Source organism: Acinetobacter sp. WU_MDCI_Abxd143 (assembly GCF_025514195.1).
Classification (GTDB): Bacteria; Pseudomonadota; Gammaproteobacteria; order Pseudomonadales; family Moraxellaceae; genus Acinetobacter; species Acinetobacter pittii_H.
In genome coordinates, this window is sequence record NZ_JAHPTH010000011.1 from 57,672 (window position 1) to 110,342 (window position 52,671).

At 39.9% G+C, this 52,671-nt stretch carries 53 protein-coding genes, 1 tRNA gene and 2 pseudogenes; 23 read left to right on the forward strand and 33 right to left on the reverse strand.

Annotated features, from left to right (window positions below; translation table 11 throughout):
- Positions 1–99: 99 nt before the first annotated feature.
- The 10 genes from KTI79_RS15880 to KTI79_RS15925 all read right to left on the reverse strand — a co-directional run bounded on the left by KTI79_RS15880 (position 100) and on the right by KTI79_RS15925 (position 6,662).
- Positions 100–1,239, reverse strand: a complete 1,140-nt coding sequence (locus KTI79_RS15880; protein ID WP_199964066.1) for a YqaJ viral recombinase family protein — start codon at positions 1,237–1,239, stop codon at positions 100–102.
- Positions 1,240–1,468: 229 nt separating this feature from the next.
- Positions 1,469–2,536: a DUF932 domain-containing protein gene (locus tag KTI79_RS15885; protein ID WP_199964065.1), complete on the reverse strand. Its 1,068-nt coding sequence runs from the start codon at positions 2,534–2,536 to the stop codon at positions 1,469–1,471.
- Between the two features lie 44 nt (positions 2,537–2,580).
- On the reverse strand, positions 2,581–3,003 hold the full coding sequence (locus KTI79_RS15890; protein WP_199964064.1) for a hypothetical protein: 423 nt from the start codon (positions 3,001–3,003) through the stop codon (positions 2,581–2,583).
- A 93-nt stretch (positions 3,004–3,096) separates the two neighbouring features.
- Positions 3,097–3,252, reverse strand: coding sequence for a hypothetical protein (locus KTI79_RS15895; protein ID WP_199964063.1), 156 nt, complete (start codon positions 3,250–3,252; stop codon positions 3,097–3,099).
- 9 nt (positions 3,253–3,261) lie between these two features.
- Positions 3,262–3,618, reverse strand: a complete 357-nt coding sequence (locus KTI79_RS15900) for a hypothetical protein (RefSeq protein WP_372552443.1) — start codon at positions 3,616–3,618, stop codon at positions 3,262–3,264.
- 36 nt (positions 3,619–3,654) lie between these two features.
- A complete protein-coding gene (locus tag KTI79_RS15905; RefSeq protein ID WP_199964062.1) occupies positions 3,655–4,302 on the reverse strand; it encodes a hypothetical protein in 648 nt (215 codons plus the stop codon).
- Between the two features lie 102 nt (positions 4,303–4,404).
- The gene (locus KTI79_RS15910; RefSeq protein ID WP_171293787.1) at positions 4,405–4,578 is read right to left on the reverse strand and encodes a hypothetical protein; all 174 of its coding nucleotides are present in this window, start codon (positions 4,576–4,578) and stop codon (positions 4,405–4,407) included.
- Between the two features lie 8 nt (positions 4,579–4,586).
- The gene (locus tag KTI79_RS15915; RefSeq protein ID WP_199964061.1) at positions 4,587–5,108 is read right to left on the reverse strand and encodes a hypothetical protein; all 522 of its coding nucleotides are present in this window, start codon (positions 5,106–5,108) and stop codon (positions 4,587–4,589) included.
- Positions 5,109–5,212: 104 nt separating this feature from the next.
- On the reverse strand, positions 5,213–5,557 hold the full coding sequence (locus tag KTI79_RS15920) for a hypothetical protein (protein ID WP_199964060.1): 345 nt from the start codon (positions 5,555–5,557) through the stop codon (positions 5,213–5,215).
- Positions 5,550–6,662, reverse strand: a complete 1,113-nt coding sequence (locus KTI79_RS15925) for a hypothetical protein (RefSeq protein WP_199964059.1) — start codon at positions 6,660–6,662, stop codon at positions 5,550–5,552. The genes KTI79_RS15920 and KTI79_RS15925 overlap by 8 nt, the downstream gene beginning before the upstream one ends.
- A 617-nt stretch (positions 6,663–7,279) precedes the next feature.
- Between KTI79_RS15925 and KTI79_RS15930 the strand changes: the two genes are divergently transcribed.
- A complete protein-coding gene (locus KTI79_RS15930; protein ID WP_112987136.1) occupies positions 7,280–7,606 on the forward strand; it encodes a pyrimidine/purine nucleoside phosphorylase in 327 nt (108 codons plus the stop codon).
- 72 nt (positions 7,607–7,678) lie between these two features.
- On the opposite strand, the gene KTI79_RS15935 is transcribed toward KTI79_RS15930, so the two are convergent.
- From KTI79_RS15935 to KTI79_RS15945, 3 genes are all read right to left on the reverse strand, one after another.
- A complete protein-coding gene (locus KTI79_RS15935; RefSeq protein ID WP_199964058.1) occupies positions 7,679–8,608 on the reverse strand; it encodes a hypothetical protein in 930 nt (309 codons plus the stop codon).
- Positions 8,609–8,669: 61 nt separating this feature from the next.
- Complete coding sequence (locus KTI79_RS15940) at positions 8,670–9,599, reverse strand: inovirus-type Gp2 protein (RefSeq protein WP_199964057.1); 930 nt, start codon at positions 9,597–9,599, stop codon at positions 8,670–8,672.
- Between the two features lie 487 nt (positions 9,600–10,086).
- Positions 10,087–12,456, reverse strand: coding sequence for a hypothetical protein (locus KTI79_RS15945; RefSeq protein WP_199964056.1), 2,370 nt, complete (start codon positions 12,454–12,456; stop codon positions 10,087–10,089).
- Positions 12,457–12,709: 253 nt separating this feature from the next.
- On the opposite strand from KTI79_RS15945, the gene KTI79_RS15950 reads away from it, so the two are divergent.
- Together KTI79_RS15950 and KTI79_RS15955 are read left to right on the forward strand one after the other, a co-directional pair.
- Complete coding sequence (locus KTI79_RS15950) at positions 12,710–13,528, forward strand: hypothetical protein (protein ID WP_052942537.1); 819 nt, start codon at positions 12,710–12,712, stop codon at positions 13,526–13,528.
- A gap of 360 nt (positions 13,529–13,888) precedes the next feature.
- A pseudogene (locus KTI79_RS15955) lies at positions 13,889–14,449 on the forward strand (exodeoxyribonuclease VII large subunit); the annotation flags it as partial.
- A gap of 42 nt (positions 14,450–14,491) precedes the next feature.
- Here the strand turns inward: KTI79_RS15955 and KTI79_RS15960 are convergent.
- Positions 14,492–15,657, reverse strand: a protein-coding gene (locus KTI79_RS15960) for an IS3 family transposase (RefSeq protein ID WP_125316795.1) whose coding sequence is annotated in 2 segments (ribosomal slippage) — positions 14,492–15,390 and positions 15,390–15,657 — 1,167 coding nt in all. Because the reading frame shifts where the segments join, the coding sequence is not laid out codon by codon here.
- A 412-nt stretch (positions 15,658–16,069) separates the two neighbouring features.
- Between KTI79_RS15960 and phnC the strand changes: the two genes are divergently transcribed.
- From phnC to KTI79_RS15985, 5 genes are all read left to right on the forward strand, one after another.
- Complete coding sequence (gene phnC, locus KTI79_RS15965; RefSeq protein WP_045126841.1) at positions 16,070–16,801, forward strand: phosphonate ABC transporter ATP-binding protein; 732 nt, start codon at positions 16,070–16,072, stop codon at positions 16,799–16,801.
- A gap of 67 nt (positions 16,802–16,868) precedes the next feature.
- Positions 16,869–17,729, forward strand: coding sequence for a phosphate/phosphite/phosphonate ABC transporter substrate-binding protein (phnD, locus tag KTI79_RS15970; RefSeq protein WP_034672438.1), 861 nt, complete (start codon positions 16,869–16,871; stop codon positions 17,727–17,729).
- An 18-nt stretch (positions 17,730–17,747) separates the two neighbouring features.
- Entirely contained in the window at positions 17,748–18,545 is a 798-nt protein-coding gene (phnE, locus tag KTI79_RS15975; RefSeq protein ID WP_004757464.1) for a phosphonate ABC transporter, permease protein PhnE, read from the forward strand.
- 41 nt (positions 18,546–18,586) lie between these two features.
- Positions 18,587–19,594: a phosphonate dehydrogenase gene (locus KTI79_RS15980; RefSeq protein ID WP_005071472.1), complete on the forward strand. Its 1,008-nt coding sequence runs from the start codon at positions 18,587–18,589 to the stop codon at positions 19,592–19,594.
- Entirely contained in the window at positions 19,591–20,448 is an 858-nt protein-coding gene (locus KTI79_RS15985) for a LysR family transcriptional regulator (RefSeq protein ID WP_086376057.1), read from the forward strand. Before KTI79_RS15980 ends, KTI79_RS15985 begins: the two co-directional genes overlap by 4 nt.
- A gap of 325 nt (positions 20,449–20,773) precedes the next feature.
- Here the strand turns inward: KTI79_RS15985 and KTI79_RS15990 are convergent, their stop codons facing one another.
- A complete protein-coding gene (locus KTI79_RS15990; RefSeq protein WP_171304911.1) occupies positions 20,774–20,947 on the reverse strand; it encodes a hypothetical protein in 174 nt (57 codons plus the stop codon).
- Between the two features lie 51 nt (positions 20,948–20,998).
- Between KTI79_RS15990 and xseB the strand changes: the two genes are divergently transcribed.
- The 3 genes from xseB (at position 20,999) to KTI79_RS16005 (ending at position 23,071) form a co-directional block, all read left to right on the forward strand.
- On the forward strand, positions 20,999–21,193 hold the full coding sequence (xseB, locus tag KTI79_RS15995) for an exodeoxyribonuclease VII small subunit (RefSeq protein ID WP_086376056.1): 195 nt from the start codon (positions 20,999–21,001) through the stop codon (positions 21,191–21,193).
- A 325-nt stretch (positions 21,194–21,518) separates the two neighbouring features.
- Complete coding sequence (locus tag KTI79_RS16000; RefSeq protein WP_046812872.1) at positions 21,519–21,824, forward strand: hypothetical protein; 306 nt, start codon at positions 21,519–21,521, stop codon at positions 21,822–21,824.
- Complete coding sequence (locus KTI79_RS16005; protein ID WP_086376055.1) at positions 21,821–23,071, forward strand: type II toxin-antitoxin system HipA family toxin; 1,251 nt, start codon at positions 21,821–21,823, stop codon at positions 23,069–23,071. The genes KTI79_RS16000 and KTI79_RS16005 overlap by 4 nt, the downstream gene beginning before the upstream one ends.
- 291 nt (positions 23,072–23,362) lie before the next feature.
- On the opposite strand, the gene KTI79_RS16010 is transcribed toward KTI79_RS16005, so the two are convergent.
- Both KTI79_RS16010 and KTI79_RS16015 read right to left on the reverse strand, forming a co-directional pair.
- On the reverse strand, positions 23,363–23,704 hold the full coding sequence (locus KTI79_RS16010; protein WP_001017481.1) for a DHCW motif cupin fold protein: 342 nt from the start codon (positions 23,702–23,704) through the stop codon (positions 23,363–23,365).
- 150 nt (positions 23,705–23,854) lie between these two features.
- Positions 23,855–24,412 carry an NAD(P)H-dependent oxidoreductase gene (locus KTI79_RS16015; RefSeq protein ID WP_068613980.1) on the reverse strand — a complete coding sequence of 186 codons (558 nt, stop codon included), beginning with the start codon at positions 24,410–24,412 and terminating at the stop codon, positions 23,855–23,857.
- 116 nt (positions 24,413–24,528) lie between these two features.
- On the opposite strand from KTI79_RS16015, the gene KTI79_RS16020 reads away from it, so the two are divergent.
- Both KTI79_RS16020 and KTI79_RS16025 read left to right on the forward strand, forming a co-directional pair.
- Positions 24,529–24,864 carry a winged helix-turn-helix transcriptional regulator gene (locus tag KTI79_RS16020; protein ID WP_086264759.1) on the forward strand — a complete coding sequence of 112 codons (336 nt, stop codon included), beginning with the start codon at positions 24,529–24,531 and terminating at the stop codon, positions 24,862–24,864.
- A gap of 27 nt (positions 24,865–24,891) precedes the next feature.
- Complete coding sequence (locus tag KTI79_RS16025) at positions 24,892–25,110, forward strand: DUF6500 family protein (RefSeq protein ID WP_086264758.1); 219 nt, start codon at positions 24,892–24,894, stop codon at positions 25,108–25,110.
- A gap of 61 nt (positions 25,111–25,171) precedes the next feature.
- On the opposite strand, the pseudogene KTI79_RS16030 reads toward KTI79_RS16025, so the two are convergent.
- From KTI79_RS16030 to KTI79_RS16045, 4 genes and pseudogenes are all read right to left on the reverse strand, one after another.
- Positions 25,172–26,053: pseudogene (locus KTI79_RS16030) on the reverse strand (hypothetical protein).
- A 44-nt stretch (positions 26,054–26,097) separates the two neighbouring features.
- Entirely contained in the window at positions 26,098–26,454 is a 357-nt protein-coding gene (locus KTI79_RS16035) for a hypothetical protein (RefSeq protein ID WP_086264757.1), read from the reverse strand.
- A 90-nt stretch (positions 26,455–26,544) separates the two neighbouring features.
- Entirely contained in the window at positions 26,545–27,108 is a 564-nt protein-coding gene (locus tag KTI79_RS16040; protein ID WP_086264756.1) for a tetratricopeptide repeat protein, read from the reverse strand.
- Between the two features lie 188 nt (positions 27,109–27,296).
- On the reverse strand, positions 27,297–27,848 hold the full coding sequence (locus KTI79_RS16045) for a TetR/AcrR family transcriptional regulator (protein WP_086264755.1): 552 nt from the start codon (positions 27,846–27,848) through the stop codon (positions 27,297–27,299).
- Positions 27,849–28,883: 1,035 nt separating this feature from the next.
- Between KTI79_RS16045 and KTI79_RS16050 the strand changes: the two genes are divergently transcribed.
- Together KTI79_RS16050 and KTI79_RS16055 are read left to right on the forward strand one after the other, a co-directional pair.
- Entirely contained in the window at positions 28,884–29,786 is a 903-nt protein-coding gene (locus KTI79_RS16050) for a helix-turn-helix domain-containing protein (protein WP_002052189.1), read from the forward strand.
- A 111-nt stretch (positions 29,787–29,897) separates the two neighbouring features.
- Positions 29,898–30,899 carry an aldo/keto reductase gene (locus KTI79_RS16055; protein ID WP_086264754.1) on the forward strand — a complete coding sequence of 334 codons (1,002 nt, stop codon included), beginning with the start codon at positions 29,898–29,900 and terminating at the stop codon, positions 30,897–30,899.
- Positions 30,900–30,945: 46 nt separating this feature from the next.
- On the opposite strand, the gene KTI79_RS16060 is transcribed toward KTI79_RS16055, so the two are convergent.
- Positions 30,946–31,338 carry a hypothetical protein gene (locus KTI79_RS16060; protein WP_086264753.1) on the reverse strand — a complete coding sequence of 131 codons (393 nt, stop codon included), beginning with the start codon at positions 31,336–31,338 and terminating at the stop codon, positions 30,946–30,948.
- A gap of 24 nt (positions 31,339–31,362) precedes the next feature.
- Positions 31,363–32,106, reverse strand: a complete 744-nt coding sequence (locus KTI79_RS16065; protein WP_086264752.1) for a hypothetical protein — start codon at positions 32,104–32,106, stop codon at positions 31,363–31,365.
- A gap of 228 nt (positions 32,107–32,334) precedes the next feature.
- On the opposite strand from KTI79_RS16065, the gene KTI79_RS16070 reads away from it, so the two are divergent.
- Positions 32,335–33,222: a DMT family transporter gene (locus KTI79_RS16070; protein ID WP_086264751.1), complete on the forward strand. Its 888-nt coding sequence runs from the start codon at positions 32,335–32,337 to the stop codon at positions 33,220–33,222.
- Positions 33,223–33,228: 6 nt separating this feature from the next.
- Here KTI79_RS16070 and KTI79_RS16075 read toward each other — a convergent pair whose 3' ends face one another.
- Complete coding sequence (locus KTI79_RS16075; RefSeq protein WP_086264750.1) at positions 33,229–34,140, reverse strand: LysR family transcriptional regulator; 912 nt, start codon at positions 34,138–34,140, stop codon at positions 33,229–33,231.
- Positions 34,141–34,277: 137 nt separating this feature from the next.
- Between KTI79_RS16075 and KTI79_RS16080 the strand changes: the two genes are divergently transcribed.
- Both KTI79_RS16080 and KTI79_RS16085 read left to right on the forward strand, forming a co-directional pair.
- The gene (locus KTI79_RS16080; protein ID WP_086264749.1) at positions 34,278–35,522 is read left to right on the forward strand and encodes an MFS transporter; all 1,245 of its coding nucleotides are present in this window, start codon (positions 34,278–34,280) and stop codon (positions 35,520–35,522) included.
- Between the two features lie 124 nt (positions 35,523–35,646).
- Positions 35,647–35,722: transfer RNA gene (locus KTI79_RS16085), tRNA-Thr, on the forward strand.
- A gap of 641 nt (positions 35,723–36,363) precedes the next feature.
- Here KTI79_RS16085 and KTI79_RS16090 read toward each other — a convergent pair.
- From KTI79_RS16090 to KTI79_RS16105, 4 genes are all read right to left on the reverse strand, one after another.
- Positions 36,364–36,786, reverse strand: a complete 423-nt coding sequence (locus KTI79_RS16090; RefSeq protein ID WP_002117390.1) for a GFA family protein — start codon at positions 36,784–36,786, stop codon at positions 36,364–36,366.
- Positions 36,787–36,794: 8 nt separating this feature from the next.
- Complete coding sequence (locus tag KTI79_RS16095; protein ID WP_086264748.1) at positions 36,795–37,622, reverse strand: SAM-dependent methyltransferase; 828 nt, start codon at positions 37,620–37,622, stop codon at positions 36,795–36,797.
- Between the two features lie 4 nt (positions 37,623–37,626).
- Positions 37,627–38,925, reverse strand: a complete 1,299-nt coding sequence (locus KTI79_RS16100) for an FAD-dependent oxidoreductase (protein ID WP_050501297.1) — start codon at positions 38,923–38,925, stop codon at positions 37,627–37,629.
- Positions 38,926–39,364: 439 nt separating this feature from the next.
- Positions 39,365–40,237 (reverse strand): pirin family protein, encoded by an 873-nt coding sequence (locus KTI79_RS16105; protein WP_068564491.1) that lies wholly within the window; start codon positions 40,235–40,237, stop codon positions 39,365–39,367.
- A 277-nt stretch (positions 40,238–40,514) separates the two neighbouring features.
- Between KTI79_RS16105 and ycaC the strand changes: the two genes are divergently transcribed.
- Positions 40,515–41,141 (forward strand): isochorismate family cysteine hydrolase YcaC, encoded by a 627-nt coding sequence (gene ycaC / locus KTI79_RS16110; protein WP_002052204.1) that lies wholly within the window; start codon positions 40,515–40,517, stop codon positions 41,139–41,141.
- A gap of 20 nt (positions 41,142–41,161) precedes the next feature.
- Positions 41,162–42,136: a LysR substrate-binding domain-containing protein gene (locus tag KTI79_RS16115; RefSeq protein WP_086264746.1), complete on the forward strand. Its 975-nt coding sequence runs from the start codon at positions 41,162–41,164 to the stop codon at positions 42,134–42,136.
- Between the two features lie 104 nt (positions 42,137–42,240).
- Here the strand turns inward: KTI79_RS16115 and KTI79_RS16120 are convergent, their stop codons facing one another.
- On the reverse strand, positions 42,241–43,689 hold the full coding sequence (locus KTI79_RS16120) for an NAD-dependent succinate-semialdehyde dehydrogenase (protein ID WP_000615686.1): 1,449 nt from the start codon (positions 43,687–43,689) through the stop codon (positions 42,241–42,243).
- Positions 43,686–44,978 (reverse strand): 4-aminobutyrate--2-oxoglutarate transaminase, encoded by a 1,293-nt coding sequence (gene gabT / locus KTI79_RS16125; RefSeq protein ID WP_002117401.1) that lies wholly within the window; start codon positions 44,976–44,978, stop codon positions 43,686–43,688. The genes KTI79_RS16120 and gabT overlap by 4 nt, the downstream gene beginning before the upstream one ends.
- A 156-nt stretch (positions 44,979–45,134) precedes the next feature.
- Between gabT and KTI79_RS16130 the strand changes: the two genes are divergently transcribed.
- A complete protein-coding gene (locus KTI79_RS16130) occupies positions 45,135–46,634 on the forward strand; it encodes a PLP-dependent aminotransferase family protein (protein ID WP_199964055.1) in 1,500 nt (499 codons plus the stop codon).
- A 65-nt stretch (positions 46,635–46,699) separates the two neighbouring features.
- Here KTI79_RS16130 and KTI79_RS16135 read toward each other — a convergent pair whose 3' ends face one another.
- Together KTI79_RS16135 and KTI79_RS16140 are read right to left on the reverse strand one after the other, a co-directional pair.
- Positions 46,700–48,142: an amino acid permease gene (locus KTI79_RS16135; protein WP_086264744.1), complete on the reverse strand. Its 1,443-nt coding sequence runs from the start codon at positions 48,140–48,142 to the stop codon at positions 46,700–46,702.
- Positions 48,143–48,447: 305 nt separating this feature from the next.
- The gene (locus tag KTI79_RS16140; protein ID WP_002117406.1) at positions 48,448–48,996 is read right to left on the reverse strand and encodes a helix-turn-helix domain-containing protein; all 549 of its coding nucleotides are present in this window, start codon (positions 48,994–48,996) and stop codon (positions 48,448–48,450) included.
- Positions 48,997–49,064: 68 nt separating this feature from the next.
- On the opposite strand from KTI79_RS16140, the gene KTI79_RS16145 reads away from it, so the two are divergent.
- Both KTI79_RS16145 and KTI79_RS16150 read left to right on the forward strand, forming a co-directional pair.
- Positions 49,065–49,760 carry an AzlC family ABC transporter permease gene (locus KTI79_RS16145; protein ID WP_086264743.1) on the forward strand — a complete coding sequence of 232 codons (696 nt, stop codon included), beginning with the start codon at positions 49,065–49,067 and terminating at the stop codon, positions 49,758–49,760.
- Entirely contained in the window at positions 49,757–50,080 is a 324-nt protein-coding gene (locus KTI79_RS16150) for an AzlD domain-containing protein (RefSeq protein WP_002117414.1), read from the forward strand. Before KTI79_RS16145 ends, KTI79_RS16150 begins: the two co-directional genes overlap by 4 nt.
- A 297-nt stretch (positions 50,081–50,377) precedes the next feature.
- Here KTI79_RS16150 and KTI79_RS16155 read toward each other — a convergent pair whose 3' ends face one another.
- Positions 50,378–52,591, reverse strand: coding sequence for an AAA family ATPase (locus KTI79_RS16155; RefSeq protein ID WP_086376053.1), 2,214 nt, complete (start codon positions 52,589–52,591; stop codon positions 50,378–50,380).
- Positions 52,592–52,671 lie beyond the last annotated feature (80 nt).

Here is a 52,671-nt window from a genome sequence, read left to right on the forward strand (position 1 = left end):
ATCCCATATCTGTTGAGGCATGGGATCGGGTTATTTAATGTGGCTTTGGTAATTGATACGTTTATTGGGGGGAAATAAATGCTGGAATGTGTAGCTGCCCTATCCACCATTCGGATAAATCTGAAATCTTCGTGTCCCTACTTTGGTTTGTGGGAATTGTTGTAGATATTCAGGGTATTGTTTCAGTAACGCTTTACTATTTAAGGTGGTGGCGTCTTGTGCCTTCTTCCATGTCACTGAACCGCCTGTAAATACCGCGCGCTCGGCATCTTTCATCAGCATTTGTATTTGATGTTTGAGTTCATCGAAATACTGTTGGTGTTGTTCAAGTCTTTGTCGCTCTTCTAACAGTTGGTTAAAGAGATAGTTGGCTTGTTCATTTTGAGTCAGGTCTTCTACGGTTAATGGGATTTGTTCTGGATAAAGTTGTTGTAAGGCTTTGGCTGCTGAATCAGAAGCATCGACAATCGGTGGAATACCCGACTCAACACATTGCCAGAAGTGGCGTTCCGCATTGATGATGTGCTGGATCACGGTTTCACTACGGGTCACTTTAAAGATTTTGGTTTCATGTCCACAGATCAAGGCACAGATATGCGCTGCCTGTTTGCCTGTGACAGCGAGTTGATGTTGGACTTGGCAAAGTACATACAGCGGTACACCATCTCGCCAAAGCTTTGCACCATATTCTCCAACCGTTTTACATTCTAGAATCTGAACTTCATCGCTACCGACTACAGCATAATCCAAATTTGCCAACATAAAGTGCTTGTCTTCATCAGGGTGTTGTAATACTGCATTGACACGACGCACTTTGTTATTGGTGTGCATGCTGTAGTATTCAGCTACTAATGGTTCGAGCTGTTTCCCCCAATACAACGGTGCATAGCCTGCACTTTCATCTTCGATGTTCTGTTGCATTCGACCTGTTTTGATCATCCACAGTTCTAACATCGACATATAGGGATTGAGTCCGCAAGCGGTTGCAGCATCACTACTGCCGATGCCTTGTTTGCGGATTTCAAGCCATTGTTGATAGTTGAGTTGCTTGGTGTTGGCAAGCCGTTTGGCTGCGGGTGTTTTGGATTTTCTTGGTTGTTTATTTTGGGAATGTTGAGCTGAATTACGTTTGCTTCGAGTGCCCACTTCCACTTGTTGAGTGAATGGATTGATATTCGGTGGGTAGGCTTGTAATGGGGGTTGGTTTAATGCGTTTTGAATGTGTTGATGACTATTCATAATGGCGCGATTCCTTTTTGAATAAAGTATCGTCACCACAGCAACCGCTAAATTTCAGGCATAAAAAAAGCCACCTCTGAGCGTGGCGAAGGGTCTTGCACTGCGGCTATCGTATAACCACTGGCTTAGGCTAATGGTAAAAGCTTAAATGAAGCTGAAATTTGAGTCACTGTGGTGGGATAGGTTGTAAGGGAAATGATGGTTGAGTTTGATAGTAGTTGGGCTAAGGTTAAGCCAACATACGTAAAGCCTGTTCCAAGCCCCGTTGTTTAATCGCAGCCCCCGCCCCAAACCATGCTGAATCCAATCGATGATCGGTACTCATCGCTCGTCTTTCGTGGTCAGTGAATTCCGTGATTGCGCACAGTAAACCGTACGCTGTGTCTTTGGCTGAACTGAGTTCTGCACCTCGTCCATGTCCGTTGAACATGGTCATGACTTTTGACATGGCGCGGCCATTAGGTTCAGTTTTAATGTCGGATTTTAGCGTTGTATTGGTTTGTCCAAGTTTAGGCAAAGCTGCATTGCGATAGTATTGAATGATACTGTCCTCTTGATCCGCCACACTCAGATTGCTGTTGTTAAACACCGCATCAAAGTAAGCCGCCGCTTCTTGTTGCGTGACTTTACGTTGACTCAGTTGCTTCATTTCATACATGTGTTCATCCCATGCACGCACTGAAATGCCGAGTTGATGTTTGACTTTCTCTGCATCAAAGCGAGTACTGTGGGGAACTTTGACCACGCCCGTATTGCTTGAGCTGTTGTTATGGGCTTTCAGTGCAATCGCTAAGGTGTTGTTACACACCACACGAATAGAGGTGAATTGTGCAGTGGTCGCCAAGGTACCATCACAAGCGGTCGCCAAAAGAATATAACCATTACTGACATCTTTACCTTTTAAGGCTGCGCTTTGTCCAGTTTTTGCCAATGCCCAGAACTTCTTACCGCCTTTCAGCACCCCTGCGGTTTCGAGTTCAAATCCCGATTGTTCGCTTAAGTCTCGATAGAAATTTAAGATTTCCATCGGTTGCACTTCTTGGAAGCGTTGACTGACCACAGATAAAGGTGCGTGGGTATCGGAGCGATACAGTACCCGTTGTTCTTCAAAGGGTAGAATGATGTCTTGTCCGCGTACGTTCTGTGCCATGTAACGAACATCAGACGTTTCAATACGCCAGTCCATACCCGCTTGTTGTGCCCAAACTTCAATCGGTTGATTGGGCGTGAGTTGATTACCTAGCCCATGCCAAGGGGTTTGACCGACAAAAGCCATACTGTCGACTAAATGTGCCATAAAGCATTCTCCTGTTGAGATTAAATAAAATTGTGAAACTGCAATTATTCGAAAGGACGGCTGTGATGCATGGGATAAGTAGTCTCTGGCTCATATTGAAAAGCCAAAGCAAAGCAATATTCACATTCCAAGCATTGATACGAAGTTTGCCCACGAGCTTGAGCAGGAATGGATGGTGTCGGAGGTTGAGTCGGTGTGGCATCCTGTAAATGATTGAGTAGACAAGCCGCACATCCCACCGCCCCGCCAATCACCGCCCCAATAATGAGCAGCATTGGCTTTTGTCCTTTCAACATACGGGCACCTGTGGCTCCCATCGCGGCATAGTTGACCAGGTAATGCATCAAGCTATGCATCGGAGGTTTAGGAAAGTTTGATTGCGTTGGGTTCGGTGGTGGTTGGAATTGCGGTTGTGCAATCATTTCAACCTGATCACTGCCACACATGGGACAACAAATTTTGGACATATTGGATCTCCTGAGATAAAACATCAGTCATAAACGGGCATAAAAAAACCTGCCGCGATGGGCAGGTTTTTTTGAGTTTGTGTTGGGTTGGATTTAAAGCTTGGCAAGCAGTTGTAAGAGTTTGATGACATAGACCTGTAGCGTTTTTTGTAATACTGGATGTTGATCACGCTGCATGATTAGCCAAAGCAGTGTTGCAATGAAGACACAGCACAATAAACAGATCAGCATAAATCTGCGCTTGTTCATGGCGGTTGTCTATTGGGTAACTTTCGGTCGAGCTAAGCTTGATTTGGTTTTACAGGGGCGAATGCTTTGAATGTATTGCCCATCACCGGTATCGTTATAGAAACCGTGTTTGGACTGAATTTCGAGACACTGGCCCTTTTTAAACTGATCAATTTGCTGCGCGACTTTTTCAGGTAAGGCATAGTAGTTCAAGATCACTTCACCCTTTTTGGTATTGAAGATAATCGCCTCCTCACCTAAGCCAAGGTCCTGTTTTAAAATAATCTGTTCCGTCTTTGCCATCGCAGTATGCGTGATCAATAGGCTGAATGCCGCAAAGCTCAAGTAAGCTAAACGTGTTGTAATTTTGGTTTGAAACATCTTCATGATTTTATTCCTGTCATGATTGATATTGGGGTCAACTTAAAAACACGGTTGATAACCTTCTTGCAGTACTTGTTGACTAGTTAGATTCCAACGCACCACATACCACGTACATTGATAACGATCTGAATCCCAAGCTGCACGATAAGTCAGCTCATTACCTTGCTGATTCCAGCCTTCTACACGTTTTTGGACTTGATCACGATCAGCACGTCCCCACTCCTCCATTAAGTGGCTTCGCAACATCTGATCAATCTCAGGCAGCATGCTTTTTAAATCTGCCGAAGCAGCTTGTATCGGCTTTAAGCCATAAGTAGAAGGATTAGAACTCAAGGTTTGATCTTCGTGGTATTCGCCATCAACCTGCATGCTCAGTTGTTGTCGTTCGGCGTTGCCCGTTGAAGTTGAGGATTCAGCTTCAACGAAGTCTGTACTCATGGAGATACCATCTTCCCCCATGTCTAAATCAGCGGATGTGGATGGTTCAGTTGTTGTAGCTGTGCTTGAATGAGATGCTTGGGATTGTGTCGCTGCGAGTTGTGCCAGTTTTAAATCTGTTTGACGTTGTTGCTGTTGGTTATATAACACTGCTACGGTCAGTAACACAATCATGCCGCAGACAATCAATACCCAATGCATCGGTTGTAGGGTTTTCGTCAAGCTTGAATCGGTAGAATTTCTATTCATATTTTTATCCTTTTTGTCTTGGTCTTTCTCTTTATCTCAATAAAGCTTCACTCTCCCTGTTTGAATCAAGGAGAATGATTGCTATCAGGTTTGAGGTGTGTGCTAGAAAAGCCAACGTACAATTGCCAACGGCCACATCAATCCTTTGATCAAGAACAGCAGGCAACTTAAGTAATCGACACCGACATAACCGCCTTGTAATTCAGCCGTGCGTTGCATCAACATCGCGGCATAGACAATGGTCGCGATCAGATAAAAGCCAAAGAATTTTTTCATGGTCTGACCTACTTCTTGCAACTTGGATCAGTTATGGCAGGTCCAGGAGTGACTTTGCCATTCGCATCTTGGGTCGCCATGATGTGACAACGATTGATCTTGGCAGATGCAGGTTTGTCAGGGGCTTGCATCCGCTGTCCCGTATAGTCTTGACGGGTGGCTTGACGCACTTCTTCAGAACGTACAAATACCGTTTGCCCTGTCTCGGCAATAATCAATTGCATCCGACTTGGTTTGTAATAGGTATTACGTGGACAACCGCCTTCATTGCGTAACGCACTGATCAGAAATGTCTGACGAGTTCGCTGACGTTCATAGCCAACATAAGTACAGCGCAGTTGTACTCCTCCCTCAACGCCGACCAGTTGTAAGGGATAGGTGTATTCTTGATAGCTGCCTGCTTGGGTCGCTTGTCCAAGCAACAGTGCACCGCCTAAAAGTGCGCCAGTACAGAGAAGTTGTTTTAAGGGATTAATAAAGCTTGAATTCGTTTGAAGCGTTTGTTGTTGAACGTGTAGATGTGCTGTCATTGTTAATATCCTGAAGACTAGATAGGGTGTAGGTAGCGTCCTACTTCATCTAGATGTTGTGTATTTGAATATTTTTTATTTACGTTTTTAATGTGGGCTGCTGCTTAATACTCAGCCTGCCAACCACTACTGCCTAAATTAAGCAGAACGGATTGTGCTTGTGTCATGCTTTGATCAAGTACCGCATCGTAGCGTTCCACTACGACCTCACAGTCATACTGGTCATAAGCTGGGCCATTGCCTGGTTGCCCTTCAAAGGGATTACTGCGTATGCATTGCTGCAATTTGACTTGTACGATGCTGTCATCCTGTTGTCGCATGGCATGTAAGGCATCATTTGCCGTGGGTGGAATAATGGCTTCTCGTGATTCACCACAAGCACTTAGTCCAACCATCAATCCAATGCTGAGCAGTAAAGGACGGCTTAATTGTAAAAATAGCTTACTCATCAGCTGCTCCTTGTGTCTCAACGGGCGTATTGGCTAAACCAAAGCGATAATCGATCTGCTGTGGAATCGGAATATCTGTGCTGCGTAAAAGCTGCCGTGGCTTGGGATGGTAATCGCGTGTGCCATCGTCACGTCGAGTCACTTCTTGTTGTTCTTGATAAAGGTCATAACCTAACTGCTGCGGTTGAAAGCGATAGACAACAGGTTGTGGAATAGCCGTATCTGAGGAATAAGCGGAGAGGATAAGTTGTTTGACCGTGAGGCGCTGCCCTGCATCGAGTTGTAGGAGATAACCCAGACACGTACCGCGTTTTAGATCCTCCAAGTTACTTTTAGCTTGAGCCAATGGGTAATGCAGTTCTACTTTCAGTACTTCGACCTGTTGCCCATCAAAGTTCGGATTGTAGGCTTGTGCCAGTACCTCTTTTTCGGTGACATAGGGAAAGCTCGTGCGCAAACTTAAAGTTTCATGATCTGCATCGTATTCAATCGCGTTATAAGCATCTTGATCATCGGCATTAAAACAAACGGGGGCATGTAATACATTCAGTGCCAGTTCTAAATGACTGAGATCAACTTTCAGTTTGCCCGTCAGTTGTTGATGCTGTTGCTGTGCCGCATCAAGCCGTTGTTGGTACTCTGCTGTGGTTTCAAGTTCTCCTTGTGCTTCAATCGAGTTTGGAGATTTCAAACGCCGAAAGTAGTTGATCATCAACTGATTGGCTTGCGGATAGGCATCGCTGTATCTGAGATCAACAGGATTGAAGTCTTCCTTAAAGCGTCTACGTTGACTGCCCAACCAAACTATCTGATCAGGTTTGAGTTTGAGTTGCTGACGGAATGTTTGCCAGTCTGCTTGTTGTTGTTTGTCGGTGAGTTGTTGATGAAAGCTCTCTAATGCACCGTCATCGACTTCATCAATCGGGGCTAAGGGCTGTAACTGTTCAGCCGTCACTAACACGGGAACAGGATTGGATTGAGTTTGAATACGTTCAGATAAAGCCTCGGCTTCATCAGGGATATAAACATGACTGTCTTTTTTTGAGCATGCCGTGACGCACAAAGGCACCATCAGACACGCCACCCAAATCGGGGCATGTGCCATAGAACCACCTTTTATTATTCGTCGTTGTAGATCAGATCTAAACGTTATTGAGTGGAATCAGGCAAAGCACAGCCGTGAGATCGTCTTGCCAAGGGCAATCGAAATAAAAAGTACAATCGGTTTAAGTTTGGAAATGGCAAAGCCAAAAGATAAATGTCAGTATGCATAGCGGACTCCTTTGTTTCAAGAAAGCCTACCAAATCACTGTCAATTGATGGTGGTAGGACGAAAGAGGGTTGACAGACTGGTAAACAAAGAAACCAGCACGCGCAAGCGCGTCCCCCCTCCGCCCTACCATAGAAGAAAGGGGGACGAACGGGTACACGACACACAAAAAATCAATTTCGTATCTCGTCTTTGTTTAACTGGGTCTGTCAAAACCCACTGGCAATGTAGGCCAGCACGCCAAGGATAATCGCTGCTTACCCGTCGGTCAAGCAACGGGTGTTATGGCTGCTCAGGAAATCGTAAGTTGGATAACGCTATGATCTCTCTCAGCTATTTGATAGTGAAATCTGCTTAAGCAATCGATGAATCATTTTTAACTTGAGTCTTGATCATTCGTTTGATTATGATTCTCAAAACACAAGACAATAATTTTTTTGAGATCACTCATCGTGTCAGAACAATTTAACTTTGTTTCAATTAAAAAAAAGGCCAACATTCATTTTAATGGTTCGTCGATTAGCCATGTGCTCATTTTAAAAGACGGCAGCAAAAAGACACTCGGTGTCATTCTGCCTTCAGAACATCCCCTCACCTTTAAGACTCATCTCGAAGAGCGGATTGAAATTATCTCAGGCACATGTGCAGTTCAAATTGGAGATCAATCTGAAGTTTCCACTTACAGCTCAGGCGAATCTTTTATTATTCCACCCAACAGTGAATTTACGATCCAGTCTGAAGACGTTGTAGATTATGTATGTCACTTTGAACCGCATTAAACTTGTTTTTATTATTTAGCTTAAATAAGGGAAGCCTCCTCATGGCGGCTTAACCCCTGCGTTTCAATTCAACTATTTATGTTGAATGAGCTGACCACTGAATGACTCCATACCACGATCCCACACATAAAGATTGGTTGCATGCTCTTTAAGTGAAGTCATTCTGACATCTAAACTTTCAAGGTTTTCTAATGGGGACTCCATATCATCATTCATAAACGAGGGTACTGTTCGATTGCCTTGAACATCAGGTTTAAACTGTTTTTGCTCCAGTAAAACCCCTATGCCATCTGTGACATCCGACCAGATCTCCCTCAACTTTGCACAGTAATTTGTCTCTTCATCATAGAATGCTTTTTGGAAGGTTAAGTAGTAGCGCACCACATAGTGTTGATGTTCTGGATCACGATAAATCTGATAAAAACGGTACAGCACTTGTGCACGACACCATGATTTATCCATGAGTCGTCGCTCAAACTGCTTCAATGCTCGACTAAAACTTTGAATATGACTCAGCTCTTGTGCTGTTGGATGCGGGTGCATGGTTAAATAGAATTTAAGATCAGGCGCATCCACACTCAGTCGATTTATGTTTGAGTATTGGTCCATCAATTTCTGGATCTTTTTCTCATAAGCCGCATTACACTTATTTAGCATTTCTTGAAAGCCAATGCTTTTAAATAACTTTTCTAATTTATTGAGTATCTTCGACACTAAGTCAGCCCATTGTTTCTCATTCTCAGGCCAAATCTGAAATTCTTCCTGTTCCGCGACACATGCATAGTACGCGTTGCTAAATTGGGTCACCCAAAACCCAAATTTAAATTCTCGATGTGAAAACAGCAAATAATGCCAATCCTGACAATACTCGAGGAATGAGCGTCGCCAAGTCTTTCTTAAATCGCTATCAACCAGTGTTGCACGCTTAAGTGCAATATAAAAATCATGTACATCCTGCTCTAATTTTGGAGCAACGAAGAGTTCAGCTTGTTTGAAATTCATGTCAAAAGTCGTCCTATGTGATTCATTCATAAGACGGCACTCGATGTATTTTTTTACTGACTCACTTGCATTCAGACTTCAATTGATACTGTCTCCCATGCGGTTGATATTCCCCTTTACTCAAACAACGCATTCTTGCATAGCTAACCAATAAGCTTTGATCATATTTGTCCTCATTGGCAAAGTAATTCAACAGAAGCATCACATTGTCAGTCATTTGCTTATCGTCACGATGCAGCATACCCAATGCGAGACGTCCCGTTTGCAGATAACGCTGCTTGTATTTAACGGTATTACAATTGTTGCCTATTGCACCTTCCCCAACAATCTCTTGCCATTTATCAATCACTGCTTGTCCAAGAAAGGTATCGTTCTGACGCTTTGAACCGTTATAGATGAATAGCAGATGAGCATGGAATCCTTTGTCCCTCCCTTGCTCCAGTTTAAGCACATATCCTTTCAACTCAGTAAAACACCCCTGCTGGTCTTTAAGCAATTGTCTTAATTTTTGGATATGCTGATAAAAGTCCTGTAAACCAATCTGACCATGCTTCTCCTTTGTATAACTTAGATCAACACGAACCAATAACAGCTTGTGATGATCGTTGATGATGGTTTGCATATAGGATTGAATTGATTCGCGATTACGTTGTTGCTGTTCTTTATAACGTTGCAAATGCTCCTTTACCTTGTCACGTTGACTCAAGATCAACTTTTGTAACTGATTCACTTGCTGTGCATCCAATGTACTTATTTCATCGTAAATACGTCCATCCAGCATCTGCTCAACAGCCTGCATCAGTAGGACAAATATCTCAATGGTTGCAGCATAGCTGAGTAATTCCTGATGGTACTGCTTGAAGCGTACAATCAGTTCTTGTAGTAAGTCTAGGAAGACAGCATGTTCAACATAGTGGTTAAGATTACATTCAATGAAGTGATGTATATCGGATAATACGGAAGCTTGATGAATGTGGTCAGAGAGTCGCATGAGGATGTTCCAATCAAGGTATGTCATATCTCAAGCAGTAGAAGTATTTTTTTATTGTAGTTCTTACCAATAAGAATTCTGATCATCAGTAGATTCACATGTGATCTTAGGGACCACCTGTTCATCATCGCTTTAAATGCTTAAGTTGATTTAAAGTCTTTAACAACAACTCACCTAGTGGTTGAGTTGTTGTATGTATGATGTCTACTGAGTAATGAAGGTATAAGAGAATAGATATATGATTAATAATACTATTTACCGACTTCAACGATGTTGTAACTGTCTGCACATCACTGTATAAAGACAATTCTGAGACATGCTGAGCATCGGTCGCTGAGCAAAAAAATAAAAACGAGACTTAAGCGAAAAAATTAGATTTAGCATCAACCGTCCCCAAACATGTTTGCTTGACCACAAATCGTGTTGGCTAGTCCATGTTGAAACTTAATCAGCATATTGAATCTAAACTTTCTGAACGCTAAGGATGCTATTTTTTCGGCATTGCCCCCTTAATAAAAGCCTTTGGAACTGAATGGCTAAATGGGGGATGAAATACATCCCGATAAGCAAAATATGTTACGACTTGCTCAATGAACTCTTTTTTCATTTTTTTATCATATGCCTCAAGATAGACATGATAAGAGTTCTGAGCATTATACACTGCATTCAATCCATCAGCAGAATGCATTAATACTCTCGATTTAATAGCACCATGGAATTTTATATTTTCAACATCTTGCAGCTTTAAAATCTGAGAGGCTTTAGTATCAAGAAAGTTGTTCCAGCGCCTATTCAGATCATGGACTACCGTTTGAAAGTGTTCCTGACAACGATCATTAAAGAACAATACAATATCCAGTTTAAATTCTGATATCAAATTCAAGCTATTCTCTTGCCAGCCCCCAATATAACCACGCAACCAACAACAAGGTTTAGCTCTCTTTGATAAGCGCATAAACTCAGTAAATAGTTTTGAGAATTCTGGCTGAGTAAAGTTTCCTTTCGATGAGCGAGTATCAACGATTATACGATAAGCCCAACAATTCTGCTCCAAGATACGATTAAGATATTCTCGTGTATTGGCATATCTACGTATACATTGAGTATAGTGTTTTTCTAAAAGCTTACGTTTATCACCTTCTGAAATTTGCTTTGAAAAGAATAAACCCCGTATATTCTGGATATTACTATTCAACCGACCTAATACAACAGAATCTACAGGCTGATTAAAGTTAAGGCCTTCAAGAATTATCGATTGAAAATTTTCCCACAAGATTAGGTCATCTAGGCTACGAAACCACCATGGTCGAAATCCACGATTACGAATTAAAAAATCAAGCTTATCCCAAAAGTTAAGATCACTTTTAATTTGAATCAACAGCGATAAATACTGATGACCTAGCTGTGTAGCAGTTGTTTGTATCTCTCTAGCATTCAAAAAGTAAGACTGCTGGATTAATCCCACCCTATTAAAAGCTGGATGTTGATTAGGCAACAAGGTTTCAATAAACATCTCAATTAGGAACAATAAGTCTCCATACTGTATTGGAAGCCCTTGCTCAGCACAAAATTCTTTATAGTAAATCTGCCCGACAAGCAGACGATCAGCCACACGTTTATCAAGATGATTGATATCCCATATCCCTTTGGGCGGTTTCCATGCCTGCAATATCTGCGCAAGATTTTTAGGCATAGGGCCTTTCTTAGGTACTACAGCTTGCCTGTTTATTTCAGGCAGTTGCCAATCCGAATGATAAAGGACCTTACTCACTTCAAAAGGCATTTTAGGATATATGAGCCTTGCAAATGAATCTATTTTAAAAAAATAGCTGAGTACCCAATACTTAAATTCTTCAATTCGTTTACACGAACTGACTCCAACATGTCCAACAGCATTTTTCTTAGCATGCGTCCTTACAAACTCATTTCCATTAATGACATCAATAGCATTATATTGACTAAAATCTCTCTTCAATAATTCCTGTAGACGAGCAATAATAGCCGCTTCCTGATCAATGCCATGACTTCTTAATATTAGAATACATGAAAGTTTTAAACCATTTTGATAATCATGCTCAAGTTTGGTATACGCACATAGCCAATATGGAATCGAATCACAAATAGCATTCTGGATATCAGCCCGATCTTTAAGTACTTGCTCAATCAAGCATTCTAAAGACTCATTCTCTAATGGATTCAGTGTACGCACAAACCGAACATCAAGAGCAAAGATATATACCTTCTGATGTATTGCCAAAAGCGTATCAAAATCCTTAAAAGCATGATTAATCTTCTCGACGACTTGCTGAGTCTGCTTTTCGGTATTCTCTATATATGAAGAAGTTTTCTGTACGTCTGAAAAGTAATTAATTAATCTCCAAGCTTTGTCGTATGTGAATTTTGAAAGCGACCATTGCTGCTTCCTCTCTTGCAGACCTTCGGAATTCAATAAAATCTGTTCAATACCAGAAGTAATACTTGGTAGATCAACTGCATCTTCTTTTAAAAAATGTTGATAATAAACCCAATTTAAACCCAACCAAAGATAGCTCATATCAAACATTTCACGCTCAAATCTCAGCGCATTAAAATAAACAAGAAATGAATGGTCAAGTTCAGCATGCATAGTCACATCAATGTCCAAATGAACCACGCGAGGCACGCTTCCAGATTTCAAATCCCCCACAAACTTTTCTAAGGCCCGGATAACCTGAACCGACTCTTTGTATAAACAAGGGCGCTGGTAAGCCGGATCACTCTTCAAGGAGTAATCTAACGCTTGCCAAATATAAGGAACTTTATTAAAAAGCAAACCCAATAGATCATCATTGTTAATTATTAAATTATAATTATCCATAGATACGTAAAAAAACTAGTCAATAGCTGATATTATCAGCTATGAAGTGATTTTTCTCAATAAATTAAATCCTATTAATCACATTATTTTACATCATTATTCAGTATTAATAAAATTAAAAATCACTATGAATAATATAGTTAATCTTCTTTCACTTTCAGACACACTCATTGGGTCTCATCTTTTGTGGAAAAATGGTTAATTATTTTATAAAATTCTGTTTAATTAAACAGAATTTAACCATGGTTTCATCATGAAAGAAGTGACTGTTATAGAGCTAAGCGAGCATACCGGTCTCTCAAGATCTAAGATTTACTACCTTATAAAAAAAGGCAAAATTATAATTTCAAATGGAAAAATAAATTTTGAAGATGCAATTCGGGTTATTACCGAGTTAACTTTAAAAAAGAAAGAAAGTACAAATGAAGAAAATTTTAGACATATTTTCAACATGCTATATTTGCAAAATATTACCCTGCAAAAGCAGCTGGATTTAGCTTATGAACGTGAAAAAGTCTATCTTGCTGAACTCACAAATTATCGACAAAGCTCACTTCAAAAAACAACTTTCAACATCGCTAAATATGAAGATAATACACTGGTAGTACTAGATAAAAATTTAGCGGGAGCAGATAAAAGTTCTCTAAAACACATGCAATCTGAGGCGCAAACAAATCACGCTATAACCAATTCATGTCAAAGCATCAATAAAGAAGAGAAATCTACAACTAAGACTGATTCTCACAATTCCATTACAGAACCCGTTCAAATAACCATAACTGAATCAGAAAATGATAATACTGAACCTAAAAAAGAAATGACTGAACAAAGTGATAATAGACTTCCTCCTCCATCGCTCACCCCTGAAAACACTTTCTCATCTCACCAACAAAATAGTCGTAAAACACCTTACAATTCAGTAGTAAAACTTCGTAGAAGGCCTCCAGTCCAATATCCTCGTCCTATTAAGTCAAATACTCAAGAGGTAAAGCCGACCAAAAAACAATCAGCTACATCTCTGGACGACCAGAATGAAATAGATCAAGAACCAATTACTCCTGATCTTAAATAACCATTTGCTCTGTAAGAATTTAGCTTAAATGCAATCTATCTATTGTCTTAAGCTAACTGAATTATTGTAGCTTTGGTTATTTCATTGCCAAATTTATACGGAGTGGATTGAGGAGTAGAAAATATATGTCTAAGAAATCTAGAGTGCGATCAGCACTCTGTATAGCTAAAATCAAAACGACTAATAAAAATTAGTCTGATACCCTAGCTAAAACAATCAAATTAGACTACAAACACTAAGGTGTAATTGAACAAATTACGCAAAAGCAAAAACAACTTGGAAAGCTTCGTTCGTGTACAGAAAAAGTAAAGACATAGTAGCTGATTTGGCTGAGCTCAATTAATAAAAAAATTAACTCGCATTATGGAGTCTTTAAGCTCAGGTCTGCGCTAATGGGCAAAAAACTATACAACCCCACCTGACCTCATCGTCATCATACGAGGTGGTGGAGCAGTCAATGATTTAGCTTATTTAAATGACTATGATCTAGCTACCTTACTCTGCAAACGAAAAGTACCCATTTGGGTCGGTATCGGTCATGAGAAAGATCGAACCATTTTAGATGAAATTGCACACCGATCTTTTGATACCCCAAGTAAAGTGATTGCAGGAATACGTAATCTGATTTCAGAACGATCTCAGGAGGCAATCGATTTTATTCAGTCCATCAAACTACTCTCTCAACATCAAATTTCAGCTTATCAAAGTCAAAATGATCAGTTGATGAATATCATCAAAACCCATGCCCAGAATCAAATAAATACAGCGCAAAAAAATCTTGAATTGATGAAGTCAACAACGCAGTATTTTTCTCAGCAACAACTTAAATTTGCTTCGACTCAAATCGACACATTGATGAGAGAAACCCTACTACAAAACCCTAGGAATGTTCTTGCTAAAGGATATGGGATTATTAGAAGTGATGTGTGTTGATAAAAACGGAGGCTTTCGCTTGGGAGGATTCTAGACAGCCAACCTGTAAAAGTCCTCTGCCATTTGATTTGGTGTCTTAAAATCCAATCCTTTTTGGATTCTTTGCTGATTATAAAATAGCTCTATGTATTTTGTAATATCTGCTTTCGCTTTTTCCCTCGTTTCATAAGTACGATGGTGTATAAGTTCATTCTTTAATATGCCCCAGAAGCTTTCAATTGGTGCATTATCAAAGCAGTCTCCACGCTTACTCATTGAACCTTGAAAATCATATTTTTCAATCATATTTCGATATACATGACTGCAATATTGACTGCCTCTGTCTGAGTGAACAATTAAGCCTTGTGGCGGTTTTTGATTCCGAATAGCCATTTTAAGAGCATCACAGACCAACTGTGCTGTCATACGTTCATTTAGACTATAGCCAACAACCTGCTTTGTATAAAGATCCTTTGAAGCAGCCAGATATAGCCATCCTTCGTTTGTCCAAATGTAGGTAATGTCACTTACCCACGCGTGGTTTGGAGTGCTCACGTTAAATTTTTGCTCTAATAAGTTTTTGTAGACGGGACGGTTGTGATCACTGTTTGTTGTTCTTTTAAAGCGCTTATGGCGCTTGCAAAAGAGTTTATTGACCTTCTTTATTGTACGTACTGCATATTGGCTAATTTGAACACCTTGAGCGTGTAAATGCTTACTCAGGCGAATATAGCCATAGCTTTCATTGGTCTCCTGATGTGCTATTTTCACCATGATAGTCTGCTGATTTCTTCGAATTTGTTTTTGGCTTAAGCCACTTTTCAACCACTCATAAAATCTTGATACTGAAACTTTTAACAGCTTCGCCATCATGGTGATTGGGTATGTATCTTTATACTGTTTCATGCAGGCGTACCTCACTGACTTTCTTTGGCAAAGTACGCTACTGCTTTTTTTAAGAATTCTCTTTCCAATTCCGCAGTTTTAAGTTGCTGTTTCAGCTTCTTATTTTCTTCGAGCAGAGCAGCAAGTTCAGGGGAATATTGTTGTGTTCCAACTAATGTTCCAGATTTAGCTTTGCTGTACCAATTGGAAAGCGTTTGCATGGATATGCCAAGCTGTCTTGCTGTTTCCGAAACATTGCCTTTATTTTCTTCAATCTGTTTTATAGCTTCAGCTTTGAATTCCGCTGTATAAAACTTTGGTTTTTTGCTCATGGTAAACTCCTGATGAGTACGTTTAGTTTACCAAGTGAAAGCTTCCGTTTTTATCAGCACACATCATTGATTAGTAGTAGGTTAAAAGCCACGCAAACGATTTTACATAATCGCCACTTATGAGTAGTGACGTAATTTTAATGTGTCTCGACCTATTTTGAGCCTTCCAGCTGCGTTCGGCCAGAAGCGGACGCCAGGGTGTGCCTTAAAATCCTGCTAAACCCCTCCCAGCTAGCTCCGCCAATTACCGGCGCCTCACTGCATACCAATTGGAAGTCTTATAGCCAAGCGTTTGAGTGCGATTGCTAATTGCTCGCAATAAAACTGTAACATTGAGTCGTTATGCTCACCTCATTATCTGATTTCGTAATCAAAAATAAAGATTGATTACAACAACGAGGGTCTGGCAGCAATGATTCAACTTCAAAATATTACCGTCCAGTACGGACAAATGATTGCGTTGCATCCAACTTCACTCACGTTTCAACAGGGAGAGTTTTCAGTGTTGCTCGGTGCCTCTGGTGCAGGCAAATCAACAATGCTCCGTTGTCTTAACCTGATGCAAAAACCCACTAACGGCAATATAAACATTACAATGTTAGGTTCATTGTTGGACAAAAAAATATTGCAAGAGCATCGTCGGCGTACTGGCATGATATTCCAGCAGCATCAATTAATTGGTCGACTTTCTGTTTTGCAAAATGTGCTAATGGGTAGACTAGGTTATCACTCGACGCTTCGTACTCTTTTTCCTCTATCGAAGGAGGATCAATCTATTGGATTACACAGCCTTGACCGCGTTGGGCTACTTCACAAAGCACTCTCACGAGTGGATGAGTTAAGTGGCGGTCAGCAACAACGCGTGGGTATAGCTCGGGCATTAGCGCAGCGACCGGCACTTGTTTTGGCAGACGAGCCTGTGGCAAGCCTTGATCCAGCATCCGCCAACAAAGTCTTGGCGCTCTTACACCAGATATGCAAAGAAGACGGCATAACCGCTGTAGTCAGCCTACATCAAGTCGATCTCGCTAAACGCTATGCTGACCGAATCGTCGGTCTGGCTCATGGCAAGGTTGTGTTCGATGCAATACCAGCGGCTCTGACACAAACGCATGTAACTGAACTCTATGAACAAAAAGCGTAATTGAATTCAAACATTCCAAATATTACTCATAACCATTGTTTAACTTAAGAACTGAGGAGAAATAACCATGAAAAAGCTATTCGCTGTACTGGCTCTAATATCGTTTTGCCTCTTAGGTAGTGTCACATATGCCGCACCTAATCCTGACCCCGGCACATTAAAAGTTGCTCTCTTGCCTGATGAAAATGCATCAACCGTCATTAAAAATAATAAGCCTCTAGAGATGTATCTTGAAAAAGCTCTGGGCAAAAAGATTGAGCTTATTGTTACCACTGACTATTCATCAATGATTGAAGGAATGCGGTTCGGTCGTATTGATCTTGCATATTTTGGGCCCTTGTCTTATGTATTGGCCAAACAGAAAAGTAAGATTGAACCATTTGCAGCAATGCAACAAAAAGGCACAACAACTTATCAGTCAGTGCTAATTGTGAATAAGGCGGCGGGCATCAACAACATCACAGATATCAAGAAAAAAGCCGTTGCCTGGGGTGACAAGGCCTCTACATCCAGCCACCTGATCCCCAAATCAATGCTTGCTGATAAAGGATTATTTGCCGGAAAGGATTACAAGGAGCATTTCGTAGGCGCTCACGATGCAGTGGCGATGGCAGTTCAGAATGGACACGCGCAGGCCGGTGGTCTGAGCAAGCCCATTTTCAAATCGCTCGTTCAGAGCGGCTTGATCGATCTAAACAAAGTGAAGGTCTTAGTGGAGTCAAAACCGTTTCCTCAGTACCCATGGACTATGCGCTCTAACTTAAAACCAGAGCTAAAAGTAAAAATTCGTGCTGCCTTCCTCGATTTGAAAGATCCGAACGTGTTGAAACCATTCAAGGCTGATGGATTCGGGCCTGCAACAGATAAGGATTACGATGTCGTGCGTGATTTAGGTAGTTTGCTAAAGCTAGATTTTTCCAAGTTCTAATTTTTTGAGGTCTCTACAATGAATACGAACTTCGAAGCCATATTGTCAGAGCAGCGCCAAAGCTGGAATCGAGTAGTTAGGTATGTGATATTGATTTTAGCTATTGTCGTCGGATGTTGGTATTACGTTGGTCTATTTGATGGTGAGCGTTTAGGCGAAGGCGTGCCAAGTCTTGTTAGTCTCATTGGTGAGATGTTCCCTCCCAACTTTAGTGAGTGGAGAGCATGGGTCAAGCCAGTGCTCGATACCTTAGCCATGAGTATTGCTGGAACCGCCATCGCTGTGCTTTTGTCCGTGCCCTTGGGTATTTTGGCTGCACGCAATACCAGTCCACATCCAGCGGTCTATCAGGCTGCGCGTGCTCTGTTAAATGTGTTGAGATCTGTTCCTGAGCTTATTATGGGTATAGTTTTCGTGGCAGCTGTCGGCTTTGGTGCACTGCCGGGTGTGTTGGCATTAGGCCTGCACTCAATCGGCATGATCGCTAAGTTTTTTGCGGAAGCGATTGAGCATACAGATCAAGCACCAGTTGAAGCTGCGCAGGCCGCAGGTTGCAGCCCGCTACAAGTGATATTTCATGGCATTTTTCCGCAAGTATTACCGCAAATGGCCGACACCGCGATTTATCGGTGGGAATACAATTTTCGCGCCTCAACGGTGATGGGAATGGTCGGTGCCGGCGGTATAGGTTTCGAGTTGATAGGATCGCTGCGTCTTATGCAATACCAAGAAGTATCCGCGATATTGCTGGTCATTCTTGGGATGGTGACGCTAGTTGATACATTCAGTTCATTCTTGCGTCGCAAGTTCAAGTAGCTAACCCATATAAAAAATCCGGTATACACATGAGGGTCCACATGAAACAAAAAATAGTTCTTACCCACTGGGTTCATCCTGAAATTATCGATTATTTACAATCTGTTGCGGATGTCGTTCCCAACATGACCCGCGATACTATGTCGCGCGCAGAATTGCTGGAGAGAGCAAAGGATGCTGACGCACTGATGGTATTCATGCCTGACAGTATCGATGATGATTTTCTTGCGTCCTGCCCTAAATTGAAGATTGTAAGTGCAGCACTCAAAGGCTATGACAACTTTGATGTCGATGCTTGTACCCGCCGTGGTATTTGGTTCAGCATCGTGCCGGACCTTCTGACCATCCCAACGGCGGAGCTGACAATTGGATTGCTTCTTGGCCTGACTCGCCATCTGGCCGAGGGGGATCGCCGTATCCGAACTCACGGATTTAACGGGTGGAGACCGGAACTATACGGAACGGGTTTAACAGGACGCACACTCGGAATCATCGGTATGGGTGCGGTCGGGCGAGCGATTGCGAAGCGCTTATCGAGTTTTGATATGCGGGTGCTTTATTGCGATGACATCGCCTTGAATCAAGAGCAGGAAAAGGCCTGGAATGCACGACAGGTGAGTCTCGATGAATTATTAAGTAGCAGTGACTTTGTTGTACCTATGCTGCCAATGACGCCGCAAACTTTGCACTTATTGAATGCAGAAACAATTGGCACAATGCGCACAGGAAGCTACTTGATCAATGCGTGTCGTGGTTCAGTTGTCGATGAATTAGCTGTTGCCGAAGCACTTGAATCTGGAAAATTGGCGGGTTATGCGGCAGATGTTTTCGAATTGGAAGAGTGGATCCGTGTTGATAGGCCAACAGCTATTCCGCAGGAGTTACTGACCAATACAGCGCAAACATTTTTCACCCCACATTTGGGGTCTGCGGTCGACGACGTGCGTTTCGAAATCGAGCAACTAGCAGCCAATAATATCTTACAGGCACTGACCGGCCAAAGGCCATCCGATGCTATCAATAATCCAATTTTGGAAGGCGTTAATTGATCAATCTTGAACGCGTAGTTACTTTTCTGGCTGTCGTGAATCGGGGTGGCTTTCGTGAAGCAGCCAAGCACACAGGGCTCTCACAGTCAGCTGTGACTCAGCATGTTAGGCGCCTAGAAGAGTCGCTGAGTGTCAATCTGATTGTGCGAAACAACGCAGGTTGTACGCTCACAGAGGAAGGCAAAGTGTTTTTGCCTTATGCGGAAAACCTAGTGCGCACCGGATCCAGAGCGTGCGCATTATTCGACACAAATCGTCTTGTAATAGGCGCGAGCTCGAATATCGGCATCTATGTATTGCCACCGCACTTGAGGCGGTTCAAGAAAACAGCAACTTGCAATTTTGATGTAGTCATTGGCGATAATCTTACCATTGTGAAAAAACTGGAAAACTTTGAAGTCGATGTGGCCATTATGGAATGGTGGGATCAACGAGAGGGATTTGATGCATGCGTTTGGCGAAGTGAAGCACTAGCTTTGATTGTGCCGGTGGAGCATCCGTGGGCCAAATTGGCGAGTATTCCATTAGATTGGCTGAAGGGAGAGAAATTGCTGGGGGGAGAAACAAGTAGCGGCACAGGGCGTCTGTTACAGCATTTTTTCGGAAGCGTGGCAGATTCTATTGGTGTATCTATGCAGCTTGGAAGCACAGAGGCGGTTAAACGGGCAGTACAGGCAGGCTTGGGTATTTCATTGGTGATCTCTTCGTCTGTGGTCGATGAGTGCGAGAGTGGTCGACTAAGAAGCGTTAAAATTGAAGGGATCACCCCCTACAAAAATCTTTACGTTATTTGTCGTGGCAATATGCTTGAAAATACACCATCGGCACATTTCAAAAAATTTCTACTTCAGTAGATGGATGGTATGTTGTTTATGCCAACAGTTAGAAAGTGTGAAGTTTGCCGTGACATATCATGATTTTAAGTTGATGGTAGCATTTTATTCATTTGCGTTATTTCTCTAGAAGGTAGGCGTCTAAATACTAAGTTTTCTACCTTTAAAAGGCCATATCGAACATCCACTTTAATCTGCGGTATCAAGAGAAGATTATTTTTTGCGAACATCCGCTTTGGGCACAACTGAGCCGGTTCTGGTGCTTTGAAATTAATTTAGATCAATTGCATCGCATATCCACCAGCTAACGTGTCCGTTAGTCTCACTAGCCCCTTTTCGGGTACATCTAGTGTGTCAGGTGCTTAGGCTCTAGCGCAAAAGGCGTACTCTTAATCTTCTCAAGACTCGCCTGTATCCAACCTGCTTTGGTCGCCTGATCATCACTGTGGTCAATGTCCGCGTCATTCAAACGATAACAAAGCAATTCGTTCTGTTCAACAAGTCGGAGCAACCGTTTCAATTGAAATGCAAGATGGCTTTATTCATGCCGATGTAAATAAGGTGACTAACAATGACTAAGAAAGAGTTAAGTTTTAAAGAAGGTTATGAATTACTAAAGAAAAATGCAACGTTGTTAGAAGATCAAGATGAACCAGATATTGATAACCTTATGAAGATTGTTGAAGAATCAATGTCTGCCTATAAAGCTTGTAAAACAAGAGTCGATGCTGTGCAAAAAGCGCTGAATGATACTTTTAAAGAATAATCCCACATTAAATTTAGTTCTAACAAAATTACTTAATAGTGGGTAGTGTTCAAAAAGCTGTGTCATTTCCTTAAACTGTTAAAAACATGAATGACGCCACTATAACAACAGCCTTTGACTTTGACTTTGACTTTGACTTTGACTTTGAAACAGCATTAAAACAACTCCAGTCAGGACAAGCCTTGACTGGAGAGAATGGCATTTAAGAGTACCAAAATTAGTTCAAGCCACCTTAGAAGATTAACAGTTGACTCACAACAAAAATGGGAATATATTCCCATTTATATGTAAAATCTAGGAATATAGTCCTATTTCAGGAGGATTTATGCCGAAAAGAGATCTATATAAAATTTTGTTCCCCAAACAGCGTAAGGCATTGACCACTTTCGGGGAAGATCTATTACTCGCTGTTAAGCGTCGTGGTTGGACTAAACAAATGATCTGCGACCGTACTGGATTTGATAATAAAACTATAAATAAAGTTTTTGCTGGAGATCCCAGTGTAGCAATCGGTACATATATCAAAGTGATGGGAGTGTTAGGTATGGAAGATAATTTTGCCAAATTAGCAGCCCATGACGAAGTGGGAATTAAACTGCAAAATATTAAATTATTAGAAGGTTCAAAATGACCCGAAATATAGTAGATGTTTATGCTTCTTGGTTACCTATTGATTCACCATTACTTACAGGGCAATTAATGTTTGCTGAGACAAGTCGTGGCGGTGTATTTAGTTTTGCTTATGATCGCTCATTCTTGAAGTCAGAATATCGTCTTCAACTTGATCCATTCTTAACACTTCATCGTGGTGAACTTTATAACGACCTTCCAGATAAGAATTTTCGTAGCTTCTTAGACTCAGCCCCTGACCGTTGGGGACGAATTCTGATGCAACGCCATGCGGCAATAGAACATTACAAAGGTTTACGTTCAAGTGCCAGACTCACGGAATTGGACTATTTACTGGGCGTGCATGATTCTTTTCGCATGGGAGGAATTCGTTTTAAAACAGCAGAGTCTGATAATTTCTTAGATGACAATGACGAGTTTGCAGCTCCTCCAATGACTTCATTACGTGAACTAGAATATGCCGCAATCCAAATTGAGAAAGATGAGAACATTGACAGTGAAGAATATTATCACTGGCTTAAATTATTAATTTCCCCTGGTTCTTCTTTAGGTGGTGCTAGACCTAAAGCTTGCGTGACTGATGAGCAAGGACATCTCTGGATCGCCAAATTTCCTAATCAGAAAGATACATTCGATGTAGGGGCTTGGGAGTTCATCTGTTATGAGTTGGCTCGATTAGCTGGAGTAGAAATGTTCCCAAGTGAAATACGCCGATTCTCTTCAGAACATCATACTTTTCTCACCAAACGATTTGACCGCCAAGGAACTGAGCGAATACATTTCTCATCAGCCATGACTCAACTAGGGTACTACGATGGAGAACATTCAGAGGGGGCAAGTTATCTTGAAATAGCCGAGTTTCTAACCAATAACGGATCACAAACAAAAAATGATCTAGCTCAATTATGGCGCAGGATCATCTTTAATATTGCAATATCAAATACAGATGACCATTTAAGAAATCATGGCTTCTTATTAACTGATAAAGGATGGAAGTTATCACCTGCATATGATCTTAACCCTATTGTAGGGAACCAAGGTTTACACCTTAATATTACAGATACAGCTAATGCACTTGATTACAACTTGGCATTTGAGGTGATTGATTTTTTCCGCTTATCTCAAGAGGAAGCGACTCAGATTTATGATGAAGTATTATTGGCGGTAAAAAAATGGCAAGGCATTGCAAATCGGTTGGGCATTAGTCGTAGTGAACAGCTAATCAAACAGGAAGCTTTTAACGTATAATGGTTGTATTTAGATAGAATAGAAATTGATGTACTATGAAGGACAACGAAAGTTTGCTGTCATCTTTCTGCCAATCAATTGAGAAAATTCATTTCATTGAATTCAGCTTTTTCTAACTGGGGGACGATTGGGGGATCAAATAAGACTATTTATATTTTATTTAAATATTATCAATATATTAATCAAAAAATGTGATTCCCTCTCTCACCGCCAGAATTCAAAAAAGACCTAAATCGTTTTGATTTAGGTCTTTTTTATTGCACTTTTTTAATAAATCTAAATAAAGACAATCTAATCAACAATAAGTAACTTCGCACCATTCAGGCTAAAAGACTGGTGTGGCTCTGAATTATCTCCTACTTGATAACTCATGCCTGACGTTAAAGTAAATGTTCGTCCGTCTTTCAATCTACTTTCTAGCTCACCTTCTAGGCAAAATAGTATGTGCCCTTTTTCACACCAATGGTCAGCCAAGTAGTTTGCTGAGTACTCGACAAGTCTTACTCTAATTTTATTTGTTTCTTCACCAAAAAATTGAGTTTTCCAATAAGCTTTTCCAGTTTCACCGCTATATTCAGTGACTTCAATTTCTTCCCAGTTTGTAATTTGAAATGGAAAAGGCGCGATATTCATAATTTTTTCCAAAGACGTATTATTGTATTTTCAACTTATAGACAAATTTGATTTTTGCAAATGACTTATCGAAAATCAGAAAGATAGCAAAACTATTTTTCACTTTTAAAAGACCCAAACTCTCACGCTTAGGCCTCCCTACCTTAAAAATTACTCAGACAACGCTAATAACTTCTGAACATACTCAATCGCATTATTTTCTATATCTTGGTGCGTCGGAATATCATCATCTTCTGATGGATTGGTATCTAAACCATAAAATGCATGAAGTGGTTGATAGTCCGCTCCAATATATAAAGCTGTTAGCTTAAATGGAGTAAAAATCTGCTCTAAAGAAAGCTTATATTCACCATACTCTGAATAAACTTTTTCTTTTACACCAGCAGACACAGCCAACATAAATTTCTTATTTTTAAGCTTGTCACCTGTTGAACCATACGCCCAACCATAAGTCAAAACTTCATCAAGCCATTGTTTCAGAAGCGGCGGGCAGTTAAACCAATACACTGGAAATTGAAAAACTAAATTTTCGTGTTCTTCGACCAGCGCTTGCTCTTTGGCAACATCAATCACCCCATCTGGGTAGGCTTGATAAATTTGGTGAACTGTAAATTGGTCTGGGTGTTTTTCTAGTTCCTCTACCCATCTTTTATTTACAACAGACTGGTCTATGTGGGGATGAGTAACAATGACTAATGTCTTTTTCATTATGAAAACACTCTTATCGAAAAGTTGATAAATCGATTATAGAAGTGTGCTTTCCTAAATATAAGTACGGTAATTTGTGTTATATACTATACTAAAATATAGTGTGGATTTTAAAAATGACTGAATGCGTTCCATCACATACGCCATTAGAAGAAACAGGTTTTGGATACACTCTTTCTTTAATTAATGGCAAATATAAAATGATTATTATGTACTGGCTGTATGAAAAAAATGTCATGCGTTTTAATGAGATGCAACGCTGCATTGGTAATATTTCGTTTAGAACACTCAGCAATACACTTAAAGAATTGGAAAGAGATGGACTGATTACACGCAAGGAATATCCTCAAATTCCGCCAAAGGTTGAGTATCGACTTTCAGAAAAAGGACAATCTTTAATTCCTTTGTTAGATATGATGTGTGATTGGGGCGAGCGGAATATGAATTCTTAATTTTATAGACTTGAAGTGATACTAAATATGAGAAATGAATTAAGAGAAATTTTTATTAAGGGATGCGACGAGAAAATTGAAAAGAAGGGAGACAATGTCGGTCTATCTTTTTATGCTTTTTTTAAAAATAAGAATGATAACCCTGAGTTACTGATGGAAGCAGCGCATTGGTGGATTATGGTACACAAGCTAGATCACTTCGAGAAGGCAGTTAAGATTAAACAGTTGGTTTTAAATGAGCGGTAATTAGAGTTATTCGAAAAGGCTTAAATTTAAGCCTTTTCATTATTTTAAACTTAAAAATTAATTACTTAACATAAGGCCAAACATCAGGATCTATATATTCTTCATCGATATGATAACCCTCAGCCTTAGCTTTTCTTTCTTCCTTTTCCCGATATTTTTTATTTTCAATTAATCTTTTTTTAAACGCTTGCTCGAATTCACTAGATGTCATTTTATCAGAGTCAGGAATTGAGTCTCTTTCATTGTATCGCACACTCTGAAAGCTAAATCTAAGCATATATTATTCTTCATTCCGCTCATTCTTAGCTGTTCTTTTTAAACTGATATCTAAAATAACCCCATTAGCATACAACCTATAACCCAATGATTTTGTCGGGCTGTTGTTTATTATATTTTTCCACTCCTCAAAGCTAAAAATATAACTCGGGTCAATGACATCACGACTTTTCGATAGATGCTTAATATTATCTTCTTTAGCGATACGCGGAGCATCTGTAAAGAAATAGTTTTTCCAACCAGCCTGATTAATACGTTTCATTAAAGCTACATAGCTTTGATAAACCTGCTCTGGGGTAGCAAATTCTTCTTTTGTGAGGCCAGCATCAATATCTAAAACTTGGATCCCTTCATTTTTGTCATATTGAGTACCTAGTACAGAGAAAACATGCTCTATTAACAAACTGTTAGGACCATTATCTATAATTAATTTTCCTAAATTAGGAGGAGAAAATTGAAGTTCTCTAAAGCTAACACCAGCTGGATGATTATCTACATTGCCATCACTATATTTTGAAAAATCTTGAATACCTTGTTCACCCATATGCAAAGTGTAGGCTTGCTGATTCAAAGTCAAATTCTCATTATGTTCTGATGTTGGCTGACAAGCGGAAAGTAATAATCCAAAAATAAAGATTAGGAAATATTGTTTAAATTTTACCGTCATTACCAACTTCTCTACTTTGCTATTTCCCGACTCTGCGATAATTTTTAATCCTGAACAATAAAGCTATATGTCTTGTCAATTTCAGCACCACCACCTGCATAGAAATCAGCTCTTATATGAATTCTATATTCTCCTTTGTGTTTAGGGGTTCCTTTGATTTGTATAACATTATATCCATCCAAGTCATCAACAGGTTTAACGGTAACGCCTAGATTTTCTGGAATATTTGTTTCTAATTCAGCGTATTTATCTATAACCTTTCCTCCAGAAATCTTAATAATTTGTTGGTATTCTTGATTAATATGAGCGACAGGTAAACTCTCAGGAGAAATTTTATATTTCTTTCCACAACCTATAAGTACAAAAATAATTGAAAAAATAATTATTAATTTATGCTTCATTAGAAACTTTCCTTTTTAAAGACCTAAAACTAGAGATTTAGGTCTTTCCATTCTCAAATAAAATGGAACTCGATATAAAATATAAAACTATTAAATCTTTCCTTTCTCACTCCAAAATTTTGCAGTCTCTAAATTTTTCTCTACGCCCAATCCATATTTATACATAAAGGCAATATCTCTCATAGCCTCTTTATTACCAAGAGCAGCAGCTTTTTTACGTAGCTCTAAGGCTTTTTTAGTATCCTTCTCAACTCCGTCACCGTTACTATATAAGTTAGCTAAACCAACCATACAATCTGCATCATTTAGTTGAGTTCCTTTGGAAAACCACTTAAAAGCTTTTTTATAATGTTCATCAGCATCTGTTGGATCCATATCTCCAACAAGACCAGCGTAAGTCGCATATCCCTCACCGAGCCATTGCATTGCTTTTACATTACCGCTTTCGGCTGATTTAGTTGCCCAGTATTCCGCTTGAGTTTCATTCTCTTCGATACCCCATCCATATATATAAACATCTGCTAACTCTAGTTGAGCTGATGTATCGCCATTTGTAGCTCTCTTTAATAGGTCATCTGAGAACATTGGATTAGCAAATAAATTCATTGAAAACATTAGTCCTATAGTAATGAAAAGAATTTTGAAGTTATTCATGTCTAACCTTAAATAAAATAGTTTTTTCTAACCTTTATAATTAATCAATAATATATGAGAGCTATTTAAATTTAATGAATTAAATAATAACCTCTCGTATAGCGAAAATATTTATCTTTAATCTGTTTGCTATTTAAAATTTCTTTTTAATTACGCTAAAGCCCAACTCCCGTCGGGCCTTCCCTCCATCAAACCCGCCTTAAAAAATACTCAAGCAATGTATCTCTGTCCTTTGCCTGATCTGAACATAAAAGTCCAAAAATCGCGCCATCAATCATAAATACAAAAATATCAGACTCTTCATATGTGGCTCTTTTTTTAGATTCCCTCAGTACCCAAAAAATTTCATTTTTAAGCCAGCGCCTATATCTGAGTGCAGTTTGATAGGCATTTGGATAAAGCTTTTTAATTTCAAAAATCGCTTTAAACAAAAGGTAATAGGCACCTTTTAGGTCAGCATGTAAAAGGTAAATTTGCCTGAGTTGATGAACCAAATCTGGATATTGGCGAGCCTCGCTTACCGCCCGCACTTTTTCTTTTAACTGTTCCTTTTGAACCAACAAACACATTTCAATCAGTCTTTCTTTGGAGTGAAAGTAGTTGTAAAAGGTGGCTTTAGTCATTTTGGCCTCGCGAACAATTCGGTCCACCCCGACCTTGTTGAAGCCATGTTGTTTAAATAACTCTGCTGCTGTGTATAGCGCTCGCGTCGCTCGAAAGGAAGCTTCTAAATTTTTCATGTATACCGTTTAAAATAATTTTTTGTTGTAAATAAAAGAGATAGGAATGCCGTCACTCTTAAATTGAGCGCTAAAAACAGGCATGCAAAAGCCGCACAAAAAGGTGTGCTCGCCTATCTCAGGTTTTATTGTTGCTATGATTTTTTAGTCGTAATGACCTATGGCTTAAAACCTAGAGTCGGTTAAACCGTTTTAAAGACCAGTTGGGTATAGAGTCAAAGATTTTGGCAATGGTTGCCAATGAGAGAGATGAAATAGTGCGCATGTGCGGACTCCTTGTGTGTAAAGGAGTTCTACCCGATCACTGTCAAATGATGGTGGTAGAACGAGAGAAGGTTGACAGACTGACACACAAGAATCAGCACGCACAAGGCGTCCCTCCCTCGCCCTACCGCTACGAAGGGGGACGAACGAGTTCGCCACCAAAAAGAGAACTTTTTGATGTCTTGTGTGTTATATCGATCTGTCAAAATCGACTGGCAATGTGGCCAGCAGGCAAAGGATAATCCGCGTGTTTTGGAGTGTCAATGTAAGGTTGAATAGAAATTGGTTAAATAATTATTGTTGTTTATTCAATTAGATATTTAAGCTAAAAAGACCTTCAACTTAAATTTAATGATATCATCATAATAGTAAAATTGGTGGCAGAACGAAAAGAGGTTAGCAGACTGGACACACAGAACCAGTACACTCGAAAGTGTCCCCTTATCGCTCTACCATAGAATGGTGGCAAAACGAAAGGGGTTAGCAGACTGGGTACAGCACCAGCACACTCGAAGGTGTCCCCTTATCGTTCTACCCTAGAGTAGTTTGCAGACAAAGAATAATTCTCAAGTTTTTAAGTGTCAACGCTCATATATTATTAATTTATAAAATATTTTTATTTCTATTGGCTCATTTTTTCATTGTTAATTTATCATTCATTTTCAAAACTGCTGAAATGACCTGATTGATCACGCTATAAATAAAAGCTACAGTAAATAAAGTTTGAATTTTATAACTTTAAATAAATTGATAACGCATGCAGGCAAAGACATGGAAACCATACATGATTTTTATCGCCGCTTTTCTTTAACCAGAGATAGCGATTACTCGGTTCCATCCACTTCGTTTGGTCATTTTAACGTGTTCCAACGCGATGCCTGCTCGTTCCTCACACCTTATAGCCGCCGTGATTATTATAAAATTTCACTGGTTTTAGGCACAGGTGAACTTCACTACGCCAACCGCTGGATACGAGTCGACCGCCCTGCTTTACTGTTTTCAAACCCAATGGTTCCCTATGCATGGGAAATTAATTCGCCTGAACAGGCAGGCTGGTTTTGTCTATTTACCGAAGAGTTTGTAAACCAAGAATCAAGACAAAGTTTTTTAAAAGACTCACCGCTGTTTAAAGTCGACGGCGACCCGCTGTATTTTTTAAATGATCAACAAGTTGAAGAAATTTCATTTATTTTCAAAAAGATGATGACTGAAATAAATTCAGACTATATTCATAAATACAACGTTTTAAGAAACTATTTGCACCTGATTGTGCATGAAGCCATGAAAATGCAACCGACCCAACAGTTTGAAAAACATAGCAATGCGGCGGTTCGGATTTGCCATTTATTCTTTGAATTATTAGAACGCCAGTTCCCCATCGACTCGCCCCATTTTCAGCTGAAACTCAAAACAGCAAATGACTATGCCTATGGTTTGTCGGTACATGTAAACCATTTAAACCGGGCTGTAAAAGAAGCCACAGGTAAAACCACCTCTGAACATATTAGCTCGCGCATTACGCAAGAAGCCAAAGCGCTGCTACAGCACACCAGTTGGAATATTTCCGAAATTGCCTATAGCTTAGGCTTTGAATATTCAGCGTATTTCACCAATTTCTTTAAGAAAAATACTGGCTTTTCACCTAAAAAATTCCGTGAAGACTGTGTGGCCTAAAAACAGATTGTTTGAATTTTATAATTATTGGTTTGAATGTTATACGTCAGTTTGAACCAAAGCATTTTATAGTTTTTCTACTCAAGTGATTTTGCAAAAAGAGTGTGAAAAATGAAATATAGAACTTTAGGACAAACAGGCGAAAAAGTATCAGCACTTGGTTTAGGTTGCATGGGAATGAGCTTTGCCTATGGTGCCTCAGATGACACACAAAGCATTGCAACTCTAGAAAAGGCATTAGACCTCGGCATTAACTTTTGGGACACTGCCGACATGTACGGCAACGGCGCAAATGAAGTTTTACTCTCAAAAGTTTTAGAAAAACACCGCGACAAAGTATTTTTGGCGACCAAATTTGGCTTTCGCTATAAAGAAGACAACCTTAACCCGAAAAACTCTTTAGAGTCTTATATCGACGGTTCTCCTGAGTGGATTAAAGTTGCGGTCGAAAACAGTTTAAGACGCTTAAATACAGACGTAATTGATTTGTATTATGCGCACCGCATAGACCCAAATGTTCCAGTTGAAGACACCATTGGCGCAATGGCTGACTTGGTCAAACAAGGTAAAGTTCGTTACCTAGGACTCAGTGAAGCGTCGGCTGAAACTATTCGTAAAGCAAATGCGATTCACCCAATTACAGCAGTTCAACATGAATATTCGCTACTTACCCGTGAGTTTGAGCAAACCCATTTGCAAACCATTCGCGAGTTAGGCATTAGCCTTGTGCCGTATTCACCGCTGTCACGTGGTTTAATCACCAATACGCTTGATGTGGGTAGCCTAGACGAAAACGATTTCCGTCGTCAATTGCCACGCTATCAAGGCGATAACTGGAAAAATAACCAAAGCTTGGCGCAAGCATTTAGCGACTTTGCTCAAAGCAAAAACACAACAGCGGCTCAACTGGCTTTGGCTTGGATTTTGGCGCAAGGTGACGACATTATTCCAATTCCGGGTACACGTAAAATCGAGCGACTTGTGGAAAATGCAGGTGCTGTAGACCTTCATTTAACAGCGGCAGATTTGGCAGAAATCGACGCGATTATTGCGAGATATCCAAACATGGGCGCACGCTATAACGCTCAGCAACTTGCTGCGGTAAATCATTAAAAACGAAGCTATAAAAAAAGTCCGACTCTGTGTCGGACTTTTTAATTTAATTTTTGCTATATGTGCCCTGCTGGCGTCCACCTTCCCAGATCGCATCTAAGGATTTATCCGAAATCGTTAGGCTTTCAGGGAAAATGCTTAAATCCTTTTTAAATTTAGCCTCTGGTTTTAAACCAATACAGTCTCCATTTTTCCACCATGTGCCTTCGGCATATTGATCTAAAGCGCCAACAGCGAGCATCCATTGAAACTTGCCGTCTGGTTGAAGTAAAAGTTCCGAACCCACTTCCATCACACCATTTAGATAATAGTGCCCACTCCAAGTTTGATCGGCCTTTTGGAATTTCACTTCTTTGCATGTGCTAGTTGGCTCTGCATAAATGTGAGCAGAAAAAATAACCGTCGAAAGAAGTAGTAAAGGCGCAAATATATTTTTCATTATTTAGTTCCTATATGTTTGGTCTTATTTCCCAGACTCAACTTTTAAATACGTTCCATCTGCATAGACGTTATGTCCAAAGCCACAACCCGACTCGCCTTCGCTTTGTTTAACTTGAATATAGTTACCTAATTTCGCGTTGGTTTTAAAGTCGAGCTGAATTCGGCAGTCTTCATTTTTATAAACCGTTTGCTTTTTATTAGTCGGCATTTTAGTGTCAAACTCACCCATATTTGGGCCATAGATCAAGCTTCGAAGTCCCATATATAAACCGGCATAGCTAACTGCATATTGGCCCTGCTTACGGCTTACCGTGATGTGATCCCACTCACCAAAACCAGAGTAACGGACGTACTCACCTGACAAATCATTTGATGCTTTAGGTGCAGGTAACTGTTTAAGATTAAACTGGCTAGATTTTGATTTTTCATCGAGCATAAACCATGCTCTCGCCCAAAGTGGCTGGCCTAATTTGGCATAGGCTAAGCCCACATTATTGTTGGCAACTTCAATATCTCGGTCGGTAAATTTAACTGTGGTTTCGTCTGCATTGGCTTTACAAAATGCTGTCCAAGAGGCTTGGTTCTGGAAATTTTCGAGCGCTTTTTTATATTGTTTTTGGTCGTAGTTTTTCTTACCTAAGCTCGCGTATTGCTTCACTTTATTACAGCCTTGTTGTAATTCTTGTTCAAAAGAAAATTCTGCATGCGTGACCGCCAAAGCCGAAAGTGTGAGAACCGCGCAACCTGAAATAATCGATTTAATCATTTTTAAAATTCTTTAATAATTAACTAATTATATAATATGAGTAAGCTCCATAAATCACAATTCTCTGAAACAAAAGTCTCTTAGAAGAGTTTATGTTTTTATAAAAATGGTTAAATCAATACAGAATAAATCATGGAAGGTGTTAAGTGTTAACTGATTATTTTAATTGAATATTCAACAAAAAAATAATGTAGACTGCATGTGTAAAACTTAGGAAGAATTATAAGAGTGAATAATTTAATTACTGGAACCCTATTTGCACTTTGTGCAGCGGCTTTAAATGCCTCTATTGGTGTGATTAGCAAATTACTCATGCACAGTGGTTTAAACCCACAAGACATTGCCTTTTTAAAAACCATTATCGCCTTTTTCTTTTTAAGCGTGTTTTTATTTAAAGTCCCTGTTAGCCAAAAGCTTGCTTTTATTAGCAGCACGCCAAGTAAACTCAGCGTTTTTACTCAAATTGCTATCTGTGCTTTTTTAGGGATTTTCTCTTTATTCTTTTTCGAAACCATTGCCTACAACCACGGTGCTGCGGCGAATGTTGTGGTGGTACTTATGGCTTCGGCTGCCATCTCTGCCCTATTTTTTGGTCGATTCATTTTAAAAGAAAGTATCTACATTCACTCTCTTATTGGAACATTATTGGCTGTCGCGGGGATTAGTATTATTTCGTGGAAAGGCGAAAATAGCCTTTTAATGCTCATCAACGCTTCTATTGCCGGTACGGGTTATGGCTTATTTTCGGTTTTAGTTAAAAAGTTCAAATTAAACGGTGGACTATTTCTGACTAAATACTTACTGCTGTTTGGTAGCGTTTATCTTGCGGTTCCGTTTTTAATTAATTTTCACACCATTACTTTTAATAGTGACATCATTTTAGGTTTAGTTGGCTTAGCTGTTCTGCCGACCATACTCGGCTTTTTCTGTACCACTAAAGCATTGTCTTATATGAGTGCGGCAAAGGTACAAGTAACCGAGCTTTCAGAACCGATTTTTGCAGCACTTATGGCTTGGGTTTTCATTCATGAACAGCCGACTTTATCGTTTTTATATGGTGCGATTTTTATTATTTTAGGCATCTTATTGATGAACAAAGCGCCGAAATCAAGCTAGTCGATTTTATTGATATTCCTCTGCATGGTGACAAGCGACTTGCACCACACTGGCAAAGTTAATCGCCATTTGTGAAGGGGCATGTTTTTTATAGGCAAGCCCTAAACCCACCGTAGGAACAGGCGCTTTCAAAGAGCGATAAGCCACACCCTGTATTTGCAATTGTTTGGTCGACTCGGGAACCAAAGATACCCCCAAATTTGCAGACACTAACGATAAAATCGACACAATTTGCGGAGCATTTTGTCCAATTTTCGGTTCAAAGCCACGCTCATGGCAGGCTTGTTTAATCGCATCGAAAAGCCCTGCGCTAATGGATGGTGGCGAGACAATAAAATCAAGCTCTCGTAGTGCCGTTAAATCAATTTCTTGTGATGAATCGTCCAGATTAAAAGACTCTGAAGGTAAAGCAGCAATGAGCGGCTCTGCTAATAATTCTTGAATAATTAAACTATCTGGAATATTTCGTGGTGAACGAATAATCGCGACATCTAAGCGGTCTTCAAGTAATAAATCGATGAGCAGTAAAGTGTTGGCTTCTTCAAGTTTTAAATTCACTTCCGGATATTGCTGCTGAAAATAACGAACGCATTTAGGAATTAAAGGGTTCAACATTGAAGTGCCTGTAAAGCCTAATCGCAATTGGCCCACTTCGCCATTTGCCACTTGTTTAACTAAGCTCGCTGCATCTTCTACACGCTGCTGTACAGGCTGAATCGCATTTAAAAAGGCAAGCCCTGCTTCGGTCAGCTCCACCCCATGTGGCGAACGAATAAATAAATCTGCACCTAGCTCTTCTTCTAAGTCTCGTATTTGCATGCTTAAAGGCGGCTGGCTCATGTTTAAACGTTGCGCAGCTTTGGTAAAGTTTTTTTCTTCTGCTACCGCTAAAAAGTAGCGTATATGCCTGAGTTCCATTGCTATATATAAAACATATCATGATCCATTGTTAAATATATTAGAAAAATACCTCTCAAATTGCTAATTTTAATTTATCGAATTTTCTCGATGCAGCATGCCTTTAGGCACTGCTCTTTTTCTGTCATGGTCATGATATGAACTCTTCATCTACACCCAGTACCTTAAACACTGAGGCAAAGTCTGTTCTTTCCCATGAGTGGATTCACAAAGGGACTAAAGCCTATAAACACGCAGGATTTGCTTTATTCCTCGTAGGTTTTGCCAGTTTCTCACTGATTTATTGTGTACAGCCACTCCTGCCCGCATTTAGCCAAAGCTTCCAGATTAGCCCTGCGAGTAGCTCTTTGGCACTGTCATTAACGACTGCCTTTTTAGCGATTTCGATTGTGCTATCAAGCGCCTTTTCACAAGCCCTTGGCCGTCGTGGTGTAATCTTTACGTCAATGCTGTGTGCAGCAATTCTTAATATTGTCTCTATGTTCACACCGAACTGGCACAGTTTATTGATGGCGCGCGCTTTAGAAGGTTTATTACTTGGTGGCGTACCCGCAGTGACGATGGCTTGGATTGCCGAAGAAATTGCGCCTGAGCACCTCGGTAAAACTATGGGTTTATATATTGCAGGTACGGCTTTTGGTGGCATGATGGGCCGTGTCGGTATGGGTATTTTGGTTGAATATTTTTCATGGCGCACCGCCTTAGGCTTACTTGGGACAATCTGTTTTGTTTGCTCAATTGCCTTTTTAAAATTACTTCCCACATCGCGTAATTTTGTGCAGAAAAAAGGGCTGAATTTAGACTTTCACATGCAAATGTGGCACGCTCATTTAAGCAATACAAAATTATTACGCCTATTTGCGATTGGTTTCTTGCTGACTAGTGTTTTTGTGACTTTGTTTAACTATGCCACTTTCCGTTTAAGCGGCGCGCCTTATTCACTCAGTCAGACACAAATTAGCCTTATTTTCTTGTCGTATAGCTTTGGCATGGTGTCTTCATCGTTGGCAGGTAGCTTAGCGGATCGCTTTGGTAAAAAAACCATGATGATGGGTGGTTTTGCCTTAATGATTGTAGGGAGCCTCATGACCCTACTCAGCTCGCTTTTCGGCATTATTATTGGTATTGCATTTATTACCACAGGTTTCTTTATTACCCACTCACTTACCAGTAGTTCTGTGGGCGCTGAAAGCAAACAAGCTAAAGCACATGCTAGTTCGCTCTACTTACTTTTTTACTATATGGGTTCAAGTATTGTCGGCTCGGCGGGCGGTTGGTTCTGGTTACACGGTGGCTGGGGTGCGATTGTCGGTTTAACCGTGGTCTTGTCTTTAATTGGAATATTTTTAGCGGTTTATACTTCACATGCCAAAGCACATTAATGTAGTAAAACCCTAACTTTTTTAGACCAAAATCTATGAACATTTAAAAATCATATGAAAAAATTTAAATGCTCATTTTTTGGCTTGTATTTTTTTTAAGAAACTGTAAAATTCACTCCACATCGCCGGCATAGCTCAGTTGGTAGAGCAACTGACTTGTAATCAGTAGGTCCACAGTTCGAATCCGTGTGCCGGCACCATCATTAAACCTCATGAATATTTGATTTATGGGGTTTTTTGTTGTCTGTAGATTTTACAATCTACCTTGTGACTCTATTGTCTTAGGTGGCAAATAAATTCGTTAATAAGAAATGAAAAAAGCCCAACATCCTGTTGGGCTTTTTTCGTATTTCGTTACTAGGTACACTTCCTGTAATACCTCACGTCCTGATGCTTAAACTTATTATTGTTGTTTTACGTTTCGGAACTTCCTGTTCCTGATGAGTTCATCATAGGCAATTCATCACGCCATAAAAAGACGCCAATTTCCCGAATATATGTACGAAAAAGCGTACATGATTCTTTTAAATTTAAAATTTGATTTATCTATCATGGAAATAAAAATATGAATTTATAAACAAGTTCTGTTCGTCAATTAAATAAGAAAACGATATAATGAGTTTATTACTTTATTTCTAAAATAAATTTAAAAATAACAAGGAACGAGATGTTTACTTTGCCATCAAATATTTTTCAGCCCTTAGTGATCATACTTGCATGCCTTATTATCCTTGTAAGTAAAATGCCGCAGCTAAAATATAGAAAAACCATATTATTTTTAGCTATTGGCAGTCTTACTTTAATGATTATTTTAGGAATATTTGGCTTTTTTTATTAAGCTTTATTTCTTGCTCTTCTCTATCATTTTTTCAAAGTGTTTAAGGTTTGGGTTCAGTGTATCCCATGCATAGGCTTGGCTCACAAACACCTCTGCTCTAGGCTGATAGAGACTCGGGTCATCCAAAGTACCTGCACGTATTGAAATCATTTCAGGCGCAATTTCAGGTAAGCCAAAAAGCTGAGAACCACACGTCGGGCAAAACGCTCTTTTAATAGGTCGGCCAGAAGATCCCAAAGTCTCAAAATATTTAAGTTCACCACTTACTTTCAATTCAGATTGGTGAAAAAAAGCGATTGGCGCATAGGCCGAACCTGTGGCCTTTTGGCAATCTCGACAGTGGCAATTAAAGCTATAGCGTGGCTCTGCTTCACTTTGGTAGCTCACAGCTCCACATAAACACGATCCTTGATATTTGGCTGACATAGCTCATCCTATTTTTTTATTGCTGTGGTTTGAATATAACGTACATATCCATTTTGGTAGAGTTGTTGGCATAACTTTGCAGTCATTTGAATTTTAAAATTTGCCAATCCTCGGCTTTGTTTTTGTCCTTGTTGATTTTGAATATATTGCGAAAAACCGAGTAATACTTGCTCAGATAAATCTTCAATTTGAATATCGACAAAACCTTGCTGCTCCAAGGTAGCTCTGAGCATTTTTTCATTTGGCACAGCATCCCAAGCGACATTTGCTGCTTTGAGTAAATAACGATGCTTTTGTTCTTGTAGAGCGGTCATGTTTTGACATGTGTCAGCACGCATTAGGTAGTGAAAACCTAATCGGCCTTTTGAATTCAAAACTGGCGCGATGGAATCTAGAAATGAATTTAAATGACTGTGATAAGCGGCATCAATACACATCACCACATCGAAGTATTGTTTAAATTCAAATTGTTTTAAATTTAAAAATGAACCACAGAAAATCTGGCTTATTTCGGGAATAAGCTTTTGAATTTTATGAACACATTGGGTTTGCAATTCAACTGCACTGAGGCTTTTAGGCTGATAATGCTGTAACAAGTGCAACAAACTTGCACCCTGTCCGCAGCCTAAATCTAAGAGATGATCTTTTGAATTTAAATTGACAGCTTGTGCCAAATGGTCAGCCAATTGGCGACAAGCTTCACGGTAGTTTTGGGTATTTTTCCAAAAACCCAAATTTGTCCAAGCAAGCTCTTCATCATCCCCTAAGCTTGATGCATCAATTGCATATTTATGGGGAATGAATCGAGAGAGAGCTGCTCGAACTTTTGTTTTCACAATTTTAGTAGCCGAGTTCTGGGGCAACTTCCACCTTAGGTTTTAAGCCTACAAATGGTAAAGGTGCACCTAAAATTTCAGCAATATGCATGGCAGAAGTAACTGCTGACTCTAAAATTGGCAAGCCATCACACGACCATGAACCACAGTAGAATACTTTACGGCTTGGGTCTAAATGACGTTGTTGCAATTCTTTGTTTAAAGCAACCGTTTGTGAGTCTACAACCGCACGCGTTAAAGTCACTTTTGAAATAACTTTTTTAGGGTCAATATCAACCACTGGACGCCAAGTTTGGAATACAGGATTTTTACCCACGAGTGTTGGTTCAACCGCATTCATCCAAACTGTAAATTGCTGACGCGTAAACTTACGGTCCATCATGTAGCTCAGCACTGACCAGTCTTTACGGCGTGGCGGCATGACGGTCGCATCGGTATGAATCACAAGATCACCTTGCTCAAAGCGGAATTGCTTAAGCAGGTTCATATCTTCTGCAAATTGTTCAGGATTTAAAAACTCATCGATTTTAGATGTTGGCGTTGCAACAATTACTCGATCAAATAAGTTCTGTTCGCCTTGGCTGTTTTCAACCAGTACTTTTTCGCCTTGTAATTCAACTTTCTTAATTGCCGATCCGCTATGGATATCGATGCCTTTAATCAAGCTATCTACAAATGCAGGTGTGCCACCTTTCATGCGCAATAACATGTCTCCATCAGTTAAGTGACGTAAAAACTCAAGTAAGTTTTTTGCAGGCCAATCACCAATTGTTTTTGGATTACACGTACAAATTGTATAGAGCACTGGCATAACCACACCGTGCCAGAATACTTCTTCAATATCGTTCTGATTAATAAATTCAGCGAGGGTAATATCTTGATTTTTAGATTTGAAAAACTGGTGAATCGCAGTTTTTAGTTGCAACATCCCTTTCACAAGACGCCAGCCATATTGCTGAATGCCTTTACGGTTATTAATAATCGGGAAATTACCAATACGGCTACGAGATGTCGTTAACCATGTTTCCGTACGATCTTCGAATAACCAGCTACATGACATATAAGTACGAACTGGGAAGGTTTTAATGCCTAAATGAGCAGCAAGGCTGAGTGTATTCTTCCACAGATGTGGATTCATCACACGTAGCGGTGCATCAATAATTCCACCATCGAACTCAATGCTATGGCTATCCATTCCCCGGCCAGGAAGTGCTTCAAATATCGTGATCGTATGCCCTGCATCTTTCAGAATTCTTGCTGCCGCAAGCCCTGCCATTCCACTGCCAATAATTGCGATATTCAAAATGATGTCCCATTTTTCGAGAATTTTTTTGATTATCACTCATACCCCAAAAAAACACCGTATTAAAAACTACCAGATTTTTATTTTTTGCATCAATTTATATAGAAAAAATTTAACAGATCCGCCCAAAAGTTTTTCATAAAATTTTACAAAAGAGGATGAGTGTATAAAAATCTATATTTTTTAAAAATTTAAAAAAAATCTTTTAAATAAAATAAGATAATTTAACTATATTTATATCATTTGTTTTACAACTATCTTTTTTTAAGATATCATTAGCCCATAATAATGAGAAGCAAATCACACAAAACAATGCCGAGAGAATAATGAAAACCATCATAAAAATAGAATCTTTACAGCGAAAAAGCCCGCTATTCACACTTGATAGCGGGCTTTTTATTACTTTGCTTTAATAGACAATTAAGCACAATTAAACAGTTTAACCTTCTTGCATGAGTGAACCGAATTTTCCACGATTAAAATCATTAATCGCTTCCATAATCTCGGCTTTGGTATTCATGACGAATGGACCATAACCTTCGATTGGTTCATTGAGTGGTTGGCCAGTCAACACCAAGAATTTAGTGTCTTCTTCAGCATTTAAGCTAAACTCAACACCCTCACGAGACAAAATCGCAACGGTTTTACCTTCAAGACGATTTGCATCATTAACCACAACCGCGCCATCTAATATCACAACAAGCGTGGTGTGACCTTCAGGTACATAGAGGGTATGTTTTTGGCCTTTAACCAATTTACCATCCCATACATTTAATGGACTAAATGTAGTTGCAGCACCTTTTGCATCTGCATATTCACCTGCAATAACCCGCAAATGACTACCTTCTTCGTCTAGTGCAATGTCTGGAATATCTTTAGCTTCAATCGCTTGGTATTTTCCAGGCGTCATTTTTGAATGAGCAGGTAAATTTACCCACAATTGCACCATTTCAAAAAGACCACCGTGCTCAGCAAATTCAGGAGAATGGAACTCTTCATGCAACACGCCTGCACCCGCAGTCATCCACTGTACATCACCAGTTTTAATGGTTCCGCCGCCGCCACTTGAGTCTTTATGGGTCACCTCACCTTGGTAGGCGATGGTCACTGTTTCAAAGCCACGATGAGGATGCGAACCTACGCCTTGCTGTTCAGTCGTTGGCGAGAATGTATAAGGCGCTGCATAATCGAGTAGCAAAAATGGGCTTAAGGTTTGGCCTAAACGGTCATAAGAGAATAGGTTATATACAGGGAAACCATCACCCACCCAATGCATGTGGTTATTTTGATATGCACCAAGAAATTTCTTCATCTGATCTCTCCTATATATGTAGGATTTTCTTGAACTGGTATTGATTTTACGCCTCAATAATTGCAGTTTATAGATCAGGATTAGCAACACATTATTTCATCTATGAGACAATCTAAGAATTTAATGTGCTCTTTTTAAGATCGTCCTATTTTTAAAATTCTTAATCCTATTTTTTAGACTTAATCACGACATAAAACTCAACTAGCATAATTTTAGGCAATAACGACCTACTCAATAATTTTTGATTATTTATTTTGATAACACGAGGACATAAAAAATGGCTCAAGATTACGTGCGTTTAGACAAGGATAATGCTGCGGTTCTTTTAGTTGACCACCAAGCAGGTTTGCTTTCTTTAGTTCGAGATATCGATCCAGATAAATTTAAAAACAATGTATTAGCACTTGCAGATGCTGCTAAATATTTTAATTTACCAACTATTCTTACCACTAGTTTTGAAAATGGTCCAAATGGTCCTTTAGTTCCAGAATTAAAAGAACTTTTCCCAGATGCACCATTTATTCCACGTCCTGGTCAAATCAATGCATGGGACAATGAAGACTTCGTAAAAGCGGTTAAAGCGACAGGTAAAAAACAACTGATTATTGCAGGGGTAGTGACTGAGGTTTGTGTGGCATTCCCAGCTTTATCTGCACTCGCTGAAGGCTTTGAAGTGTTTGTGATTACCGATGCTTCTGGTACTTTCAATGAATTAACACGTGATGCTGCCTGGGACCGTATGTCAAAAGCAGGTGCTCAGCTTATGACGTGGTTTGGTATGGCGTGTGAGTTACACCGCGACTGGCGTAATGATGTGGAAGGTCTAGGTGCATTGTTCTCAAATCATATCCCTGATTACCGCAACCTGATGACAAGCTATAGCTTTAATACCTCACAAAAATAAGTTCTATTGCCAAGATTAGAGTGCTTAAGCGCTCTAATCTTAAATTTAAATGGATTGATCGGACATTGATAAGCTCTTTTGATGATTTTTATTATTTCTATTTGGTCGTAAAACACGGCGGCTTTAGTGCGGCCAGTGATGCTGAAAATATTAGTAAATCTAAGCTCAGCCGACGCATTATTGACCTTGAAAATAAATTTAATGTCAGCCTGATTCAAAGAACAACACGCCATTTTAAAGTGACCGATTTAGGCCAAGAGTTTTATGAGGAATGCTGCAAAGTTATTACTCAAGTTGAATGTGCAGAAAACGTGTTATTAAAGCAAAAAAGTGAGCCTCAAGGTCTGGTAAAAGTAAGTTGCCCACCTTTAATGATGCATTTTCAAATTAGAAAAATTTTAAATCAGTTTTTAAAAACCTACCCCAAAGTTGAAATCGCACTCGAGCTAACCAGCCGTCGAGTAGATATCTTGCATGATGACATCGACCTCGCGATTCGTACCAATTTTGAACCCAATGAAGATTCGAATTTAATTGTTCGTGATGTGATTAAAACCGATCATTGTCTGGTGGCTTCGCCTGAATTACTTCAAGGTCGCATCATTGAACATTATTCTGAATTACAGGACTTTCCGAGTATTAGCTTAGGTACTCAAAAGCAAAATCCTATTTGGCATCTATGCAATATTCGTAATGGTGAAACTGTTGATGTGCCTTATCAACCACGAATCAAAAGTAATGATTTGGCTGGTGTGTATTATGCCGTCATGGATAGTTTAGGCATTGCCGACCTTCCTTTTTTGACCGTCGAATCTGAAATTCGTAAAGGTACGCTTATACATATTCTTCCTGACTGGAAGTCGAATATTGGTACACTGCAATTGGTTTATGTTTCGAGAAAAGGCCAACGTCTTGTGGTTGAAAAACTCATTGAAACGCTGATTGATGAACTCAGGCGTTTGCCTGAAAGTCGTGATGGCTATCTATCGACTTAAAATAAAAAACCGGTCATGAATGGGCATGACCGGTTTTTTGTGAAACATCACATACAGCATAACTGTATGTTTTCGTTCAGAACAAAACGAACTCGCTTTGTTCCTTACTCAGATAAGTCTACGCATAGGTATTTCATTTCGACATATTCTTCGATGCCGAATTTTGAACCTTCACGACCTAGACCTGACTGTTTTACGCCACCAAACGGAGCAACTTCGTTTGAAATCGCGCCCGTGTTAATGCCGACCATACCGTACTCAAGTGCTTCACCCACTCGCCATTGACGAGCTGTGCTTTGAGTAAATAAATAAGCAGCTAAACCAAACTCGGTATCGTTCGCCATTGCCACTGCTTCATCTTCAGTTTTAAAGCGGAATAGTGGTGCAAGCGGACCAAAAGTTTCTTCTTTAGACACTTTCATGTCTTGCGTTACGCCAGTTAAAACTGTTGGCTCAAAGAATGTGCCGCCAAGTGCCGAGCGTTGACCACCAATACGAACTGTTGCGCCTTTCTCAGTTGCATCTGCAATATGAGACTGAACTTTTGCAATCGCATCTTCATCAATTAAAGGCCCTTGAGTTGAACCTTCTTGACGGCCATCACCAACTTTAAGCTTAGACACGGCTTCAACCAAACGCTCTGCCAATGCATCATAAATACCGTCTTGAACATAAATACGGTTCGCACATACACAGGTTTGACCGCTGTTACGATATTTACTTGCCATAATGCCCTGAACAGCTTGTTCAAGATTGGCGTCATCAAATACCACAACTGGTGCATTACCACCGAGTTCAAGCGAAAGCTTTTTAATGGTTGGCGCACATTGTTGCATCAAGATACGGCCAACTTGAGTTGAACCTGTGAAGCTTAACTTACGAACAATATCGCTTTCACATAGGGTTTTACCCACTTCAACCGCATCACCACTAATGTTAATTAAAACATCAGCTGGTAAGCCTGCTTGTAATGCCAATACTTCAAGCGCATAGGCGGTTAACGGCGTTTGCTCTGCCGGTTTAACCAACATTGAACAACCCGCAGCAATCGCTGGACCTGCTTTACGCGTAATCATGGCCGCTGGGAAGTTCCACGGCGTAATTGCAGCAGTAACACCAATTGCTTGTTTAATCACAAGCAAACGTTGGTTTGGCAAGGTTGGTGTTAAAACTTCACCATCAATACGGCGAGCTTGCTCCGCAAACCAGCGAATGAATGATGCTGCATAACCAATTTCACCACGTGCTTCTGCTAATGGCTTACCTTGCTCAGCAGTTAAGATTTGAGCCAGATTTTCTTTGTGCTCAAGCATGAGGTTGTACCATGCCAATAGCACATCAGCACGAGCCAAGGCAGTTTGCTTTTTCCAAGCAGCCTGCGCTTTTGCTGAACGGTTAATTGCGGCTTCAACTCCTGCACGGTCATAGGTTTTTACCCATGCCAAAGTTTCACCTGTAGCAGCATCATTAACTTCGATATAGTCATTTGATGCAGGTGCTTCTAATGAAATATCAGGATGTTTTAATAAATACTGCAAATTATTTTGAATCATGCAGATTGCTCCATTGCTTTTGCACTACCTGCTTTTAGAGTTGCAAAACCTTGTTTCAAGATATCAAGGCCTTGACGGAATTGTTCAGCAGGAATGGTTAATGGATATAAGAAACGAATTACATTACCGTATTTACCACAAGTAAGAAGTAACAACCCGTTTTCCATTGCATAGTTTTGTACAACTTTTGCTTGTTCAGCTGTTTCAAGCTCTACTGCAACCATTGAACCCAATGCACGAATATCAGTTACTACATCGCCTGTTGCTTGCTGAATATCTTTAAGGGTAGCGACTAACTCTGCACCTAATTCATTTGCACGGTCGCATAGGTTTTCTTCTTCAATCGCATCAATAACCGCATGCGCAGCAGCAACCGCAATCGGACTACCTGCGTAAGTACCGCCTAATCCACCTGGATTTGGTGCATCCATCACTTCTGCACGGCCCACAACACCTGAAATAGGGAAACCACCGCCCAAGCTTTTCGCCATCGTGATGAGGTCTGCTTTAGTCTCGTAATAGTTCATTGCGAACAATTTACCAGTACGGGCAAAACCGGATTGCACTTCGTCAGCAACCAATAAAATACCGTGCTTGTCGCAAATTGAACGTAAACGTTTTAAGAACTCAGCTGGCACAACATTGAAACCGCCTTCACCTTGTACTGGCTCCAGCACAATTGCAGCAACATCATGTGGTGCAATGTCTTCACTGAAAATATCTTCAACGCTTTCAATTGCCGCGTCTACTGAAATACCTTTAGCAGGCACTGGGTAACGTGCATGGAAAACACCCGCTGGCATTACGCCGAAATCACGTTTGTAAGGAGCCGTTTTACCTGTCATTGCCATCGTCATAAATGAACGACCGTGGAAACCGTTACCGAAAGTAATAATGCCGTGACGACCTGTATAAGAACGCGCAATCTTCACCGCATTTTCAACTGCTTCTGCACCAGTTGTGAAAAAAGCTGACTTTGCAGGACCAGCAATTGGCGCGCGTTCATTAATACGCTCAGCTAAAGCGACATAGCTTTCATATGGTGTTACTTGATAGGCAGTGTGAGTAAATTTAGTAAGTTGCTCAGTTACTGCTGCAATCACTTTAGGGTGGCGATGGCCTGTATTTAAAACCGCGATACCACCAGCAAAGTCGATAAATTGGTTGCCTTCCTTGTCCCAAAGCGTGGCATTTTCAGCTTTTTCCGCATACCACTGACACATCACGCCTACACCACGTGGAGTTGCTTGCTGTTTACGTGCGTTAAGTGCAGAATGTTGATTATCCATTTGATTCCCTCATATTTTCATCATCAGTTGCAGCTTTGGTTTTTTGCATCCTGTGCTTAATTTTCAGGGTGCTTTACAACGACTGCCTATGCATGTAATTTCGCTCGTCTGATGCCAACTGACGAGAGCCACTTTTTAACTGTAGGAGAGAGCCAATTGCGTAGTTTACTTGGAGATCATTTGCTGCAACGACTCCAACAGGACACTGAAGGGAAACTACATCAACGCCTTTTCCGTTGCCTGCGTGGTGCGATTATTGATGGAGTCATCCAGCCCAAGACTCGTCTACCTGCGTCACGCGACTTAGCCAGTGAAATTCATGTTTCAAGAAATACCGTGCTTAGTGCCTATGAACAGCTACAAGCTGAAGGCTACTTAGAAGCCCGTACGGGGCACGGCACATGGGTTGCCGAAAAATTACCAGAGAGTTTTTTAAATACACAAAACAAGAAAAAAGTGGTTTCTAGCCCGAAAGTTCAAAGCTCTTATGCGCTGTCACAGCGTGGTTCTAACTTATTAGGCTATGCAGCAGCATCGCCACACCAATGGGGTGCTTTTGTGCCGGGAGCACCCGATGTGACCGAGTTCCCACATCATATTTTTAGTCGTATTCAAGCACGCTTAAGCCGCGAACCCGATATTAATCGCCTGATTTATAGCAATGCAGGTGGATGTATAGAGCTTCGAAGTGCATTGGCAGATTACTTACGTGTTGCGCGTTCAGTCCAGTGCGATGCTGACCAAATTATTATTACCGAAGGCATTCACCAAGCGATTGATTTAGTCTCACGTGCGCTCAGTGATATGGGAGATAAAATCTGGATTGAAGATCCTGCTTATTGGGGAATGCGTAATACATTGCGTATTAATGGTCTCGATATTCAGCCGATGCCTGTCGATGCTGAAGGCATTATTCCTGAGGAAAATCCGGCAAAGCCACCAAAACTTATTTTTGTCACGCCTTCACACCAATATCCTCTTGGCTCTCACTTAAGCCTAAACCGCCGACGTAAACTGATTGAGATTGCACGTCAGCATAATAGCTGGATTGTCGAGGATGACTATGACAGTGAGTTCCGTTTCTCGGGTCAGCCTTATCCATCTTTACAAGGTTTAGAAAATGATGCGCCTGTGCTGTACATGGGCACGTTTAGTAAAACTATTTATCCATCCTTAAGAATTGGCTATTTAGTCGTACCTAAGCCGTTATTTTCACCATTACGCATTGTGGCAGCCGAGCTTTATCGTGGTGGGCACTTGCTTGAGCAAAAAGCCCTAGCTGAATTTATTCGTGAAGGCCATTATGAAGCGCATATTCGCCGTATGCGCCTACTTTATGGCAAGCGCCGCGACTACTTGGTGAGCTTAATTCAACGTTATCTTGGCCCCGAATTTATTCATGAATATGACGAAGCAGCAGGATTACATCTGGTTTTAAAACTGCCAAACTCTTGCGATGATGTCGCGATTGCAGCCACAGCGCTTGAACGTGGTGTCAAAGTTCGTCCCTTATCTCAATACTACATGCAGTCGCATGCACATGCAGAGCGTGGTTTACTGATGGGCTTTGCTTGTGTAAATGAAAAAGATATGGTGATGGCTTTTGGCGTCTTGCTCCAATGCTTACGTGAAGCAGGCGTACCTACGCTAAATTAACTTCCCTCTGTTATTAAAACAAATAAAAAAGAGCCTGTTTGTAAGGCTCTTTTTTATTTAAAAATTTAAACTAACTTTTCTTCATGACTATGAGTTAAATGGGTCGCTCTACGATCTTTACCCCAACCCAGTTTTTCAGACAACAATCCGAAGAACACAATAATCCCAAACAGAGCTGTGGTGTAAATCACTTCTTTAAAATAGGTGCCTTCAATCAACATGGTAAGAATTGCACCAATAATTGCAAAAATCACCACGTAAGTTAGATAAGGGAACATCCACATTTTAAAGTCAATTTTCACGCCTTCAGCTTCTAACTTTTTACGCATACGAAGCTGAGAATAAGCAATAGTCAGGTAAACATACAGTGTTGCCGCGCCTGTTGTTAACATGAAAAAGTCATAAACATTCATACTCTCGGTTGCAGTTAAAACTACCGCAATCACAGAGAAGAAGCATGACACAATCACGCCTACCCATGGACTGCTTTTACTGTTTACAGAACCAAAACTTTTCGGTGCATCACCACGTTTAGCCAAAGAGAACAACATACGTGAACACGTATAAAGAGCTGAGTTAAAGCAACTACATACTGAGGTTAGAACCACAAAGTTTACGATATGGCGCGCCCCTGGAATACCAAGTGCAGACAGAGTCACGCTATAGGTTCCCCAAGTTGAATCTTTCAAAAGTTCATTGTTGTGAGGAATCAAACATACTGCAACAAACATAGAGCCTACGTAGAATAAAATAATTCGCCAAACCACCGAGTTCGATGCTTTACGAATTTCTTTCGATGGATTTGCCGACTCTGCTGCCGCTACCGTAACAATTTCAGCACCAATGTAGGCAAACATGACCCCAAGCAAGGCTGTAATAACGGATGAGCCGCCATTTGGCATAAAGCCTTGAGAGGTTAAATTACTCATACCAGAAGCAGCCGGATTACCCCAAGGCCACAAGTGCATGATGGCTAAACTACCAATCACAAGGAAAATAACAATCGCAATGACTTTGATGAGGGCGAACCAAAACTCAAATTCACCATAGTTTTTCACGTTTTGTAAATTAACAACAACCAGTGCGCCAATCACCACGACCATATAGACCCAGATCGGTATAAAGGGGAACCAATTGTTTAGAATTTTTCCTGCCACATAGGCTTCCCACCCCATGAGCATGGCCAGAGTACACCAGTACAACCAGCCAATTGAGAAACCTGCCCAACGGCCAATCGCACGGTCAGCATAAGTTGAAAAAGAGCCACTATCAGGGTTTAAAACGGCCATCTCGCCTAACATACGCATGATGAACCAAACGAGTAGACCACCTAAAGCGTAAGTTAAGAAAACTACAGGTCCGGTATTGTAAATAATACTGCCTGAGCCCACGAATAGAGAACCACCAATAACCCCTGCAATCGAGATCATGGTCAGGTGGCGTGATTTGAGTCCATGTTTTAAACTTTGGGAGTGATTGGCTTCAGAACCATTTTGATGAGCTGCCATATCATTTTCCTTAATATATGGAGGATATCGGCTAGTCTCGGAAATCCTCCGAAGCCAAAAAATATCCCCTAAAAATTTAGCCGTTCTGCCCAATTCCTAAAACAGTAAATTCACTGAGCTTATCCGGCGCTTCCGTATGCATACTTCCAATAGCTTTAATTTGTCGTTTCGGCACTCAAGAAACGAGAGCCATTTTTGTAATAAAAGAGAGAGCCAATTGCAAAATTTATACGCAAAATTGGCCCTTTTTGTAGGGGATGCTGGTAAATGGCTTTTAGTTTTTATTTTAATCAGATTGAATTTCTTTAGTTTTGTTCAGAAATTAATAATGCCTTTGTGCCTGTTTCCAAAGCTCTAAATATATGTTTCTGGTCAGCTGGATAACAAATATAGTCTCCAACACCAAGCTCAACAGCTTCATCAATTAAGCCCACCAAAGCTTTACCTTCAACCACAATAATATGCTCCACAGAGCCCACTGGATGTGGTTCTGAAAGACGATCTTCGCCTGGTTCAACAATTAGTAAATAAACATCTCGGCGCGCATGTGGCGGACAAGTCGCTAACAAAATTGCTTTGTAATTGGCAATCTCAGAACTCACTGTTGGCCCATCGCCACAGCGAATCACTTGTACCTGATTACTTGGTTCTTCCATCAAGCGTGCAAATGGAATATTCAGTGCAACACAAAGTGCCCATAAAGTTTCAATACTAGGATTACCTTGCCCTGCCTCTAATTGTGACAGTGTAGATTTAGCGACACCTGCACGACGAGCAACCTCTGCCAATGAAAGCCCTGCTCTTTGACGTTCACGCGTTAAACCTTTGGCAATAATTTCAATTGGCTGAGACATTCACCACATCCGTTCTATAAAAAAAACGATCGTTCGTTTTGACAAAACGATCAGACTTATTCATTATAATGGAAAATCGTTCGTTATATCATGCTATGTCCACATACTCTCTGATTAAAAAACTAAGTAAAGACACTACCCGCTCGATTTTCTTTGTGTGCCTAGCGACGAGTGTCGTCGGTATGTCTTTAGGTTCACTTGCTGCAAGTTATGGCTTAGCGCTCTGGATCCCGCTTTGCCTATCCGTTTTTGTGCTCGCAGGAACTGCCGAATTTATCTTTATTGGTTTCTTGGCTGTAGGTGGTAGCCCAATTGCAGCGGCAATTGCAGGACTACTCGTCAATTTAAGACATCTACCTTTTGGTATTGCAGTCAATGAACTAATACGAGGCAAATTCTCTCGATATTTTGGGGCACATATCATGAACGATGAAAGCGTTTTGTTTGGTATGGCACAGCCCAATTTTGAGACGAAAAAAGCTGCTTACTGGTTATGTGGTATAGGCATTATGCTCAGTTGGCCACTTGGTGTAACGGCGGGTTATTTTATTGGAAGTGCTATTCCAGACCCTAAAACATTTGGCTTAGATGCCATTTTCCCAGCGATTTTAATTGCACTTACTTTTAATGCTTTAAAGAATAAATCTACTCGAAAAGTTGCATTTGCCGGATCAACTTTAGCACTGATCACCACGCCCTTTTTGGCCTCAGGACTTCCAATTCTGATTTCACTTTTTGGCTTGATATTTGGTAGAAAGAAATGAGTCAACAATTACTAATTATTTTAGGTATCGGCTTACTAGCACTTGGAACCTATGGGATTCGTTTCGCTGGTTTTCATTTGGGTGCCAAGTTCTCTTTTTCTGAAAAATACCAAGTTTTACTCTCAAATGGTGCGACTGTTTTGCTCTGTGCGATTGCAGTGACGACAACATTTTTTGAAGGTCAACATTTTGCGGGGTTCGCGCGTATATTTGGTGTTGGCTTAGCACTGTTCTTGGTTTGGAAAAAAGTACCGCTGTTATTGGTGATTTGCTTGGCAGCTGCTGGCACGGCACTGATACGTTTGCTTGGAATTGAGTAATAAAAAAGGCGAGATAAACTCGCCTTTTTTGCAACTTTGATTAGAACGGATACAAACACTAAAAATAAAAAAATACTTATATTACAATAATTTAAAATATTATGTTGAGTATTTTGTCAAATTAATTTCTTTAAATTTAACATTTTTAAGTACTTCATATACAGAATCTCTGAATGTAATTTTTGATATTAATAAAACAGATTAAATTTTAAATGCATATTGGACACGGTTTATTCCTCGATGACAGATTGGTTGCCATACTTAGTATTTTGCATTAAAAACTATGACCGTTTCTAATCAAGACGTACTATCTGTTAAAGTACCTGTCATCATTTGATAATGCCCCATTTGACCAGACCTATTAAAAATCTCTTTAAAAACAGTTAAATATGATTCATTAGTTTGCTGTCCGTGGTTAATATACAAATCATCATGGATTGAGTGTGAACCATCATTGACCCATGCAAATAACGACTGACAAATTAGCTTCTCATTCCCTTCAAAAAGATCACAAATTTCATCTTTTTTCATACTACCCCACATAGTGAAATAGTTTTCAAGAATTCGACGTAATGTATTCTGAATAGTTAGGTTTGACTGATTATTGGTTTTAATATCTGACCAGAGTAGCTCATAGGCTGAACGAATAGGATTCTCAGAGCATTTTTCAATAGTAGAGCCGCTAGAATTTTTCTTGACCATCCAAAAGGTTTCATCGCCCATGATCTGATTCTGACTTCGTCTGTTATTAAAAGTAATTTCTTTATGAAAATAGACATTATGGGTCAAAACAAAAACTTGTTTAATCAAAGCATTATTAGTGCGAACATGATCAAATACACGCTTTATGAGGCTACTTACAATATAGAGAATATCACTATCTAAACTAGAAATAGGATCATCAAAGACTACAATTCTATTTTCGGTAATTCCTGATGAAGAATGGGAGCCTTTTATAAGTGAATAAAAATAGAGGAAAGTTATAAATGTCTTTTCTCCTTCACTCAAAGATCGGCTAGCATCATCTCCATTTGCTCGGCAAATTCTATAATGACCTTGTTCATCTACAGGGCTTATATAGAATGAGGTAAAGCCGAATGATTTGAGAAGATCGTTTATTTCATTTACTGTCGGTATTGTTGACGTAGCTTTCTTTTCAAATACTTTTAGTTGAGCTTCTAAATTGCTTAAAATTTCTCTTTTTTGTTTTAAGCTATTGTTCATTCCATTAATGGTAGATTCGAGTCTCGTCTTATTTTTTAAATAACTACTCAAGTCACTATCTAACTCATTTATAATGTATTTCCAAACTTGATTTGTAAGGTTTTGCTTTTCAGTCGAGAGGTTCTGGACAACTTGATTGTGGAGCATAATCTTTTGATTTACATCTTGGATCATACCTAAGATTTTACTAATAATAGGTTCTAATGGTTCTAGAGAAACTTTTAGGCTCGGTTCTGACAATTTCCTTTGTAAGATACCTTTGTTCCGCTCCAAACGCTCATTGAGTATTTGAGCTTCTGCTTGAAAAAGGTCTATTTCTAAAAAAGGTATATTTTGACTACTTATGAATTGAATTGCATTTAATACCATTTCAGATGTATCTAGATATTGACTAAATATTTGTTCAACAATGCCTATTTCCTGCTCATATGTTTCACTAAAAAATTTAAGTAATTCATCAGAAAGACTTGGCGAAGTTATTTGTTGGCAAAAAGGGCATTGGGGATAACTTTTTTCAAAATGTTTACGTCCATGTTTAACCCAATCACTATTACCTATAGTTTCTATAAGCTTAGAGATATTAACATCTTGATTACCAATAATTATTCTTTGCAAAATCGGGTTGTTTTCTACTTCGATAAGTGTAGCAGCATTAAAAACTGGAATAAAATTGTATCTTTCGACGTTACGTGAAAATATTGTTGAGGCTTTCTCTTTTAACTCTTCTAATGATAAAAGAATTGATTGATTGATTTGTTTTTCCAGTAGAACTTTATCTTTAAATCTTTCCGCACTATTTCTAAATCCAGTAAAAGCATCCTGAAAATACGAGTCATACTTTTGTTTTTTTTTCCAACATTTTGCTTGTATTTCAGGGTCTAATGCTGCTCTCTCAGCGACTTTACCACCTTGGCTGGCTTCACCATTAAGTTGAATATTTAACCTACGTATCTCATCCTTTACTTTATCGATTTGTGGACGTAATAAAGCAATTTGACGTTCTGCCTCAACTTGATCGTCACCTAGGGTAAAAACTCCTTTAACGGTATTTTCTTGATTGAAATTACGATCAATAAAATCTTTATTATAGACGAGAGTTTTTATTGGTTCTCCACCAAGCCATTGAAGTAAACAATGTGTGTAGCCTGATGATTGATCTATGATTCTACCAATTGTAGATTTTCCGGACCCATTTGCCCCAAATATAAAATTTATCTGCTTTAACCCATCTAATTGTGTTGGTACACTATAAGTAGCAACATTATTTATATAGACTCCAGTAAGCATAGATTTCCCTATTTTTAATTTGCACGATTTAAAATTTATTTTTTTAGATTATATAGTTACATACAAATATCATCTACTAA

Coding starts and splice junctions, on each gene's coding strand:
- KTI79_RS15880 (WP_199964066.1), bottom strand. CDS start 1,239: ATGAATAGTCATCAACACATTCAAAACGCATTAAACCAACCCCCATTA.
- KTI79_RS15885 (WP_199964065.1), bottom strand. CDS start 2,536: ATGGCACATTTAGTCGACAGTATGGCTTTTGTCGGTCAAACCCCTTGG.
- KTI79_RS15890 (WP_199964064.1), bottom strand. CDS start 3,003: ATGTCCAAAATTTGTTGTCCCATGTGTGGCAGTGATCAGGTTGAAATG.
- KTI79_RS15895 (WP_199964063.1), bottom strand. CDS start 3,252: ATGAACAAGCGCAGATTTATGCTGATCTGTTTATTGTGCTGTGTCTTC.
- KTI79_RS15900 (WP_372552443.1), bottom strand. CDS start 3,618: ATGAAGATGTTTCAAACCAAAATTACAACACGTTTAGCTTACTTGAGC.
- KTI79_RS15905 (WP_199964062.1), bottom strand. CDS start 4,302: ATGAATAGAAATTCTACCGATTCAAGCTTGACGAAAACCCTACAACCG.
- KTI79_RS15910 (WP_171293787.1), bottom strand. CDS start 4,578: ATGAAAAAATTCTTTGGCTTTTATCTGATCGCGACCATTGTCTATGCC.
- KTI79_RS15915 (WP_199964061.1), bottom strand. CDS start 5,108: ATGACAGCACATCTACACGTTCAACAACAAACGCTTCAAACGAATTCA.
- KTI79_RS15920 (WP_199964060.1), bottom strand. CDS start 5,557: ATGAGTAAGCTATTTTTACAATTAAGCCGTCCTTTACTGCTCAGCATT.
- KTI79_RS15925 (WP_199964059.1), bottom strand. CDS start 6,662: ATGGCACATGCCCCGATTTGGGTGGCGTGTCTGATGGTGCCTTTGTGC.
- KTI79_RS15935 (WP_199964058.1), bottom strand. CDS start 8,608: ATGAATTTCAAACAAGCTGAACTCTTCGTTGCTCCAAAATTAGAGCAG.
- KTI79_RS15940 (WP_199964057.1), bottom strand. CDS start 9,599: ATGCGACTCTCTGACCACATTCATCAAGCTTCCGTATTATCCGATATA.
- KTI79_RS15945 (WP_199964056.1), bottom strand. CDS start 12,456: ATGGATAATTATAATTTAATAATTAACAATGATGATCTATTGGGTTTG.
- KTI79_RS15950 (WP_052942537.1), top strand. CDS start 12,710: ATGAAAGAAGTGACTGTTATAGAGCTAAGCGAGCATACCGGTCTCTCA.
- phnC (WP_045126841.1), top strand. CDS start 16,070: ATGATTCAACTTCAAAATATTACCGTCCAGTACGGACAAATGATTGCG.
- phnD (WP_034672438.1), top strand. CDS start 16,869: ATGAAAAAGCTATTCGCTGTACTGGCTCTAATATCGTTTTGCCTCTTA.
- phnE (WP_004757464.1), top strand. CDS start 17,748: ATGAATACGAACTTCGAAGCCATATTGTCAGAGCAGCGCCAAAGCTGG.
- KTI79_RS15980 (WP_005071472.1), top strand. CDS start 18,587: ATGAAACAAAAAATAGTTCTTACCCACTGGGTTCATCCTGAAATTATC.
- xseB (WP_086376056.1), top strand. CDS start 20,999: ATGACTAAGAAAGAGTTAAGTTTTAAAGAAGGTTATGAATTACTAAAG.
- KTI79_RS16000 (WP_046812872.1), top strand. CDS start 21,519: ATGCCGAAAAGAGATCTATATAAAATTTTGTTCCCCAAACAGCGTAAG.
- KTI79_RS16005 (WP_086376055.1), top strand. CDS start 21,821: ATGACCCGAAATATAGTAGATGTTTATGCTTCTTGGTTACCTATTGAT.
- KTI79_RS16010 (WP_001017481.1), bottom strand. CDS start 23,704: ATGAATATCGCGCCTTTTCCATTTCAAATTACAAACTGGGAAGAAATT.
- KTI79_RS16015 (WP_068613980.1), bottom strand. CDS start 24,412: ATGAAAAAGACATTAGTCATTGTTACTCATCCCCACATAGACCAGTCT.
- KTI79_RS16020 (WP_086264759.1), top strand. CDS start 24,529: ATGACTGAATGCGTTCCATCACATACGCCATTAGAAGAAACAGGTTTT.
- KTI79_RS16025 (WP_086264758.1), top strand. CDS start 24,892: ATGAGAAATGAATTAAGAGAAATTTTTATTAAGGGATGCGACGAGAAA.
- KTI79_RS16035 (WP_086264757.1), bottom strand. CDS start 26,454: ATGAAGCATAAATTAATAATTATTTTTTCAATTATTTTTGTACTTATA.
- KTI79_RS16040 (WP_086264756.1), bottom strand. CDS start 27,108: ATGAATAACTTCAAAATTCTTTTCATTACTATAGGACTAATGTTTTCA.
- KTI79_RS16045 (WP_086264755.1), bottom strand. CDS start 27,848: ATGAAAAATTTAGAAGCTTCCTTTCGAGCGACGCGAGCGCTATACACA.
- KTI79_RS16050 (WP_002052189.1), top strand. CDS start 28,884: ATGGAAACCATACATGATTTTTATCGCCGCTTTTCTTTAACCAGAGAT.
- KTI79_RS16055 (WP_086264754.1), top strand. CDS start 29,898: ATGAAATATAGAACTTTAGGACAAACAGGCGAAAAAGTATCAGCACTT.
- KTI79_RS16060 (WP_086264753.1), bottom strand. CDS start 31,338: ATGAAAAATATATTTGCGCCTTTACTACTTCTTTCGACGGTTATTTTT.
- KTI79_RS16065 (WP_086264752.1), bottom strand. CDS start 32,106: ATGATTAAATCGATTATTTCAGGTTGCGCGGTTCTCACACTTTCGGCT.
- KTI79_RS16075 (WP_086264750.1), bottom strand. CDS start 34,140: ATGGAACTCAGGCATATACGCTACTTTTTAGCGGTAGCAGAAGAAAAA.
- KTI79_RS16080 (WP_086264749.1), top strand. CDS start 34,278: ATGAACTCTTCATCTACACCCAGTACCTTAAACACTGAGGCAAAGTCT.
- KTI79_RS16090 (WP_002117390.1), bottom strand. CDS start 36,786: ATGTCAGCCAAATATCAAGGATCGTGTTTATGTGGAGCTGTGAGCTAC.
- KTI79_RS16105 (WP_068564491.1), bottom strand. CDS start 40,237: ATGAAGAAATTTCTTGGTGCATATCAAAATAACCACATGCATTGGGTG.
- ycaC (WP_002052204.1), top strand. CDS start 40,515: ATGGCTCAAGATTACGTGCGTTTAGACAAGGATAATGCTGCGGTTCTT.
- KTI79_RS16120 (WP_000615686.1), bottom strand. CDS start 43,689: ATGATTCAAAATAATTTGCAGTATTTATTAAAACATCCTGATATTTCA.
- gabT (WP_002117401.1), bottom strand. CDS start 44,978: ATGGATAATCAACATTCTGCACTTAACGCACGTAAACAGCAAGCAACT.
- KTI79_RS16135 (WP_086264744.1), bottom strand. CDS start 48,142: ATGGCAGCTCATCAAAATGGTTCTGAAGCCAATCACTCCCAAAGTTTA.
- KTI79_RS16140 (WP_002117406.1), bottom strand. CDS start 48,996: ATGTCTCAGCCAATTGAAATTATTGCCAAAGGTTTAACGCGTGAACGT.
- KTI79_RS16145 (WP_086264743.1), top strand. CDS start 49,065: ATGGAAAATCGTTCGTTATATCATGCTATGTCCACATACTCTCTGATT.
- KTI79_RS16150 (WP_002117414.1), top strand. CDS start 49,757: ATGAGTCAACAATTACTAATTATTTTAGGTATCGGCTTACTAGCACTT.
- KTI79_RS16155 (WP_086376053.1), bottom strand. CDS start 52,591: ATGCTTACTGGAGTCTATATAAATAATGTTGCTACTTATAGTGTACCA.